This window comes from Streptomyces sp. NPDC111606 (assembly GCF_055656945.1).
This window is the reverse complement of record NZ_JBVKBY010000003.1, coordinates 1-56743: the sequence shown is the minus strand read 5'-3', so window position 1 is coordinate 56743 and position 56743 is coordinate 1. Positions and strand designations below refer to the sequence as shown.

The following is a 56743-nucleotide window of genomic DNA, read 5'->3' as shown; positions in this document are numbered from 1 at the left end:
GAAGTGACAAAGAGAACACGGATTTCTCTTACCGCACGGCCCGAACTACCGGTAAAGCTGGGTCGTTTGAGCAGGCTCGGTCTCAGGGCTCCTGCCGCAGCCGGCGCCACACCGCCTTGGCCGCGTTGTGCCCGGACATGCCGTGCACTCCGGGACCGGGCGGGGTCGCCGACGAGCAGATGAAGACCGCCGGGTGCGGGGTGCGGTAGGGGAAGAGCGACAGCTTGGGCCGGAGCAGGAGTTGGAGCCCGGAGGCCGCGCCGGAGCCGATGTCGCCGCCGATGTAGTTGGCGTTGCGGGCGACGAGTTCGGGCGGGCCGGCCGTCGCGCGGGCGAGGACGCGGTCGCGGAACCCCGGGGCGAAGCGCTCCAGTTGACGTTCGAGGGCGTCCGTGAGGTCTCCGGTCCAGCCGCTCGGCACGTGCCCGTACGCCCAGAAGACCTGCTTGCCCGCGGGGGCCCGGGTGGGGTCGACGACGCTGGGCTGCACCGTGATCATGAACGGCTTGCCGGGGGCCCGGCCCTCCCGGGACGCGGCGCGCAGCGCGGTGGCGATCTCCGCGCTGTTACCGCCGATCTGTACGGTGCCCGCGCGGCGGGCCTCCGGCGAGGTCCACGGCACCGGGCCGTCCAGCGCGTAGTCGATCTTGAAGACGCCGGGGCCGTAGCGAAAGCCCTCGTAGTAGCGGCCGAAGCCGGCGATACGCGCCAGGGCCGTGGGTGAGGTGTCGAAGACGTAGGCGCGCGCGGGCGGCAGATCGTCGAGCCGCTTGACCTCGTAGTCGGTGTGGACGGTGCCGCCGAGGTCCTTGAGATAGGCGGTGAGGGCGTCGGAGATGGACTGGGAGCCGCCGCGGGCGACGGGCCAGCCGCGGGCATGGGCGGCGAGGGCGAAGACCAGGCCGATGGCACCCGTGGCGAAGCCGCCCAGCGGCGCCATGACGTGCGCGACGAGGCTGGCGAACAGGGTCCTGGCCCGCTCGTCGCGGAAGCGCCGCATCAGCCACGTCGCCGGTGGCAGTCCGACCAGGCCGAACCGGGCGAGCGTGACCGGGTCCCTGGGGAGCGCGGTGAGGGGCAGGGACATGAAATCGCGGGCCAGGGTGTCCCACTTGCTCAGGAACGGATTCACCAGCCTGCGGTACGCACCCGCGTCGCGCGGCCCGAAGGAGGCGGCCGTCTCGGCGACCGACCGGGCCAGCACGGCCGCCGTGCCGTCGGCGAAGGGGTGGGCCATGGGCAGCTCGGCGTGCAGCCACTCCAGGCCGTAGCGGTCGAGCGGCATGGTCCGGAACACGGGCGAGTTGATACCGAGGGGGTGTGCGGCGGAGCACGGGTCGTGCCGGAAGCCGGGGAGGGTCAGCTCCTCGGTGCGGGCTCCTCCGCCGACCGTGTCACGTGCCTCGAACACGGCCACGGAGAAGCCGCGACGGGCCAGCTCCACGGCAGCGGTCAGTCCGTTCGGCCCCGCACCCACCACGACCGCATCGAGCATCGACGGCACCTTCGGACTCCTTCGTCAGCCGATGGCCATTGAGGGTCAGGATATGCCGGGCCACTGACAGCCTCGGGGCACGGGTAAAGTCCGCCGGGTGACGCGCCGCTTTCTCATCCACGTGCCCGAGGACGATGTCCGGCACTGGTTCGAGGTAGGGGCCACGGGCCGGGTGGTGCGGCAGATCTCGTTCCGGGGGCACGCCTCGCTGCCGGTGGTCGCCGTCGAGGCCGCCGAGCTCGCCATGGCCCGGCGGACGTGCGGGGACTGGGGCGTTCGGCTGTACGAGGTCGTGTACGGGGTGCCGGCGGCAGAACCGGTCGTGGAGCCGCCGGACGCACGGCCGGTGGACCGTCGGGAGTTCGACCTCGCGTGGGGCCGCGCCCGGTCCCACCGCCAGTGCGAGGTACGGCACGACAGCGGTCCCCTGCCCGTCGGCACGCGCCTGACCGGCACCTTCACCAGGTCACCCTGGGGGCCCGGGGTGACGGGTGTGTTCGTCGACGTGGGTCTGCCCGCCCTGGGCTTCGTGGACGCCGCGGTGCTCCTGAGAGCGCGGTGCCAGTGGCCCGAGGACGGCACACGTGCGGGGTTCGAGGTGGTCGACCTGCGTGTCGGCGGCCGCTCCCACCCGCAGATCAGGCTCCGCCCGACAGCAATTCCACCACCCGCCGAGCCGTGGCCGCGTCCCGGGCCGTCGTGAACGGCAGATCGTTGCCGCCCGTGATGCGGAACGGTTCGCCCGTGCGGGTCAGGTGGGCGCCGCCCGCCTCCTCGACCAGCAGGATGCCCGCCGCGTGGTCCCAGGCCGCCTCCCAGCTGAACGCGGTCGCGTCCAACTCGCCCCGGGCGACGGCGAGATACTCCAGCCCCGCCGAACCGCAGGCACGGGGCCGCACGCCCTCGGTCCACAGGCCCAGCAACGCCTGCTTCTGCTCGTCGGTCGTGTAGTCCGGGTGGGACGTGGCCACCCGCAGGTCGCGGCCGGGATCCGGCGTGCCGGCGTGCAGTCGCCCGCCGTCGAGGAAGGCGCCCTTGCCCCTGACCGCCGTGGCCAGTTGATCGCGGGCCGGGGCGTAGGTCCAGGAGGCGAGCAGGACTCCGTGCCGGGCGAGCGCGACCAGGGTGCAGAAGCCGTCGTCCCCGTGCACGAACTGGCGGGTGCCGTCGACGGGGTCGACGATCCAGACCGGGGCGTCGCCGCGTATCGCGTCGTACGACGCGGGGTTCGCGTGCACCGCCTCCTCGCCGACCACGACCGAGCCGGGCAGGAGCGCGCCGAGTGTCTCGGTGAGGTACTGCTCGGCGAGCCGGTCGGCGTCGGTCACCAGGTCGTGCGGTCCGTTCTTCTGGTCGACCTCGTGTGCGGCGAGCTGCCGGAAGCGGGGCATGATCTCGGTCGCGGCCGCCTTGCGGACCGCTTCTTCCACGTCTGCCGCGTGCTGTGCGAGAAACTCGTCGATGGTTTCGTTGTTTACGATCACCCCTCCATAAGAGCACGTCCCACTGACAACCCCCGCCCGCCGGATGGACACAGGATGGCATCGACGTGAACTCGTGGTGCCGGTATCGGCAGGTCAGAGGCCTGTTCTCGGCCGGTTCACCGGCGCGGGCACGTCCTCAGCGGCCGACCGCGTACCCCTGCATCCCCCGTGGATTCGCCGCCGCCGACAGGACGCCGGTCTCCGGGTCCCTCGCCACGGCGCACAGCCGGCCCTCCGACCAGTCCTCACCGACGGTCACCTCGTGACCACGCCGCCGTAGCTCCTCCACCACTTCGGCGTTCATCCGGGACTCGACCGTGACGCTCCCGGGGCGCATCCCGCGCGGATGGAAGGAGCCCGGGAAGCTGTCGTTGTGCCAGTTCGGGGCGTCGATCGCACCCTGGAGGTCGAGGCCGCCGCGGACCGGGGCGCGCAGGGCGACCGCGAGGAGGAAGTGCAGCTGCCACTGGTCCTGCTGGTCCCCACCGGGCGTGCCGTAGGCCATGACGGGCACGCCGTCGCGCAGGGCGATGGAGGGTGTGAGGGTGGTGCGGGGCCGACGGCCGGGGGCCAGCGAGTTCGGCAGTCCCTCCTCCAGCCAGGTCATCTGCAGCCGGGTGCCGAGCGGGAAGCCCAGTTCGGGCACGACGGGGTTGGACTGGAGCCAGCCGCCGCTGGGCGTGGCCGCGATCATGTTGCCCCAGCGGTCGACGACGTCGATGTGGCAGGTGTCGCCCCGGGTGCCGCCGTCGGCGGAGACCTCGGGCTCGCCCGGCACCGGGGAGGCCGGCCGCTTGGCGACGGTCGGTTCCCCGCCCCCCAGCGCGGCGAGGCCGGGCCCCACGGCGGCCGCCACGCGCGCATGCGCGCACAGTCGCGGGGCGAGGCCGCCCGGACTGCCGGGCCGCAGCTCGTGGGAGGCCTTCTCGCCGACCAGCTCCCGCCGGCCCGCGTTGTACCGGTCGGACAGCAGCTCGGCCAGCGGTACGTCGGCCGCGTCGCCGTACCAGGCCTCCCGGTCGGCCATGGCCAGCTTGCAGCCCTCGATCAGCAGATGGACGTAGTCGGCGGACCCGTACCGGGGCAGCTCGGGCGGGAGCAGCGCGAGTTGCTGGAGGAGGACCGGGCCCTGGCTCCAGGGGCCGGCCTTGCACACGGTCCAGCCGTTCCAGTCGTACGTCGCCGGCGCCTCGTAGGTCGCGGACCAGCCGGCGAGGTCGGCGGCCGTGAGCGTGCCGGAGTGCCGTTCGCCGCTGGTGTCCATCGTGGGGCGCCCGGCCTGCCGTACGAGGGCCTCGGCGATGAAGCCGCTCCGCCACACCTCCCGCGCCGCCTCGATCTGCGCGACCCGGTCCCCGGCGCCGGAGGCCTCGTCGAGCAGGCGCTTCCAGGTGGCGGCGAGGGCGGGATTACGGAACAGCTCCCCGGGCCGGGGCGCCTTCCCGTCCCGCAGGTACACCTCGGCCGACGACGTCCACTCCGCCTCGAACAGCTCGCGCACGGTCTCGACGGTCTCGCCGACCCGCTCCACGGGCGCGTGCCCGTGTTCGGCGTAGCCGATGGCGTACTTGAGCACGTCGGCGAGCGTCCTGGTGCCGTGGTCCCGCAGCAGAAGCATCCAGGCGTCGAACGCGCCGGGCACGGCGGCGGCGAGCGGTCCGGTCCCGGGTACGAGGTCCAGCCCGAGCCCCCGGTAGTGCGCGACGGTCGCACCGGCGGGCGCCACGCCCTGCCCGCAGACCACCCGTACCTCGCCGCCCGCGGGGGCGATCAGGATCGGCACCTCACCGGCCGGGCCGTTGAGATGCGGCTCGACGACATGCAGCACGAACGCGCCCGCCACGGCGGCGTCGTACGCGTTGCCCCCACCCTCCAGCACGGCCATCGCCGACTGCGAGGCGAGCCAGTGGGTGGAGGACGCCATGCCGAACGTGCCTTGGAGCGTGGGGCGGGTCGTGAACATCGGGTCTGACACCTCGCTGTCGCGCGGATCGGTCCATCCGATCTTCAGGGACTACCCGTTCAGGGTTCAACCTTGCGGCCGGGGCCGGTTCGGTGTGGGTGGTGAGGGGCCCGTGAGCGGTCCTCCGATTCATCGTGCGCGCCTCGGCGGAGTGAAGGTGTAGAGGTCGAGCACGTCGGGGCAGGGAGCGACGCCGGGGCCGCCGGCCCGGACCCAGGTGACGATGTCCTCGGTGGCTTCCGGGTCGTTGACGAGGCCGAGCCAGACGGGGCGGCCGCCCGCGGCGCGGCCCGCGGCGGAGGGCTGGACGACGATCACATTGGCGTGTTCGCACACGCCGAGGCACTCGGAGACGCGCACCGGGGCGTTCTCGGCGAGTCGCGCGGTCTGCCGCGCGTGATCGACGCCGGGCACCTTCGGGGTCCCGCAGCAGCAGTCCCTGCACACCACGATCCGGCTGGGCACCGGTTGTTCCGGGGGTGTCCGCATGTCAGCACCGCCCCACGGGGCCGGCCGGCCGCAGGAAGCGGATCACCGGGCGGCCTGGGTCGTCGGTGACCCCGGCGCGGCAGAGGGTGTGCCAGGACCGGGCGGCCCGGTCGGTGAGTCCGGTGCGGGTGAGGGCCGCGGTGACGGCCTCGTCGTCGGCCGCGGTGGGTGGCGTCCAGGCACGGCGGTGCAGGAGGCGGCCGAGGGCGACGGCGTCGCGGACGGTCAGTTCGGTCCGGGTGTGGGCGTGCTGCTCGACGGTGGCGACACGGCGAGCCGTGGCGCGGCGGCCGACCTCGGGCAGCGGGCGCCCGTCCAGGGTGACGACCCCGGCGGTGGGGGCGAGGACCCCGGCGAGGAGTCTCAACAGCGTCGACTTGCCGGAGCCGTTGGGGCCGAGCAGGCCGACGGTCTTGACGGGGTAGCCCGCGGCGGCGGACTTCCCGGAGTCCTCGGTACTGCCGCTTCCCGAGCCACCGCACGCGGTCGGCAGGAGGGCGGGCGCGAGCAGCAGGGCAGCGGGACGGAGGGCAGAACGGTACACAGGCGTGCCTCGGTTGTCGGGGCTCGTACGCGGAGCCTGGCCTACGGACGTCCTCCTCGCGCGGGCGGGGAGGTGCCAGCAGGTCTTCGGACTCGGGTTCGTCCCGACGGGGCGCCTTCCCGGTCTCCCAGTGGCGTGCGTCTGTGCCCCGCCGGTCCCCCTCACCGCTGCGCGTCAGCTCCGGATTCGCACCGGATTCCCTGGCCTCGGGTGTGGCTCGACTGGCCCTCGGAGGCTATCAAGCCCGGCTTGTGGCCGGGTCGTTCGAGCGGGCACCCGGAGGGCCCGACAGGGCGCGGAGACCCAGGTCACAATCTGGAAGAGGGCAAGGTCACAGCCGTGCCCTCTGCTGCTCCTTTGATGATCTGACCTAGCATCCGAGCATGACGGTCCTGCCTGACGACGGGCTCTCGCTGGCCGCCGAGTTCCCTGACGCAACCCATGAGCAATGGCAACGCCTGGTGGAAGGCGTGCTGCGCAAGTCGGGCAAGGACGTCTCGGGCCCGGCTGCGGAAGACGCCCTGTCCACTGCGCTGGAGGACGGGCTGCGCACCCGCCCCCTGTACACCTCGCGCGATGCCGCGTCCGACTCCGGTCTGCCCGGATTCGCCCCCTTCGTCCGCGGCGGTCGCGCCGAGGGCAACACGGTGGGCGGCTGGGATCTGCGGCAGCGGCACACGGCGCTGACGGACGGCCTGGTGCTCGCCGACCTGGAGAACGGCGTCACCTCGCTCTGGCTGGTCCTCGGCGAGGGCGGCATCCCGGTGTCGTCGCTCGGCCGCGCCCTGGAGGGCGTCTACCTCGACCTGGCCCCTGTCGTCCTCGACGCCGGCGCCGACGTGGAGCCCGCCGCGCGGGAGCTGCTGCGGCAGTACGAGGCGCGGGGCGTCGCCAAGGAGGCGGCGCGCGGCAACCTCGGCGCCGACCCGCTCGGCCACGAGGCCCGTACGGGCACGTCCTCGGAGTGCGCGCCGGTCGCCTCCCTGGCGCGGCTGTGCGCCGAGGAGTACCCGGGACTGCGGGCGCTGGCCGTGGACGCGCTGCCGTACCACGAGGCCGGCGGCTCGGCCGCCCAGGAGCTGGGCTCCTCGCTGGCGACCGGCGTCGCGTATCTGCGTGAGCTCACCGAGGCGGGGCTGACCGCCGAACAGGCGTGTGCGCAGCTGGAGTTCCGGTACGCGGCCACCGCCGACCAGTTCCTGACGATCGCCAAGCTGCGCGCCGCGCGCCGGCTGTGGGCACGGGTGACCGAGGTCTGCGGGGCGCCCAGCGCTCAGGTGCAGCATGCCGTCACCTCGCCGGTGATGATGACGCGCCGGGACCCCTGGGTGAACATGCTGCGCACGACGGTGGCCACGCTGGCCGCCGGGGTCGGCGGCGCCGACGCCGTGACCGTGCTGCCCTTCGATCACGCGCTCGGCCTGCCGGACGCCTTCGCCCGGCGCATCGCGCGCAACACCTCGACCATCCTCATCGAGGAGTCGCACCTCGCCCGGGTGATCGACCCGGCGGGCGGTTCCTGGTACGTGGAGGCCCTCACCGACGAACTGGCCCGGGCGGGCTGGGAGTTCTTCCAGCGGATCGAGCAGGCGGGCGGCCAGGCGGCCGCGTTGCGCTCCGGGCAGCTGGGCCAGGACCTGGCGCAGACGTGGGAGGCCCGCACGGGCAAACTCGCCAAGCGGCGCGAACCCATCACCGGCGTCAGCGAGTTCCCGAACCTGACCGAGCCGCCCGTGGAGCGTGCGCCCGCGCCCGCGCCCCGGTCCGGGGGCCTCCCCCGGGTCCGCCGCGACGAGGCCTACGAGGCCCTGCGCGCCCGCTCCGACGCCCACCTGGTCGCCACCGGCGCCCGGCCCCGGATCTTCCTGGCCGCGCTCGGCCCGGCCGCCGCCCACACGGCGCGCCTCACCTTCGCCTCGAACCTCTTCCAGGCGGGCGGCGTCGAGCCGGTCACCGAGGGCACCTTCGAGGAGAGCGGTGCCACGGAGGTGTGCCTGTGCTCCAGTGACGCCCTCTACGAGGAGCAGGCCGCGACCGTGGCCGCCGAGTTCAGGTCGGCGGGCGCCACGCACGTGTTCCTCGCGGGCCGCCCCGGGCAGTACACCGATGTCGACAGTTACGTCTTCGCGGGCTGTGACGCCGTCGCCGTGCTGTCCGCCACCCTCGACCGCATGGGAGTGTCCTGATGGGAATCCCCGACTTCTCCGGGATCGAGCTGGGCACCCCGGCCGCCGGCGGCGGCGCCGACGAGTGGCGCACGGCCGTCAAGCAGGCCACGGGCGGGGACGAGCCCCTGTGGGAGACCCCGGAAGGCATCGCGGTCAAGCCGCTCTACACCGGCCGTGACCTGGAGGGCCTGGACTTCCTGGGCACCTACCCGGGCATGGCGCCGTATCTGCGCGGCCCGTACCCGTCGATGTACGTCAACCAGCCCTGGACGATCCGCCAGTACGCGGGCTTCTCCACCGCCGAGGAGTCCAACGCGTTCTACCGCCGCAACCTGGCCGCCGGTCAGAAGGGCCTGTCGGTCGCCTTCGACCTGCCGACCCACCGCGGCTACGACAGCGACCACCCGCGCGTGACGGGTGACGTCGGCATGGCGGGCGTGGCGATCGACTCGATCTACGACATGCGGCAGCTGTTCGACGGGATCCCACTCGACAAGATGACCGTGTCGATGACGATGAACGGCGCCGTGCTGCCGGTGCTCGCGCTCTACATCGTCGCCGCGGAGGAACAGGGCGTAGCGCCCGAGAAGCTGGCCGGGACCATTCAGAACGACATTCTGAAGGAGTTCATGGTCCGCAACACCTACATCTATCCGCCGAAGCCGTCGATGCGGATCATCTCCGACATCTTCGCCTTCACCTCACAGCGGATGCCGCGCTACAACTCCATCTCCATCTCCGGCTACCACATCCAGGAAGCCGGTGCGACGGCCGACCTGGAGCTGGCGTACACGCTCGCGGACGGAGTGGAGTACATCCGCGCGGGCCGTGAGGCCGGCCTGGACGTGGACGCGTTCGCGCCCCGGCTGTCGTTCTTCTGGGCGATCGGCATGAACTTCTTCATGGAGGTCGCCAAGCTGCGGGCGGCGCGGCTGCTGTGGGCGAAGCTGGTGAAGCAGTTCGACCCGCAGAACTCCAAGTCGCTGTCGCTGCGCACCCATTCGCAGACCTCGGGCTGGTCGCTGACCGCCCAGGACGTGTTCAACAACGTCACACGTACGTGTGTCGAGGCGATGGCAGCGACGCAGGGCCACACCCAGTCGCTGCACACAAACGCCCTCGACGAGGCGCTCGCGCTGCCGACCGACTTCTCCGCACGCATCGCCCGCAACACGCAGCTGATGATCCAGCAGGAGTCGGGGACGACCCGGGTCATCGATCCGTGGGGCGGCAGCGCCTATGTGGAGAAGCTGACGTACGACCTCGCCCGCCGCGCCTGGCAGCACATCCAGGAGGTCGAGGCGGCGGGCGGCATGGCCAAGGCGATCGACGCCGGCATCCCCAAGCTGCGCATCGAGGAGGCCGCGGCCCGCACCCAGGCCCGGATCGACTCCGGACGCCAGCCCGTCATCGGCGTCAACAAGTACCGCGTCGACAGCGACGAGCAGATCGACGTGCTCAAGGTCGACAACTCCTCCGTGCGCGCCCAGCAGATCGAGAAGCTGCGGCGGCTGCGGGCGGAGCGCGACGAGCAGGTCTGCCAGGACGCGCTGGACGCGCTCACCCGGGCCGCGGGCGGCGAGGGCAACCTGCTGGAGCTGGCGGTGAACGCGGCCCGCGCGAAGGCCACCGTCGGGGAGATCTCGGACGCCCTGGAGAAGGTGTACGGCCGGCACGCGAGCCAGATCCGTACCATCACCGGCGTGTACCGCAACGAAGCCGGGGAGTCGCCGTCCGTGGACCGCACCCGCACCCTCGTGTCCGACTTCGAGGAGGCCGAGGGCCGCCGCCCGCGCATCCTGGTCGCCAAGATGGGCCAGGACGGCCACGACCGCGGCCAGAAAGTGATCGCCACCGCGTTCGCCGACCTCGGCTTCGACGTGGACGTCGGCCCGCTGTTCCAGACGCCGGCCGAGGTGGCCCGCCAGGCCGTCGAGGCGGACGTGCACATCGTCGGGGTGTCGTCCCTGGCCGCCGGTCACCTCACCCTCGTACCGGCGCTCAAGGAGGCGCTGGCCGAGGAGGGCCGCGAGGACATCATGATCGTGGTCGGCGGCGTGATCCCGCCGCAGGACGTGCCCACGCTCCTGGAGATGGGCGCGGCCGCCGTCTTCCCGCCCGGGACGGTGATCCCGGACGCCGCGTACGACCTCGTAAGGCGGCTGGGGGCCGACCTCGGGCACGAGCTGTGATCGATCTCGACACATATGTGAAGGGTGTCCTCGACGGGAAGCGGGCCATCGTCGCGCGCGCCATCACGCTCGTCGAGTCCACCCGGCCCGGGCACCGGGTGCTGGCCCAGCAGTTGCTGACCGAGCTGCTGCCGCACAGCGGGAAGGCCCGGCGGATCGGGGTCAGCGGGGTGCCGGGGGTCGGGAAGTCGACGTTCATCGACGCGTTCGGCACGATGCTCACCGCGCTCGGCCACCGGGTCGCGGTGCTGGCCGTCGACCCGTCGTCCAGTCGTACGGGCGGTTCGATCCTGGGCGACAAGACGCGGATGGAGCGTCTGTCGGTCGACCCGGCCGCCTTCATCCGCCCTTCCCCCACCGCGGGCACGCTCGGCGGGGTCGCCAAGGCCACCCGCGAGTCGATCGTGGTGATGGAGGCCGCGGGCTACGACGTGGTGCTGGTGGAGACGGTCGGTGTCGGCCAGTCCGAGACCGCGGTCGCGAACATGGTCGACTCCTTCCTGCTGCTCACGCTGGCCCGCACGGGCGACCAGTTGCAGGGCATCAAGAAGGGCGTCCTGGAACTGGCCGACGTGCTCGCCGTCAACAAGGCGGACGGCCCGCATGAGCGCGACGCCCGGGCCGCCGCGCGCGAACTGGCGGGCGCGCTCAGGCTGATGCACGGCAGGGACGCCGCCTGGACACCGCCCGTCCTGCATTGCAGCGGACGCGAGTCGATCGGCCTGGACGGCGTGTGGGACCGCCTCGAACAGCACCGGACCCTGCTCGACTCCACCGGCCGTCTCGCCGCCAAGCGCCGGGACCAGCAGGTCGACTGGACGTGGACCATGGTCCGCGACGAGCTCCTCGGCCGCCTGCACTCGGACCCGGCGGTACGGGCGCTCGCGCCGGCGCTGGAACAGCAGGTCAGGAACGGCGAGTTGACGGCGACGCTGGCCGCCGAGGGGATCCTCGCGGCATTCGAGGCCAAGTCCTCAAGTCGCCCGCCGAGCCCGGACGGTCAGCACGCCGACGCGTCGGAACCTCGCGGCGCCACCAGCCCCGACTCGTAGGCGAACACGACGAGTTGGGCGCGGTCCCGCGCCCCGAGCTTCGTCATCGCCCTGCTGATGTGGGTCTTCGCCGTGAACGGGCTGATCACCATGTGCGCGGCGATCTCCTCGTTGGTGAGCCCGCGTGCCGCCAGCGCCGTCACCTCACGCTCGCGCCGGGTCAGGCACTCCAGGCCGGGCGCTGTGGCCCGGTCGGGAGGACGCGAGACGAACTCACCGATCAGGGTGCGGGTCACCGACGGTGACAGCAGCGCCTCCCCTCCCGCCACCACCTCTATCGCCTGAAGCAGGTCGGCGGGTTCGGTGTCCTTCAGCAGGAACCCGCTCGCACCGGCCCGCAGCGCCTCGAAGACGTACTCGTCGTGGCCGTAGTTGGTGAGGATCACGACTCGGACCCCCGACAGGGCCGGGTCGGCGGCGATGTGGCGGGTCGCCTCGATGCCCGTCATCACCGGCATCTGTACGTCGATCAGCGCGATGTCGGGCACCTGCGCGCGGATCAGCGCCAGACCCTGCTCGCCGTCCGCCGCCTCGCCGACCACCTCGATGCCGTCCTCGGCGTCCAGCAGGGCCCGGAAACCGGCCCGCATCAGCGCCTGGTCGTCGACGAGCACGACCCTGATCACGCCGTCCGTCATGCCGCCTCCCCCACGGGCAGCCGTGCCCGCACCGCGAACCCGCCGCCCTCGCGCGGGGCGGCGTCCAGCGTGCCGCCCAGGGCCGTGACGCGTTCGCGCATGCCGGTCAGGCCGATGCCGGGGGTGGGCGGACGGGACGGGTCGGCGGCGCCGTCGTCCTCGACACTTATCGTCAAGTCACCCTTTTCATAAGCGAGTTGCACGCTCACCTTCGCGGGTCCCGCGTGCCGGGCGGCGTTCGTCAGTGCCTCCTGGACGATGCGGTACATGGCCCGGTCGACCGTCGCCGGCAGCGGGCGCTCCTCCCCCGTCACCCTCAGGTCGACCGCGAGCCCCGCCGCCCGCGCCCGCTCCACGAGCAGCGCCGGGGTGCCGGTCGACTCGTCGGTGCGCAGCACTTCCAGCGTGGCGCGCAGCTCGCGCATGGCCTCGCCGCTCGCCTCCTGGATGGCGAGCAGCGCGGGCGGCACCTCCTCGCGGCGCTTGCGGGCGAGGTGCACGGCGACGCCCGCCTGGAGCTTGACGATCGAGATGCTGTGCGTGAGGGAGTCGTGCAACTCCCTCGCGATCCGCAGGCGCTCCTCGCCCGCCCTGCGCAACGCCGCCTCTTCTCTGGTGCGTTCGGCCTCCAGGGCGCGCTGTTCCGTCTGGCGCAGATATGCCTGCCAGTTGCGGTCGGCGAGGCCCGTCACCACCGCGCACAGGAACCAGCCGGCCAGCAGCAGCGCTTCCTGAGCGATGTCCGAGCTCGCCGAACCTGCCGCCACATAGCCGCCGAGGAACAGCGCGGCGGTCGCCGCCGCCGTCCCCCGGTGTCCGGTCCGCGACGCCGTGTGCACCGCGCCCACGACGGGGATGGCCAGGGTGGCGGCGGGCCCGGCATGGAGCACTTCGGCGAGCAGAGCGGCGGTGGTGACGGCGAGGACCACGCGCGGGGCGACGCGGTGTGCGGCAATGGCCAGCGAACCGACCGCGATCAGCGCGCAGTCGAGGAGCCCGGCACGGTCGTCCGCCACGGCGGCGAGCAACACGATCACGCCGACCACGACCCCGACGGCCGCGTCGACGAACCGCTCGCGTGTGACCCTGTGCCCGCTCATGCCCGCACACTAGACGGCGCCACCGACAGCGACGTCACCCCTGTGGACGGCTCTGCGACTACTCCCCACGCAGTAGTGCCCGGCACCGGCCCGCCCCGCCGTCGCAGCGCCGACTGCCACCGCCGGTACGACGACCCGGCCGACCCCGGCGGCGCAGGCTACTGCCCATGCCCACACCCTTCCGTTACACCGAGCCCCTCCCGCCCAAGTCGGCCACCGGCACCGTCGCCGAGGTGTACGCGCAGATCGCCCTCGACTTCGGCATCGCCGAACCCGTCACCTTCGTGGTCCTGTCCTCCGCGCCCGAACTTCTCGCGCCCGCCTGGGCGTTGATGCGCGAGTCCCTGATCGCGGGGGCCGGCAGCCGCACCGGCAAGGAACTGGCGGCCCTCGGGGTGTCGCTCGCCAACAAGTGCCCGTTCTGCGTGGACGCGCACACCGTGCTCCTGCACGCCACCGGAGACCACGCGCTGGCCGAGCGGCTGGCCCGCGGGGAGCAACCGGAGAACGAGGAGCACGCACGCGTGCTGGCCTGGGGGCGGCACACGCGCGTGCCCGGCGCCGACCTCACGCCGTACCCCTTCCCCCGCGAGCACGCCCCGGCCTACCTCGGCACCGCGCTCACCTTCCACTTCATCAACCGCATCGCGTCGGCCCTGCTGACCGAGAACCTGCTCCCGGCCGGAGCCCAGCGGTTCCGGGCGGTACGCAGCCTCGCGGGCCGCACCCTCGCCCGGACCGTACGCCGCCCGGCCCGGCCCGGCGTGTCCCTGCCCCTGCTCGACCCGATCGACCCCGGCGAGGCCCCCGCGTGGGCGGCCGGTACGCCCGTCGGTCTCGCGTACGCGGCGCTGCTCAGGGCGGCCATGTCGGGCGCCGGCCTCCTCGACGCCGACGACCACGACCTCGTGGAGGCGACCCTGCAGGACTGGGACGGCTCCCATCCGCCGCTCACCCTGGACGGGTTCCCGGACCGCAGGGAGCGACCGGGGGCGCGGCTGGCGCTGCTTGCCGCTCTCGCGCCGTACCGCATCACGGAGGAGGACGTGCAGGCATGGCGCCGGCCGGAGCACACCGATCACTGCCTGGTGCACCTCGTCGCGTACGGCGCCTTCACGGCCGTGGACCGCATCGAAAGCTCACTTTCCACGCAAATCGGCCGGGAAGCCAAGCAAGTGGCCCAGGGCACCCCGTAATTGCGGCCGGCCGGCGACCCGGCGGTAACCACGTCAGCACGGAGCGAGTTGGGCCTTCCGCCTCACAGGGAGTCATGTGACACTGGCGTCCCGTCCGCAGTGCGGACTCCCTCCGCACCGTCCCCCACGAAATGTGCGCCGTGCGTTCTCTTCCCTTGCCGCTCGCCCTCACCGCGCGCCTGTCGCCCGTCGTCGTGCTCGCCGCGGCGGGCTGGGCGCTGTCGTCCGGACCCGCGACACCGGCCGCCGAAGACACAGCGACGCAGAAGAGCAGGGACGAGTCGCCCTCGGCCCCCGCGACGGCCGCCGTGCCGAAGACGTACGCCGCCGCGCCCGCACCCTGCGACAGTCTGGGCTCGAAGTCGGTCAAGGAGCTCGTCCCGGGCGCCAAGCCGGCCGGCAAGGAGATCCCCTCGACCGACGCGAAGGTGCGCCGCACCTGCTCGTGGAACGCGCTCCAGGGCTTCGATTACCGGTGGCTGGACGTGTCCTACGAGGTCACGGAGTCCGACGAGGCGGCGGAGAAGTCCTACAAGGAGCGCGTCGCGGACAAGAGCGGCGGCGGCGAGGTCCCCGGTGTGGGCGACGCGGGGTACTCCGTCGTGAACCTCACCACCGAGGACAAGCAGCAGACCCGCGAGGGTGTGGTGCTGGTCCGCGCGGCCAACGCGCTCGTCTCCATCACCTACAGCGGCAGCGACTTCGAGTCGAACGAGGCACCGGCCACGGCCGAGATCAACAAGGGCGCGATCAAGGCAGCCAAGGAGGCGGTGGCCGCCTTGGAGGACGGTCAGAAGGGCTGACCGTCCTCCTCGGATCAGGCCTCGACGCGTTCCTTGTGGCCGGCCATCAGCACCACGTACAGCACCAGCGAGGCGCCCAGGCCCACCGCCCAGCCGTAGTCGGCCAGCGGCTTGAGGAACGGGATCAGTCCGTCGGCCGGGAACGGTCCGGTCTTCGATCCGTCGGCGCCGACGCCCGAGTACGAGCCGCCGACCGCCAGGACACCACCCACCAGGAACGCCAGGATCGCGCGCCAGTTCCAGCCGGACGTGTACCAGTAGCGCCCGCCGGGCGTGTACAGGTCCGCGAGGTGCAGGACCGTACGGCGGACGATCCAGTAGTCGGCGATCAGGATGCCCGCGACCGTGCCCAGCAGGCCGCCGACCACGCCGAGCCAGGTGAAGATGTAGAACTCCGGCGTGGAGATCAGCTTCCACGGGAAGATCAGGATGCCGACGACACCGGTGATCAGCGCGCCGGTACGGAAGTTGATGAGCTTCGGCGCCAGGTTCGCCAGGTCGTACGCCGGGGAGACGACGTTCGCCGCGATGTTCACGGAGATGGTGGCGACGAGGACGACGATCAGCGCGAAGAGCAGGCCGAACGCGTTGTCGGCCTTGGCGGCGAGGGTGACCGGGTCCCAGATCGCCTCGCCGTAGACGACCTCGGAGCCGGAAGTGACGAGCACGGCGAGGATCGCGAACAGGGTCATGGTGGTGGGCAGGCCCAGCGACTGCCCCCAGGTCTGTGCCTTCTGGCTCGCGCCGAAGCGGGTGAAGTCAGGGATGTTGAGGGACAGGGTGGCCCAGAAACCGATCATCCCCATCAGGGACGGGAAGAAGACCGGCCAGAAGTCGGGGCCCCAGCCCAGCTTCGACGGCTGGTCGAGCAGCGCGCCGAACCCGTCCGCCTTGACCGCGATCCAGACCAGCAGCACGAGCGCGCCGACGATCACGAAGGGCGCGGCCCAGTTCTCGAAGTGCCGCAGGAAGTCCATGCCGCGGTAGATGATCGCGATCTGCAGCGCCCAGAAGAGGATGAAGCACAGCCACAGGGGCCATGGGTTGCCCGCGATCTTCCCGGCGTTCTCCCATCCGCCGCCGGTGAGCTTGGAGCCCAGCGCGAAGATGCCGCTGCCGCCGATCCAGGTCTGGATGCCGAACCAGCCGCAGGCCACGGCCGCCCGGATCAACGCCGGGATGTTGGCGCCCCGCAGCCCGAAGGAGGCCCGCGCCAGCACCGGGAAGGGTATGCCGTACTTGGGCCCGGCGTGCCCGGTGGCCAGCATCGGCAGCAGCACGATGACGTTGGCCAGGGCGATGGTGAAGACGGCCTGCTTCCAGTCCATGCCGAGGGCGACGAGGCCGGAGGCCAGCGTCCAGCTGGGGATGCAGTGGGCCATGGAGATCCACAGGGCCGCGAAGTTGTACGTCGTCCACTTGCGCTCGGCGACCGGGACGGGACGCAGGTCCTCGTTGGCGAAGGGGCTGTTGGCGGGGAATGCCTCGGGGGCGAGCTCGATCCGTCCGCCGGCGTCGGCGGACTGCGATATCGGGGACCCCGTGGGGACTGTTTCGGTCATGGGCAGGCCAATCGATCAGAACGGGAGGGGAAAGGCCGTGCGGGCGGGCCTTGGGCCCCTCCCCGGGGCGGCGGGGAGGCCTGGGCCGCGGGGAGGGTGACAAGGGTGGGGGGTGGGGTGGAGCGATGGTGCCGCGAACTCGCGGGCGCATAGCAGGAGTTGAGCACCGGGGTTGAGAACCAGGGGTTGGGAACTAGGGGTTGAGCGCGGGGATGACCGACGCACCGTACGCGTCGATCACGGCTTCCTGCGCGTCGTGCATGTCGTAGACGGCGAACTGGTCGACGCCCAGCTCACGCAGTGCGTTCAGCTTCTCGATGTGCTTCTCGACCGGGCCGATGACACAGAACCGGTCGACGATCTCGTCGGGCACGAACGCGGTGTCGGGGTTGTCGGCGCGTCCGTGGTGGGAGTAGTCGTACCCCTCCCGGGCCTTGATGTACTCGGTGAGTTCATCGGGCACGGCGGCGGAGTGCTCTCCGTACTTGGACACCAGGTCGGCCACGTGGTTGCCGACCATCCCGCCGAACCAGCGGCACTGCTCGCGGGCGTGGGCGAGCTTCTCGGGAGAGTCGTCCTCCGTGACGTACGCCGGGGCGGCCACGCAGATCTTCACCTCGGACGGGTCACGGCCGGCCTCGACCGCGGCCTGCTTCACCGCCTTGACCATGTACTCGGTCAGATAGAGGTCGGAGAGCTGCAGGATGAACCCGTCGGCCTCCTCGCCGGTCATCTTCAGGGCCTTCGGGCCGTACGCCGCCATCCAGACGGGCAGTCGGGCGCCGGGCTTGATCCACGGGAACCTGACGACCGTGCCGCCGCCGAGGTCGGCCTCCTGGCCGCTGCCGAGCGCGCGGATGACCTTCATGGCCTCGCTGATGCGGGCCAGGGTGTTCGGCTTGCGGCCGGCGACGCGCATGGCCGAGTCGCCGCGGCCGATGCCGCAGACCGTGCGGTTGCCGAACATGTCGTTGAGGGTGGCGAACGTGGAGGCGGTGACCTCCCAGGTGCGGGTGCCCGGGTTGGTCACCATCGGGCCGACCGTCAGCTTCTGGGTGTTCGCCAGGATCTGGCTGTAGATGACGAACGGCTCCTGCCACAGCACGGCCGAGTCGAAGGTCCAGCCGTAGCTGAAGCCGCTGCGCTCGGCGCGTTTCATCAGGCTGACGACCCGCGAGGCCGGCGGGTCGGTCTGCAGGACGAGTCCGAAGTCCATGTGCTCCGCTCCTAGTTGAGGTACTGACAGGTGGAGCGGGGGGTGTAGACGCCGTGCCCGGCGCGCCCGGTGTACTCCCGCTCGGTGATGACGAGTTCGCCGCGTGAGAGGACCGTCTCGACCCGGCCGACGGTCTGCTTGCCCTCGTACGCCGAGTAGTCGACGTTCATGTGGTGGGTGACGGCGGACATGACCTGCTCGGCCTGCGGGTCGTAGATCACGACGTCGGCGTCCGCACCCGGCGCGATGGTGCCCTTCTTCGGGTACATGCCGAACATCCGGGCCGGGGTCGCGCAGGCGATCTCGATCCAGCGGCGGCGCGAGATGTGACCGTCGACGACGGCCTGGTGGAGCAGGTCCATCCGGTTCTCGACGCCCGGCAGCCCGTTGGGGATCTTGGAGAAGTCGCCCCGGCCCAGCTCCTTCTGGCCGACGAAGCAGAAGGGGCAGTGGTCGGTGGAGACGACCTGGAGGTCGTTCGTCCGCAGCCCCTTCCACAGCTGGGCCTGGTGCTCCTTGGGCCGAAGCGGCGTCGAGCACACGTACTTCGAACCCTCGAAGTTGGGCTCGGCGAGGTTGTCGGTGGACAGGAACAGGTACTGCGGGCAGGTCTCCCCGAAGACGTTGAGCCCCTCGTCGCGCGCCCGTGTCAGCTCGGCCACCGCCTCCGTGGCCGAGACGTGCACGACGTACAGGGGAGCACCGGCGACCTGGGCGAGCCTGATGGCCCGGTGGGTCGCCTCGGCTTCGAGAAGCGCCTTGCGGACCTCGCCGTGATAGCGGGGATCGGTCTCGCCCCTGGCCAGCGCCTGCTCGACCAGCACGTCGATCGCGATGCCGTTCTCGGCGTGCATCATGATCAGCCCGCCGTTCTCGGCGGAGCGCTGCATGGCGCGCAGGATCTGGCCGTCGTCGGAGTAGAAGACACCCGGGTAGGCCATGAACTGCTTGAAGGAGGTCACCCCCTCCTCGACCAGCAGGTCCATCTCCTTCAGCGTCTCCTGGTTCACATCGGAGACGATCATGTGGAAGCCGTAGTCGATCGCGCAGTTGCCCTCCGCCTTGGCGTGCCAGGTGTCGAGGCCCTCGCGCAGCGAGTGACCCTGGCTCTGCACGGCGAAGTCGACGATGGTGGTGGTTCCGCCCCAGGCGGCGGCCCGGGTGCCGGTCTCGAAGGTGTCGGAGGCGAAGGTGCCGCCGAACGGCAGCTCCATATGGGTGTGGACGTCGACGCCGCCCGGGATGACGTACCTCCCGGTGGCGTCGATGGTCCGCTCGGCCGTCCAGGCCTCGGCGGCCGGGGTGCCGCTCGCGGCGAGGGCGGCGATACGGCCGTCCTCGATCAGGACGTCGGCGTGCATCTCGTCGGACGCGGTGATGACGAGACCGCCGCGGATGACGGTACGGCTGGTCATGGTCCCTCTCCTCGCAGGGTGGACGGTGCGGTCGGTGCGATCAGGGTGCTGTCAGCGGCGTGTAGGCGCCCGGGGCACGGTCGCGGTAGAACTGCCAGCGGTCGCGGACCTCGCGGAGCTTGGCCAGGTCCAGGTCGCGTACGACGAGCTCGGTCTCCTTGTCGCTCGCCACCTCCCCGACGAACTGGGCCTCCGGGTCCACGAAGTACGTGGTGCCGTAGAAGTCGTTGTCGCCGAGGTCCTCCACGCCGACCCGGTTGATCGCGCCCACGAAGTACTCGTTGGCGACGGCCGCCGCCGGCTGCTCCAGCTGCCACAGATAGCGGGAGAGCCCGCGGGAGGTGGCCGAGGGGTTGAACACGATCTCGGCACCGGCGAGGCCCAGCGCTCGCCAGCCCTCCGGGAAGTGACGGTCGTAGCAGATGTACACGCCGATCTTCCCGACGGCCGTCTCGAAGACCGGCCAGCCGCTGTTCCCCGGGCGGAAGTAGAACTTCTCCCAGAATCCCTGCACTTGGGGAATGTGGGTCTTGCGGTACTTGCCGAGGTAGGAGCCGTCCGCGTCGATCACGGCGGCGGTGTTGTAGAGGACCCCGGGCTGCTCCTCCTCGTACATCGGCAGCACGAGGACGATGCCGAGCTCCTTCGCCAGCGCCTGGAAGCGGCGGACGGTCGGGCCCTCGGGGATCTGCTCGGCGTACTCGTAGAACGCCTTGTCCTGCACCTGGCAGAAGTACGGTCCGTAGAACAACTCCTGGAAGCACAGCACTTGAGCGCCTTGCGCGGCCGCGTCCCGGGCCGCCTGCTCGTGTACCTGGATCATCGATTCCTTGTCGCCCGTCCACGCGGTCTGGAAGAGGGCGGCACGGATCACTCGGCTCATCGGGACCTCCGGTCGCTCGGTGTGCGAGAAGGCTAGGAAGTCCCCGGCGCCGGGTTGAGTTGCACGGTGTCACGTCTGGGGGCATGCGGCGTGCCACGGTGTCACCCTGTCGTGATCCCATGTTTCACCGCCGTTTTCCCAGTTCGTGGCAGGTTTCAGGCTTGTTGCGCGTCGTGCGCGAGGAGTGCGATGTGCACGGATGCGGCCTGCTCGAAGTCGTCGAGGTCGACGCCGAGCCGCGTCTGTATCGCCTCCAGGCGGCGATAGAGCGCGGGCCGCGAGACATGGTGGAGCTGGGCGGTGCGGGACTTGTTCCGGCCGGTCGCGAGATACGTCCGCAGCACGGCCAGCATGTCGTCGTCGGCCACGCACAGCAGCCCGTCCAACTCCCGCTCCGCGAACGACTGCACCTGCGGATCGTCCCGCAACAGCCGGATCAGGCCGCGCAGATGCACATCCTTGAGGCGTACGACGGCCGGGAGGTCGAGGGCGGCGGAGGAGTCGGCGACGGCATCGGCGACGTGCTGGGCCTCGCGCAGTCCGGCGGGCACGTCGTCCCAGGCGGTACGTGCGTCGGCGGCGGCCACGACGGTCTGTTCGGCCCCGGACTCGGAGCGCACCCGGGCGGCGAAGTTGCCGGCGAGTACAGCGGCGTCCTGATCCCGGGCGAGACTGAGCAGCACGGCGGTCGCGCCGTCGGTGAGTTCGGCGGCGATCCCGGACAGCCCCAGCATCCGCAGCACGCGCTCCAGTCGGTCCGCCTCACCGTCGCGCACGACCAGCGGCACGAAGGTGCGCCGGTTGACCGGCAGCCCGGCGGCACGCGCGCGTGGCAGCAGCTGCCGGGCCGGTACGACCCCGCTGACGAGGTCGGTGAGCAGGCTCTGCGCGGACTGCTCCTCCCAGCTGTGCGCGGAGTTGCCGCCGAGCATGCGATGCAGGACGAGGGCCTCGGCAGCGCGCTCGGCGAGCAGCCGCCCCGTGGCGGTGTCGCCGCGATGGCCGCACAGCATGATCTGGCCCCACCGCTCCCCGCGCCCGCCGAGCTCGGCGCGGATCCAGCCGTCGCCCTCGTTGCCGCCGGCCTGCCGGGCGATGCGCTCCCAGTCGCGCAGCACGTCGTCCACGGCCGACCGCTCCCCCGCCGTGGCGAGGACGCGGTGCGCGAGGTTGGTGACGACGACGGGGCAGGCGCTGTGCGAGGCGACCTCGTCCAGCAGCCGTTGCAGCGGGGCGCCCGCGGTGATGAGTCCGGTGAGCGCTGTCCGTACGGCCTCCGAGAGGCTGACCGCGGCGAACTTCCGCCGCACGAGCCGGGACTGGACCTCCTCGGTGAGCTCGGCGAAAGGGAACGGCCGGTGCAGGACCACCATGGGCAGCCCGCACCGCTCGGCGGCCCGGCGCATCACGTCCGGCGGTGCGGGGAACGCCCGGCCGAGGCCCAGCACGACGGCCGCCGCCTCGGCCCGGTGCAGGGAGCGGATGTACTCCGCCTGCTTGTCCTCGTCCCCGGCGAGCAGCACCCCGGTCGTGAGGACCATCTCGCCGCCGCTGAGCATCACCCCGACGTCCGGCGCCTCGGCGACATGCACCCAGCGCACCGGCCGGTCCAGCTGACCGGCGCCGGCCACCACCTCGGGCTCCCCGGCGAGGACCCGCTCCAGGGTGAGGACCTGCCGGACCGACAGGGCGGGTTCGAGGGGTTCCGAAGGTTCCAAGGGCTCCCAAAGCTCCGAGGTGATGGTCATGGCGGCGTTCCCTTGCTTCAGGTACTCACAGATGTTCAGCCGGTTCCTGCTAGATGCTCCTCAGCGCGTTCTCGAGGATCGCGGCGCCTTCCTCGGCCTCCGCGACGGTGAGGGACAGGGGCGGGGCGACGCGCAGGGACGTGGTGTTGTGGCCGCCGCCCTTGCCGATGAGGAGGCCGCCCTCACGGGCGGCTTCCAGCACCGCCGACGCGGCGACCGGGTCGGCCTCGTCGGTGCCGGGCCGGGTGAGTTCGATGCCCAGCATCAGGCCCCGGCCGCGCACCTCCCGGACGTGCGGCACGTGCGCCGCGACGGCCCGCAGCCGTTCGAGGAGCAGTCCGCCGACGCGCCGGGCGTTGCCCTGGAGGTCGTGTTCCAGCAGGTACGACAGGTTGGCGAGGCCGGCCGCCATGGTGATCTGGGTGCCGCCGAAGGTCGAGATGCTGTTGGAGTCCAGGCAGTTCATGATGTCGGCGCGGGCGACGACCCCGCCGATGGACATGCCGTTGCCGATGCCCTTGGCGAAGGTCAGCATGTCCGGCGGGCCGGACCGGCCGTGCGCCTGCCAGCCCCAGAAGTGGTCCCCGGTGCGGCCCCAGCCGGTCTGCACCTCGTCGGCGATCCACAGGATTCCGCGCTCGGCGAGCACCTCGCGGAAGGCGGCGTACAGCCCGTCGGGCCCGGATGTGAAACCGCCGACGCCCTGGACGGGCTCGGCGATCAGGGCCGCGGGCGGGCGGGTGTGGCCGAGGATGTCGTTCAGGTCGTCGACGCAGGCGGCGATGAAGTCCTCGTCGCCGAGTGAGGCGTACGGGCCACGCGTGCGCACCCCGCCGTGGACGTAGAGCGTCTGCAGCGGCGACAGCGAGGTCGGGGACCAGCCGCGGTTGCCGGTGATGCCGACGGCGCTGAAGGAGCGGCCGTGGTAGCTGTTGCGCATCGCGAGGATCGTGTTGCTGCGCCGGTAGGTCGTCGCGAGCAGCAGAGCGGTGTCGTTGGCCTCGGTGCCGGAGGTGGTGAAGAAGACACGGGCGTCCGGGATGCCGCTCAACCGGGCGATGCGCTCGGCGAGTTCGACCATCGGCCGGTTGAGGTACAGGGTCGAGGAGTGGATGATCCGCCCGGCCTGTTCGCTGACCGCCTTCGTCACCTCGGGCAGCGCGTGCGCGGTCATCGTCGTCAGGATGCCGCCGAAGAAGTCGAGGTACCGGTTGCCGGCCGCGTCCCACACGTGGCGGCCCTCGCCGTGGGTGATCTCCAGCGGCTCCTCGTAGTACAGGGCGAGCCAGTCCGGCATGACGGCGCGGTGGCGTCCCAGCAGGTCCCTGGTCACGGCTGCACCAGCCCTTCGTAGGCGTCGGGGCGGCGGTCACGGTAGAAGGCCCACTGCTGCCGCACCTCCTCGATGAGGTCGAAGTCGAGGTCGCGGACGATCAGTTCCTCCTCCTCGTCGCTCGCGGTCTCGCCGACGAACTGGCCGCGCGGGTCCACGAAGTACGACGTCCCGTAGAAGTCGTTGTCGCCGTACTCCTCGACACCGACCCGGTTGATCGCGGCGATGAAGTACTCGTTGGCGACGGCCGCGGCGGGCTGTTCGAGGCGCCAGAGGTAGGAGGAGAGACCGCGGTGGGTGGCCGACGGGTTGTAGACCAACTGAGCCCCGTTGAGCCCGAGTTGCCGCCAGCCCTCCGGGAAGTGGCGGTCGTAGCAGATGTAGACACCCACCTTGCCCACCGCCGTGTCGAAGACGGGCCAGCCGATGTTGCCGGGCTTGAAGTAGTACTTCTCCCAGAAGCCCTTGACCTGCGGGATGTGGTGCTTGCGGTACTTGCCGAGGAAGGTGCCGTCGGCGTCGATCACTGCGGCGGTGTTGTAGTAGAAGCCGGACTGCTCGACTTCGAAGACGGGGACGACGACCACCATGCCCGTCTCGCGGGCGAGCTCCTGCATACGCCGCACGGTCGGCCCGTCGGGGACCGGCTCGGCCCAGGAGTAGTGCTCCGGATCCTGGACCTGGCAGAAGTAGGGAGCGTTGAAGACTTCCTGGAAGCCGATGATCTTGGCGCCCTGCCGGGCCGCCTCGCGGGCGTGCGCCTCGTGTTTCGCCACCATGGACTCGGTGTCGCCGGTCCAGGTGGCCTGAACCAGAGCGGCGCGTACGACGTTGGCCATGAGCTGCTCCTTCGACGGGACGTCAGAGCCTCTACGCCCGTAGAGGGGGGCCGTAGAGGCTCGAAAGTAAGCCCCTGGAACAGCCTTGCCAAGACCATCGTCGTTAACCCGCTGAGTCGATCACGTTTCACACTCCTGTGGGTGATGGATGGGGCCGGTGGGGTGGGTGTGACGTGAGTGGCGCCATGTTCGGTGCCGGGGCGTCATGCCGTGAAGCCGGCCACCCGCAGGGCGTGGACGAGGTCCCACCGGCACTCGTCCGAGACGCCCTGGGCGGCTGCCAGCAGCAGCGGTACGAGCGTCTTCGGTTCGGGGGCGGCGCTGCGGGCGGCCTCCTCGGAGGTGCGGACGCGGACGTACGCGTCCAGCAGGGCACGGATCTCACGGTGCCGCCCCGCGCCGGCCAGCCCCACGACGGCCTGCCCGATCTCGTCCGCGGGCCGGCCCACGCCCTGGCGCAGGATCTGCTCCCCGTCGTCGGCACGGCCCGCCGCGGTCAGTGCGTCGGCGGCGGCCACGAGCCGCTCTGCGGGCAGCGAGGCGGCCTCCCACAGCAGGGTCGCCCAGTCGGCTCCGAGCCCGGCGCGCTGCATCTCGGCGGCCAGCAGCGGGATGCGGCGGGCGGGCCAGTACGCGGCCTCGACGAGCAGCGCATGCGCCTCACCACTACGCCCCCCGCCGCGCAGCCGCACCAGTGTCGCCACGACCCCGACGACCTCCCGCAGGTCATCGGTGTCGGTCGGCTCGGCCTGCGACTGCGGGTCCGAGGCCGCGGGCGCTTCGTCGCCGGCACCGGCGAATCGGGCTCCGCGCGGGGTGCGGCGGGTGCTGACGGGCTGCGCGGGAAGGCTGGGCAGGTCGGTCGGCGGTACGGCCACGGGGGCGGCCTCCTCCTCCACGATCCCGGCGAAGCGGGCGCTGCCGCGGCGGCGTTTGCGCGGCGCCGGTCGCTCGTCGGGCCGACCGGTTTCGCGGACGGGGGCGTTCCCCTGCCCCTCGACCGGGCGCGCCGCGTCGGCCACCGGCTCGGCCGCATAGGCCTCACTCGGCTGCGTACGCTCGACGGCAGCGGGCCCTTCGACGTCACCGAAGCCCTCGCTGCCGGTGCCGCCCCCCGCATGGAGGTCGCGTCCAGGCCCGCCTTCCCGGCGGTGGCCCCCGACGCCCTCGTGTCCGAACGGGCCGCTTCCGGGCCCACCCTCGCTGAACCCGCCGCCTCCGGACCGACCCCGCTCCCGGCCGTGGCCCTCGGGTCGGTCGCCTCCGGCCCCGGCGTCCCTGAACGCCTCGTCCCCGAACCGCGCGCGCCCGACGCGGGGGTCACCGAACCCGCCGCCCCTCTCGTCCTCGAACCCGCCGCCCGCGGGCTCCTCGTCCCCGAACCGGCCGCCCCCGGAGCTCTCACCCGCAAACCCGCCGGCCCGGAAGACGCCCTCCTCCCCGGCCCGCTCCCGCCGTATCGCCTGCCCCCGTGCGCCGGCCGCCCGATGATCCAAACCGGCCATCCGTGATCGGAGTTCGGCACATCGGGCGGTGGCACGTTCGTGGTCGTCGCGGGCCCAGGCGAGGTCGAGGCGGATGGTGGCGGCGTCCTGGCGGTCGGTGGCCGAGGCCAGCAACCGGCTCAGTTCCGCCTGCCGTTCGGCGGCGTAGCGCTGTTCGCGGAGCATGACGTCGAGACGGTCCCCGAGGGCGTCACGGCCGCCGGGCCAGGCGTCGTACGTGGCGAGGGCGCCGGCGTGCAGGGCGCGGGCGCGTTCCGTCTCGGGAACGGCGCCGCCGGGGCCGTACTGGCCGGCGAGGTCGTGCAGGAGCGACTCCACGACGTCCCAGGGCGGCACTTCGCGTCCGTCGAGGCAGGCATGCATGCCCTCCGGGTCGCGCTGCCAGAACACCCCGCACCAGCCGCCGCCCTGATCCAGGCGCGCCACAAGGCCGTCCAGGTAGTTCACGAACTCCCGCATCCGAGCCGGGAGTTGATCCACTGACATCGCCCAACTCCCGCCAGACCGGAGTACTCCGGTCCGTTAGGCAACACCAGTGATGTTACGGACGTGCTACGGGGAGTTTTCCGGCTGAACGCAGAGTACGCCGCGGCTGCCGGAGCGTGACGTGCGCACCCTCTCGGGGGCGAGGTCGGCAGCGAGCTCAGGCGGCCGCGTCGGTAACCGGCGCGCAGCGTCCGACCAGGTCGTCCATCGACAGGCCGAGGGCATCCGCCACCGCCGCCACCGTGAAGAAGGCCGGCGTGGGCGCCCGCCCGGTCTCGATCTTGCGGAGCGTCTCCGCGGAGATACCGGCGCTCGCCGCGACATCCGTCATGCTGCGGCCGCCGCGAGCCTCGCGCAGCAGCCGGCCGAGCCGCTCGCCGCGTTCACGCTCTTCGGGGGTGAGAGGGGTGCGCACCATGACACCATTCTAATACCGGTATAGTAATTGGCATGGTGGAGCTGAAGACGAACGAGTCGATCGATGCGATGTACGAGGCGGGGCAGGTCGTGGGCCAGGCCCTCACCGCCGTACGCAAGGCCGCCGACGTGGGGGTTTCCCTGCTGGAGCTGGACGAGGTGGCGCGGGAGGTGCTGCGCGACGCGGGGGCGACGTCACCCTTCCTCGGCTACCGCCCCTCCTTCGCCCCCGTCCCCTTCCCCGCGGTCATCTGCGCCTCGGTGAACGACGCGATCGTGCACGGCATCCCGACCGGCTACCGCCTGCGCGACGGCGACCTGGTCTCCATCGACTGCGGCGCCGAACTGGGCGGCTGGGCGGGCGACTCGGCGATCAGCTTCACGGTCGGCCGGGCGCGCCCGGCCGACGTACGCCTGATCGAGACCGCGGAACGGGCGTTGGCGGCGGGCATCGAAGCGGCCGTCGTCGGCAACCGCATCGGCGACATCGCCCACGCGATCGGCTCGGTGTGCCGGGCGGCCGGATACGGCATCCCGGACGGCTTCGGCGGGCACGGTATCGGCCGCAAGATGCACGAGGACCCTTCGGTACCGAACGAGGGCCGTCCCGGCCGTGGCATGCCGCTGCGGCACGGCCTGGTCCTCGCCATCGAGCCGATGGTCATCGCGGGCGGCACGGACGACTACCACGCGGCCCCGGACGGCTGGACCCTGTCCACGAACGACGGCTCCCGCGCGGCTCACGCGGAGCACACGGTGGCGATCACGGAGACGGGACCACGGATCCTGACGGCACGCTGAGGCGGCGCTCCCGGCGCCCTCGCCGCCGTTTCCCTGAAGGTGCCCGCGGCCACCGTTCGTGCGAAGGTGTTCTACGAACGCGGTCAGGTGTAACCGGCTTGCGCCCGGGTTACCCGACTCCGGCACGTCGATGAGCGAGGGCGACCCTGCCCGCGCAGGGACGCCGGATGGGAACGCCATGACCAGCGGTTTCAATGGTGGTCCGGAAGACTACGACCCCTTCGGCGAATTCCTCGCCCGCTTCTTCGGCGGCCCGCGCCCCGGCCCCCGGCAGATCGACATCGGCCGCCTGCTCAGTCAGCCGGCCCGGGAGCTGGTGCAGGGCGCCGCGCAGTACGCCGCCGAGCACGGCAGCCGCGACCTGGACACCCAGCACCTGCTGCGCGCCGCCCTGTCCGCCGAACCGACCCGGAGCCTGCTCACCCGGGCCGGCGCGGACCCCGACTCGCTGGCGACGGAGATCGACGAGCGGTCGGGACCGGTCCAGCACCCGCCGGGCGAGGTCCCGCCGCCGACGTCGCTGTCCCTCACCCCCGCCGCCAAGCGCGCCCTGCTCGACGCGCACGACCTGGCCCGGGCGCGGGGCACCGGCTACATCGGCCCGGAGCACGTGCTCAGCGCCCTCGCCGCGAACCCCGACTCCGCCGCCGGCCACATCCTGAATGCGGCCCGCTTCGCCCCTTCCGGCCCCGGCATGCCGCCCGAGGGCTCGGACACCTCCCAGTCCCGGCCCCGCGTCGACCACCGGCCGCGCGTCGACTCCGGTACGCCCACCCTCGACAAGTACGGCCGCGACCTCACCGACCTCGCCCGCCGGGGCCGTATCGACCCGGTGATCGGCCGGGACGAGGAGATCGAGCAGACCGTCGAGGTGCTCTCCCGGCGCGGCAAGAACAACCCGGTGCTGATCGGCGACGCGGGCGTCGGCAAGACCGCGATCGTGGAGGGCCTGGCCCAGCGGATCGCGGACGGCGACGTGCCCGACATCCTCGGCGGCCGCCGGGTGGTCGCGCTGGACCTGACGGGCGTGGTCGCCGGCACCCGCTACCGGGGCGACTTCGAGGAGCGGCTCAACAACATCGTGGGCGAGATCCGCTCGCACTCCGACCAACTGATCGTCTTCATCGACGAGTTGCACACCGTCGTGGGCGCCGGAGGCGGCGGCGAGGGCGGCTCCATGGACGCCGGGAACATCCTCAAGCCGGCGCTGGCCCGCGGTGAGTTGCACATCGTGGGCGCGACCACGCTGGAGGAGTACCGCAGGATCGAGAAGGACGCGGCCCTCTCCCGCCGCTTCCAGCCGATCCTCGTCCCCGAGCCGACCACGGCCGACGCTCTCGAGATCCTGCGCGGCCTGCGCGACCGCTACGAGGCCCACCACCAGGTCCGCTACAGCGACGAGGCGCTCGTCGCCGCCGTGGAACTGTCCGACCGCTATCTCACCGACCGCCGCCTGCCGGACAAGGCGATCGACCTGATCGACCAGGCGGGCGCCCGGGTCCGGCTGCGGGCGCGGACCAAGGGCACGGACGTACGGACCATGGAGCGCGAGGTCGAGCAGCTCTACCGGGACAAGGACCAGGCCGTCGCCGACGAACAGTACGAGCAGGCCACCCAACTGCGCGACCGCATCGTCGAGTTGAAGCAGCGCATCGCGGAGGCAGCCGACAACGAGGAGGTCGACGAGGGGCAGCACCTGGAGGTCACCGCCGAGGCCATCGCGGAGGTCGTGTCCCGGCAGACCGGCATCCCGGTGAGCAGCCTCACCGAGGAGGAGAAGGACCGGCTGCTCGGCCTGGAGGACCACCTGCACGAGCGGGTCGTCGGCCAGAACGACGCGGTGCGCGTGGTCTCCGACGCGGTGCTGCGCTCCCGGGCCGGACTCGCCAGCCCCGACCGGCCGATCGGCAGTTTCCTCTTCCTCGGCCCGACCGGCGTCGGCAAGACCGAACTGGCCCGCGCCCTCGCCGAGGCGCTGTTCGGCAGCGAGGAGCGGATGGTCCGCCTGGACATGAGCGAGTACCAGGAACGGCACACCGTCAGCCGTCTGGTCGGCGCCCCGCCCGGATACGTCGGCCACGAGGAGGCCGGCCAGCTCACCGAGGTGGTGCGCCGGCACCCGTACTCGCTGCTCCTGCTCGACGAGGTCGAGAAGGCCCACCCGGACGTCTTCAACATCCTGCTGCAGGTCCTGGACGACGGCCGGCTGACCGACTCCCAGGGCCGCACGGTCGACTTCACCAACACGGTCATCGTGATGACCAGCAACCTGGGTTCGGAGGCGATCGGCCGCGGCGGCACCGGGATCGGGTTCGGCGCGGGTGACGAGGAAGCGGACGAGGAGGCGCGCAGCGAGCGGGTCCTGCGGCCGCTGCGCGAGCATTTCCGGCCCGAGTTCCTCAACCGCATCGACGAGGTCGTCGTCTTCCGCCGTCTGACCCCGGAGCAGTTGGAGCGGATCACCAACCTGCTGCTGGACAAGACCCGTCGCCTGCTGCACGCCCAGGGCGTCTCGGTCGACTTCACCGGCGCGGCCGTCGACTGGCTCTCCGAGCGCGGCTACCAGCCCGAGTACGGCGCCCGCCCGCTGCGCCGCACGATCCAGCGGGAGGTCGACAACCAGCTCTCCCGGCTGCTGCTGGACGGCCGGATCGGCGAGGGCGGCCGGGTGACGGTGGACGTGGCGGACGGACAGCTCGCCTTCCGTGCGGAAGAGCTGCCGCCCGCCCCCGAGTTGTGACGCCCCCGGACGCTACGACGCCGGCCGCACGACCATCGCCGAGCCGCCGCCCCGCCGTACCGTCTCGGCGGCGGCCAGCCACTTCCCGTTCGGCAGCCGCTGCACACCGGTGGTGGCGCCGATCTCGGGGTTGGGCCTGAAGGAGTGCCCGATGGCCTCCAGCCGGGCCTTCGTCTCGCTGTCGAGCCCGGGTTCCAGCTCGGTCTGGGCCGCGTTGCGCTGGCTGGCGCGGGGTGCGGCGATCGCGTCGACCAGCGGCAGTCCGCGGTCGACGAAGCCGGTCAGGGTCTGCAGCACGGTCGTGATGATGGTCGCACCACCGGGCGAACCGAGCGCCACGACGGGCTTGTCGTGCCGGTCGAGGACGATGGTCGGGGACATCGAGGAGCGCGGACGCTTGCCCGGGCCCGGCAGGTTCGGGTCGTGCACGGCCGGGTTGGCGGGGGTGAAGGAGAAGTCCGTCAGCTCGTTGTTGAGGATGAAGCCACGGCCCGGGACCGTGATGCCGCTGCCGCCGGTCTGCTCGATGGTGAGCGTGTAGGAGACGACGTTGCCCCACTTGTCGGCCACCGTGAGGTGGGTGGTGCTGTCGCCCTCGTACGTGGTCGGGGCCGCCGTGCCACCGGCCTCGCAGGCCGCCGGGTTGCGCGGGTCGCCCGGCGCGACCGGGCTGGTCAGCACCGCGTCGTCCTTGATCAGGCACTCCCGCGAGTCGGCGTACCGCTGCGACAGCAGGTCCTTCGTCGGTACGTCCTCGAAGGCCGGGTCACCGACCCAGCGCCCGCGATCTGCGAAGGCGATCCGGCTGGCCTCGATGTAGCGGTGCAGGTACTGGACCTCGCTCGCCTTCGACAGGTCCGTGTTCTCCAGGATGTTCAGCGCCTCGCCGACCGTCGTGCCGCCGGAGGAGGAGGGCGCCATGGAGTAGACGCCGAGTCCGCGGTACGAGGTCCTGGTGGGCGCCTGCGACTTGGTGCGGTAGCCGGCCAGGTCCTTGGCGGTGAGGTCGCCGGGGCGGGCCCTCCAGCCGGAGCCCGGGTCCACGGGCGGGTGGTTGACCGTGTCGACGATGTCCTCGGCGATGCCGCCCCGGTAGAGCGCGCCGACGCCCTTCTTCGCCAACTCCGCGTAGGTACGCGCGAGATCGGGGTTCTTGAAGGTGGAGCCGACGACCGGGAGGGCGCCGTTCGGCAGGAACAGCTCGGCGGTGTCCGGGAAGTATCGGAACCGGGTCTCGTTCGCGGCGGTCTGCGAGCGGAAGGTGTCGTCGACGGTGAAGCCGTCCCGGGCCAGCCGCTCGGCGGGCTTCAGCACGGTGCCGAGCCGTTTGCTCCCCCACTTGTCGAGCGCCTGCTGCCAGGTGGCGGGCGTGCCCGGGGTGCCGACGCTCAAGCCGCTGCTGACGGCCTCGGCGAAGGGGACGGCCTTGCCGTTCTCCACGAACAGCTCGGAGTCCGCGCTCAGCGGCGCGGTCTCGCGGCCGTCGATGGTCCGCACCGTACGGGACTCGGCGTCGTAGTAGACGAAGTAGCCGCCCCCGCCGACGCCGGCGGAGTAGGGCTCGGTGACGCCGAGCGCGGCGGCCGTGGCCACGGCGGCGTCGACGGCGTTGCCGCCCTTGCGCAGGACCTCGATGCCGGCCGCGGAGGCGTCCGGGTCGACGCTCGACACGGCGCCGCCGTAGCCGACCGCCACGGGGACCTTCTCGGGGCTGCTCTGCGCGGCGGGGGGCGCCGCGGCTCCCACCGACACCATGGCGGCCGAGACCGCCAGGACCGACAGTTTCCGCGCGACAGGGCGACGCATCCGCACCTCCAGGCAGGGGCTGTTGGCGCAGCCTAATCGATCGCCATGCCCCCGTCAGGAGCGCGTGACCCCGTGTGTCGAACAACGGTTTGCGTTGGCCCGCTACCATGCGCGCCCATGAATGACGACGTGCGCAACATCGTTCTGGGCGTGGTCGCGGCGGCCATCAGTGCCGCCCTCGGCTGGCTTGCCCGTACGTACCTGTGGAAGCGGAAGCTGCGCCGCAAGCAGGCGTTTTTCGGGCTGCCCGACAATGCCGAGTCCCTGCTGGTGGTGAACCGCGGGGCCGGCGGACCCGAGCTCACGGTGATGCGTTACGACGTGTTCGCACTGCTCGAACTCGCGGCGCTGATCAAGGACTGCAGCGCCCACGCCCAGATCATCCCGCACGACGCGGCACGCCAGGGCTTCGGGGAGCGCACCGAGTTCTGCGTCGGCGGCCCGGCGTCGAACCGTCGCATGACGGCGCACCTGGCCTCCCTGCTGCCCGGGGTGCGGGTGAACGTCGACGCCGAGCCCGGCCCGGACCGGGGCGCCCTGCAGATCGGCTCCGAGCGCTACCGGGTGGAGGTCGGCAAGGAGGAGTACGCGCTCCTCGCCCGGCTGACCGTCGGCGAGAGCCAGGGCCCCCGTCCCGTGTTCCTCTTCTGCGGGCAGACCGCGATCACCAACCAGGCCGCCACCCGCTACCTCGCCCGCAACCATGAGCGGTTGACCCGCAAGCACGGCACCGGCTCCTTCGTGCTGCTGCTGAAGGTGGTCAACTCGCAGGCGTACGGCCCGGATGTCGTGGAGCTGGTCGCGGACGTCACACGGGCGGCGCAGGCGCCGTTGCCGACACCCGCGCCCGCGCGGAATACCCATCGGTCCTCCTGAGGTCCAACACATTCCGGTAATCGTTACTGGCACGTAACTTACCGACGGGTTACTTGCGGTAAGGAGCCACGGTTACCGTCGGGTCACTTTGCACTGACACGAGTGAGGAGTGACCCGTGGGACACCATCGCAAGGCCCTGCGCACGACCGCCGTGGGCGCCGTCTCCGCGACTCTGATCGCCGGTAGCGCCCTCGGGCTCGCCCCAGCCGCCCAAGCCGCCCCGAACAGCGTCCGCTTCGTCGACATCACCGGCGACGGCGGCACCACCCTCAAGGCGAACGTCGTCACGCCGGCCGGCGCCGACGGCACGCGCCGCTACCCGCTGCTCGTCATGCCCACGAGCTGGGGCCTGCCCCAGGTCGAGTACTTCGCACAGGCCCAGAAGCTCGCGAACTCGGGCTACATCGTGGTCAGTTACAACGTGCGCGGCTTCTGGCAGTCGGGCGGCGAGATAGAAGTGGCGGGCCCGCCCGACATAGCCGACGCGTCCAAGGTGATCGACTGGGCGCTCGCCAACACCCCGTCCGACGCACAGCACATCGGCATGGCGGGCGTCTCGTACGGCGCCGGCATCAGCCTCCTGGCCGCCGCGCACGACAAGCGGGTAAGGGCCGTCGCCGCCCTCAGCGGCTGGGCCGACCTCATCGGCTCGATCTACGGCGGCCGCACCCAGCACGTCCAGGCCGCCGCACTGCTGGACGGCGCGGGCCTGGTCACCGGCCGCCAGAGCGCCGAACTCCGCCAGATCTTCGACGACTTCTACGCCTCCGACCTGTCCAGGGAACAGGACATCATCAACTGGGGGAAGAAACGTTCGGCCGCAACATACGTGGATCAACTCAACAAGAGCGGCGCCGCGGTCATGATGGCCAACGCCTGGGGCGACACCATCTTCCCGCCCAACCAGTACGCGGACTTCTACGAGAAGCTGACCGGCCCCAAGCGCCTGGCGTTCCGTCCGGGCGACCACGCGACCGCGGAGCTGACGGGCCTGTTCGGCCTGCCCAACGACGTGTGGACGGACACCGAGCGCTGGTTCGACCACTACCTCAAGGGCGAGGACAACGGCATCAATCGCGAGCTGCCGGTCCAGCTCAAGTCCCGTTCCGCAGGGGGCTACGAGGGCTACCCGGACTGGAAGTCGGTCGGCGCGACGAACAAGAAGATCGCCCTCGGCGGCAGCACCACCATCCGCACGAACGTCAACTCGGGCGCGGACGGCGGAGTCGTCTTCCTGTCCAGCATCCTCGACCAGGTGGCCCAGCTGCCCCCGATGGCCTCGATCCCGCTGCTCCCCCGGCTCTGGGCGGGTGTGTGGCAGTCCGAGAAGTACGCCACGACCCAACGCGTGCGCGGCACGGCGAAGTTGCACACCACCGTCACACCGACCAAGGAGAGCGGCACCCTCGTCGCCTATCTGTACGACGTGGGCCCGCTCGGCCTCGGCAAGCTGGTCAGCAACGCGCCGTACACCTTCCACGGACGTACGCCCGGAAAGCCGTTCGGCGTGGACCTGGAGCTGTACTCCACGGCCTACGACGTCCCGGCAGGGCACCGGCTGGCCCTGGTCGTCGACACGGTCGACCCGCTCTACATCGAGCACAACCCGTCCGGCGCACGGCTGACCTTCTCCTCACCGGCGAACGACCCGTCGTACGTGTCGATTCCACTGCGCGAACAGTGATCTCCGGCCGGCGCCGGGCGGGTATGGCTCTGTAACTGCTGCCCCCTGCTGCCCCTGTTGCTAGGGGCCGTGGGGGGAACCCCACCCGGCAGCAGCGTCCCTGGTCGCGGCCGTGGTCACCACCACGACTTCGGGGACGGACGGAACATCGTAGTCGAGGTCGGACGCGGAGGGGATTGCGGTGTCCACAAACGCCGTTCGTCTCGGCATGGGTCGTACGTACTCCCCGCTCAGTGATGGAGGATCTTCGACAGGAAGTCCCGGGCGCGCTCGCTGCTGGGGTTGGTGAAGAACTCCTCGGGGCTGCGGTCCTCGACGATGCGCCCGTCGGCCATGAACACGACGCGGTTGGCGGCCGAGCGGGCGAAGCCCATCTCATGGGTGACGACGATCATCGTCATGCCGTCCTCGGCGAGTTGGCGCATGACCTCGAGGACCTCGTTGATCATCTCGGGGTCGAGCGCGGACGTCGGCTCGTCGAACAGCATCACCTTGGGCCCCATCGCGAGGGCCCGGGCGATGGCCACGCGCTGCTGCTGGCCGCCGGAGAGCTGCGCGGGGTACTTGTCCGCCTGGTCGGCCACGCCGACGCGCTCCAGGAGCTCACGGGAGCGTTTGTCGGCCTCGCCCTTCTTGCGCCCGCGGACCCTGACCTGGCCCAGCGAGACGTTCTGCAGGACCGTCTTGTGGGCGAAGAGGTTGAAGGACTGGAAGACCATGCCGACTTCGGCGCGCAGCCGGGCGAGCGCCTTTCCCTCGGCGGGCAGCGGCTGCCCGTCGAGCTTGATCGTGCCTGATTGAACGGTCTCCAGTCGGTTGATGGCCCGGCACAGCGTCGACTTCCCCGATCCCGAGGGGCCGATGACCACGACCACCTCCCCCTTGCCGACGGTGAGGCTGATGTCCTGCAGGACATGCAGGTCCCCGAAGTACTTGTTGACGTCACGCAGCTCGATCAGTGGATCGCCAGCCATGCCCAGCCCCAGTCACTCTCAGCTGTGTAGCGGTTTCCGCAAACTATCCGGGCAAGAGTGGACTTAATGCACGACACGCACTTTTCGGGCATAAGCCGTATTTACGTCGAATTTATGTCGAACTGCAGGCCAGAGCCTTACGCTTCCGCGACTTCCGCGTACAGCTGCGACAGCTCGGGCACACCGCTCGCGGCCCACTCCTGCCCCGAGGCTACGACATCGAACTCACGGCCGGACGCGAGTCTTACGACCGGCTGACCGTCCGGCCGGATCTTCCAGGCGGCTCCGGGCACGGTGCGCACGATGACGGTGCCGAGATACAGACCGGCGTCGTTGCCCAGCCAGGGCAGGATCTCCTCGTCCTCCCGCCAGCGTGGCACCAACTGGTCGACCGCCTCCAACGAGGCTGTGGTGTCGTCGAGTTCGACCCCGGCCCGGGACGCGTGGGAGCGCAGGAGTTCACATTCGGCAAGGAGTTCGGCGATGCCCTCGGGGTCGGGGGCGCCGCGCTTCTCGCGCCGGCTGCCCAGAAAAGGGATCTTCATACGCCCAGCGTGTCATTCGTCCTGCCGAACGCACCACAGGCGCGCTGGCCGCCGATTCCGGTCGAGTTCACGCCGAGTTCGGGCATGGCGCGTTGACGGGTCACGTGCGCCTCTCTAACTTCTCGGTGCGTCTTGCGTCTCGTCCGAACATCTCAACCGAGCCTGTCGTCCGAGTGTCGCGCCTGAACGTCTCGCTTGAACTTGTCATGCGCAGTCATACGCAGTCCTGAGCGGTCGTGAACGGGAGGAGTCGGAGTTGCGCCGACGTGTGTGGAGTTCCGCGGTCGTCCTCGCTGTCTTCGCGGTCCTGGTGCCGGGGGTCTCCGCACAGGCCGCCCCCGAGCGCAGAGCCGGGCCGCTCCCGCTGGAACGGCTCTTCGACAACACGGCCGTCAGCAACGACGCCCGGCCCGCGGAGGCGGACTTCGACGGGTGGGGCGGCTCGCTGTCCGCACAGGCCCTTGCAGCCGCCGGCTGGACACCCGGCCGGGCGCTGACCGTGCAGGGAGCCCGGCTGACCTGGCCGAAGCGGAAGCCGGGCGAGGCCGACAACGTCCTGGCGGCCGGCCAGGACGTGAAGGTGCAGGGGCGGGGCGACGCCCTCGCGTTCCTCGTGGCGGGCACGGACGGCTCTGCCGTCGGCGGCGCGGGGACGGTGTCGTACGCCGGCGGCGCCCGGTCGACCTACCACCTGACCGCCCCGGACTGGCGCACCGGCCCGCTCGCCACCAAGGCGGTGGCCCTGTCCCACATCAACACGCCGAACGGCCAACTCGCCGAGCGGGCGCGGCTGTACGTGATCACCGTGCCGATCCTCGCGGGGCGCGAGGTCGCGTCCGTACGGCTGCCTCGGGCGACCGGACTGCATGTGTTCGCGCTGGCGGTACGGGCCCCGGCCACCGGCTGGACGGGGAGTTGGGCGGCCGCGACGGGCGGCTATCCGACCGTGGGGCCGTGGACCGACCGGACGCTGCGCCTGGTGGTGCACACCTCGGCGGGCGGGCCGCGGGTGCGGCTGCGGTTCGACAACACCTTCGCGGCGGCGCCGGTGCGGATCGGCAGGGCCACGGTGGCGGTGCAGGCGTCCGGCGCGGCGGCGAAGGGCACACCTGTCCGGGTGCTCTTCCGGGGTGCGGCGGGCGTCGAGATCCCGGCCGGGGCCCAGGCGTACAGCGACCCGCTCGGGTTCCAGGTGCCCGCGGACAGCAATCTGCTGGTGAGCTTCCATCTGCCCGGGACCGTGCCCGCCGCACCGGTGCACCGGCTGGCGCAGCAGCGGTCGTACGTGAGCGCACCGGGCGACCACACGGCGGACGTCGCCGCATCGGCCTACCCCACCGTCCTGACCAGTTGGCCGCTGCTCACCGGTGTCGACGTGAGCGGCGGGCCGGGGTCCGTGGTGCTGCTCGGAGACTCGATCACCGACGGCGAGAAGTCCACGACGGACGCCAACCGGCGGTGGCCCAATGTGCTGGCCACACGGCTGCTGAACCAGAACGTGGTCCCGCGCTACGGGGTGCTCAACCAGGGAATCTCCGGCAACCGTGTGGTCTCCGACCGGTATCCCGGTGACGGGGTCTCCACGGACACCGCCGGAGTCAGCGCCTTGTACCGGTTCGACAGGGATGTCCTGGCCCAGACGTCGGCGCGTACGGCCGTGGTGTTCGAAGGCATCAACGACGTGCGCTGGGGCACGACCGCGGAGCAGGTCATCGCCGGGCTGCGCGCGATCGCGGACCGGGGGCATGCGCGCGGGCTGCGGATGCTGGCGGCGACGATCCTGCCGTGCGAGGGAGAGGTGCGGTGCACGGCCGCCGTCGACGCCGAACGGGTCGAGGTGAACCAGTGGATCCGCTCCGGCGCCGTGTTCGACGGTGTGCTCGACTTCGACGCGGTGGCACGGGACCCTGCGCGGCCGTCCCGGCTGCTGCCCGCGTACGACAGCGGGGACTATCTGCATCCCGGGGACGCGGGGCTCGCTGCGCTGGCCCGGTCGGTGGATCTGCGGGCGCTGGTGCGGTGAGGCGGTGCGGCGTCACGGTGGCCGTTCGGGGGCTCTGCCCCCGAACGGCCGTATCGGCCTGAACGGCTTCGTCCTCGCACGCCGGACCGGCTGAAGGGTGTCGCCCTACACGTCGAGATCCACCACAACCGGCGCGTGGTCCGAGGCGCCCTTGCCCTTGCGCTCCTCGCGGTCCACGTACGAGTCGGTGACCGCCTTGGCGAACGGCTCGTTGCCGTACACCAGGTCGATGCGCATGCCCCGGTTCTTGGGGAAGCAGAGCTGGCGGTAGTCCCAGTACGTGTACGGGTGGTCGTACTTGAGGGGGCGCGGGACCACGTCGGACAGGCCGGACTCGCGCAGGGAGGCGAGGGCCGCGCGCTCGGCGGGGGTGACGTGGGTGAGGCCCTCGAAGGCGGCCACGTCGTAGACGTCGTCGTCCGTCGGCGCCACGTTGTAGTCGCCCATCACCGCGAACGGGCGGCTGCCGCCCGCGTCGCCTGCGACGGCCGCCTTGAGGGCCTCGAACCACTGGAGCTTGTAGGCGTAGTGAGGGTGGTCCACCTCACGGCCGTTCGGCACGTACACCGACCAGACGCGGATCGGGCCGCAGGTCGCGGAGATGGCGCGGGGCTCGACGACGTCGTCGAAGCCGGGGTCGCCGGGAAGGCCCTTGACGACGTCCTTGAGGCCGACGCGGGAGAGCACCGCCACGCCGTTCCACCGGCCGGTCGCGTTGACCGCCGCCTCGTAGCCGAGGTCGCGCAGCGGGTCGAACGGGAACTGGTCCTCGGCGACCTTGGCCTCCTGGAGGCACAGCACATCGGTGCCGCTGCTCTCCAGCCAGGCCAGGAGCCTCGGCAGGCGGGCGGTGATCGAGTTCACGTTCCAGGTCGCGATGCGCATGCCTGACAACCTACCGGGCGGGACTGACAACCCGGTCCCGCCCGGGGTGGCCCCGCTCACACCTCCGCCGAGTCCCCCGGCGTCAGACGCAGGTGCTCCGCGCCGCCGAGGCCGCCGATCTGGCGGTCGTAGATCGGCCGGGCCAGGTCGGTGAGCAGGGCGTCGTGGATGTCGTAGGCGCGCTGCGGCTTGACCTCGCGGACGTAGTCGATGACCTCCGCGATCTTGTTCCAGGGGGCCATGACCGGCAGCATCAGCGTCTCCACCGGGCGGTCGGGAACGGTGAGGGCGTCGCCGGGGTGGAAGACCTTGCCGCCGTCGACGAGGTAGCCGACATTGGTGATGCGCGGGATGTCAGGGTGGATGACGGCGTGCAGTTCGCCGTGGACCTGGACGTCGAAGCCGGCGGCGGTGAAGGTGTCGCCGTGGCCGACGGTGTGCACACGGCCCGGGAACGCCGCCGCGATCTGCTCCGCGACGGAGCCGAGGGTCCAGATCCGGGCGGCCGGGTTGGCCTCCATGGCCGCCCGCAGCCGCCCCTCGTCGAAGTGATCGGGGTGCTCGTGCGTGACGAGGATCGCATCCGCGCCGAGCGCGGCGTCCTCCTCGCTGAATCCGCCGGGATCGAGAACCAGCGTCTGCCCGTTCTTCTCGAGCCGGACGCAGGCGTGCGACATCTTCGTGAGCTTCATGGCTCCATCCTGACGCGCGCCTGTTGCGGATGCCCGCACCTGCGAAGGCCGACCGCTGCGGGTTCTCACTCCTGCGGAGTGGTCTCTTCCCTTATGACCTGCTGGGCGACCTTGAAGGCGGTGTTCGCCGCCGGCACACCGCAGTAGACGGCCGCCTGCAGCAGCACTTCCTTGATCTCGTCCGGCGTGAGGCCGTTGCGCAGGGCGGCGCGGGTGTGGAAGGCGAGTTCGTCCATGTGACCGCCCGCGACCAGGGCGGTGAGGGTGACACAGCTGCGGGAGCGCCGGTCGAGCCCGGGTCTGTCCCAGATCTCACCCCAGGCGTACCGCGTGACGAACTCCTGGAAGTCCCCCGAGAACTCGTCCGCCTGCGCCAGCGCCCGGTCGACATGCGCGTCACCGAGCACCTCACGACGGACCTTGATCCCCGCGTCGTACGGGTCCGGCCGTCCCGTCGTCTGCGGTACCACGACGGCCGGGGCTATCTCGGCGACGGGCGCGGGCTGCGCGGGCGCGGCGGCCAGGACCGGCTTGACGGGGGCGGCGACGATGGCCATCTGGCCGGTCGTGGAGTCGTAGGCGGGCTGCCAGGCGGTGGAGAAGTGCCGGACCAGCAGGTCGGTCACGGCGGCGGGCTGCTCGACCGGCACGAGGTGGGAGGCGCCGGGCACGACGGCGAGGCGGGCGTCCGGTATGCCGGCGACCAGAGTGCGGGCTTCGGCAGGGCCGGTGACCTGGTCGTCCGAGCCGACGAGGACGAGCGTGGGCACCGCGACGCCGCCGAGCTGCGACCGTACGTCGAACGAGGCGAGCGCCTCGCAGGCGGCGATGTAGCAGCCGGGGTCGGTGGTGCGCACCATCTGCACGGCCCACTCGGTGATGGCGGGCTGCGCGGCGGCGAAACCGGAGGTGAACCAGCGGTCGGGCGAGGTGCGGGCGATGGGGTCGAGGCCGTTCGTGCGCACGATCACGCCCCGCTGGCGGAACTCGTCCGCCGTGCCGAACCGGGGAGAGGCGGCGATCAGCGCGAGCGAGGCGATGCGCTCCGGGTGGCGCAGGGCGAGTTCGATGCCGAGTGCGCCGCCGAGCGCACAGCCCGCGTAACCGAAACGCTGCACGCCGAGGCCGTCGAGGGTGGCGAGCAGCCGGTCGGCGAGCTCGGCCACGGAGCCCGCCGGGTACGCGGGCGCGCCACCGTGTCCCGGCAGGTCGAACCGGAACACCCGCCATTGCTGGGTCAGCTCGGGGACCTGCCGGTCCCACATGTGCCAGGTGGTGCCGAGCGAGGGGCCGAGGATGAGGACCGGGGCGTCTTCCGGGCCGTCGAAGCGGTACTGGAGGGCTGGGGTCTTCGTCTCACTCACTGCTCCACGCTAACCGCCCTTTCCGAGCGCCGGACCCCTGGGCCCCAGGTCCTCACACCTGGCTCCCTCACATCAGCGAAGAACTCTCACACGGCCTTCACGGGATGCCGGTCCAAAACGGGTCAGCCTTCCGCCGAGGCACCGAGACCCGTCAGGGCGCCGACCGGGTCGAGGTCGGGGGTGCCACGGGGCCACCAGTCGTCGTGTCCCGGCTCCGATTCGTACGGGTACCACAGGCCGTCCCGGCCGAGGCGGAGCTGGACATGGCCGCGGGGGTGGGTGAGGTGGTTGCGCCACGGGCGGAAGGCGGGGAGGTCGGCGGCGAGCAGGAGCGGGCGGGCGCGGTCGAAACGGCCGGCCGGCGGATCCCAGGGTTCCTCGAGCACGGAGAGCCCTTCGAGGCCGCCCTGACGCCAGGCGGCGACCGCGCGGGCCAGCTCGGCCGGGGTGCGGTCGGCGGCGGCGGACAGGGAGGAGTACAGGGCGCGGGTACCGGCGGTGAGGCCGGATCCGGGACGGGCGGCGGCGAGCCGGACCGCGTCCTGCCACAGCGTCAGTTCGGCCACCGGATCGCGGCCGGTGCTGAGGAGGGCGTGCGCCCGGGCGGCCGCGTCGGTCGCCAGCTGGTCCAGCGCGAACGGGTCCGGGCCGCCCGGGGCCGCCGGATAGACGGGCGGTTGCTCGGGGTGCGGGGGCACGGGCAACGGCGGGGGCAGCGGCGGGAGTTGACGGCTCGGAGCCAGGGCATCGGTGGCCCGTACGCCCGCCGGTGGGGCCGGTTCCTTCTCCTGTGCGGCGCGGGCCGCGCGGGCGGCGTTGCGGCGGGACAAGGCGTCGAGCAGGGCGCGTTCGCCCCGGCCGCGCAGCAGGAGCAGTACGAAGGGGTCGGCGTCCAGCAGGCGTGCGGTCTGGTAGCAGAGGGCGGCGGCGTGTTTGCAGGGGTGGCCGCTGTCGGGGCAACTGCAACGGGGGTCGAGGTCACCGGGCTCCGGCAACAGCGGCACCCCGCAGTCGGCTAGGGACTGGGGCATCTCCTTGTCCAGCAACGCCGCGATGTGCCCCGGCCGTTCGGCCACGGCGTCCAGGAACCGCGCCCAGTCGGCGTCCTCCAGCGTCCGCAGCCTCACCTGCACGCGGTACGGCCGCGGACGGCTGCCTCGCACATACGCCAGCACGAGCCCCGGCGTCACGGTGATGGCATCGACGTGGCCCTCCTGCGCGTAACCGCGCCCGCGGGCCAGCCGCTTGGTGTCGAGCGCGCCTTCCTCCAGGGCGGTCACCCAGGCGTTGCCCCACCAGGTCTCGGCAAAGCGGGCGTCGTCCGCCGGGCGGGGCGCGAAGGCGGGGAACGTGCGGCGGAGTTCACCGTCCCGGCCGGGGGCGGCCATGGAGCGGGGGACTTGAGGGGTGGCGGGGGCAACGGGGGTGGCGGCGGTGGCGCGTCCAGGCGCGGTGCCGGTGTCGGGGTCGGGGTCGAGGTCGGCGGGATCGGCCGGTGAGGGATCGCTGCTGGAGCGGGCCACGGGCGATTCGGGTGAGACCCCCTCCGGGTGAGCGGGGCCTGGCGGGGTCGAAGGGGAGGCCGAGATGGGGTTTGCGGGCATCTTCCGCCGCTGTGCGGTCGGATCCGCCATCGCACCGGCGCCCGAGTCGTCCTCGTCGGGCGAGTCCGAGGGCGGCATCTGGAAGGCTCCTGCGAGCCAGCGCCGTACCTCACGGGCACGCTGGTCCTCGGTCCCGCCGGCCGGGCTCCGTCGGCCCTCGGCGCCGGTGGGTGCGGTTCGTCGCGATCGACGCGTGTCCTGGGTTGCCCGGTCGGCTTCCTCCGACTGGGCCCGCCGCCTCTCCCCGAGTGCGGCGCGCAGCGCTTCCCGGGCGGCATCCGCGGGACGCGACCCTCGTGGCCCGGTCTCGATGCCGAGCACGCGCCGTGCGGACTCCGACTGAGTGCGGGAGCAGTCCCCGTCCTCATCGGAGGCGAGGGGTGCGGCAGGTCGCGCCTTGGGGCCGTCACCGTCCGACGCATAGGGAGCGTCCGCGTAGGCGTCCGAGACGTCCGACGCGTCCGGGCCGTCGGAAGAGGCCCCCACCTGGCTCGCGTTCCGCCCTGACGCCCCCTCCCGCCGTTCCCGCGCAGCCCGCAACGCCCGGCGCGCAAGGTCGGCCGGCCGGGGCGCGGCCTCCTCGTCGCGAGGCGACTCACCTGGTGGACTCGGTTTCGTCTGCCGGGTCAACTCGTCCTGGCGGCTCAACTCGCCCTGTCGGCCCGGCTCGTCGTGCTGGCGCGACTCGTCCCGCCGATCCAACCCGTCCTGGCGGCCCGGCTCGTCGCCCCCGCTCCCCACCCCCGTCATGACTCCCTCCGCAAGGACACGAGGTCGGACAGCTCGCGGGCCGTCAGTTCCGTGAGGGCCGATTCGCCGGTGCCGAGGATGGCGTCGGCCAGGGCGCGCTTGGATTCGAGCATCTCGGCGATGCGGTCCTCGACCGTGCCCTCGGTGATGAGGCGGTGGACCTGGACGGGCTGGGTCTGGCCGATGCGGTAGGCGCGGTCGGTGGCCTGTTCCTCGACGGCCGGGTTCCACCAGCGGTCGAAGTGGACGACGTGGCCCGCGCGGGTCAGGTTGAGGCCGGTGCCCGCCGCCTTCAGGGAGAGGACCAGGACCGGCGTCTCGCCGCTCTGGAAGCGGTCCACCATGCGTTCGCGGTCCGGGACCGGCGTGCCGCCATGGAGCAGGTCCACCGGGACGGCCCGGGCGGCGAGGTGGGAGGCGATCAGGCGGGCCATCCCGACGTACTGCGTGAACACCAACGCCGAGCCGTCCTCGGCCAGCAGGGTGTCGAGCAGTTCGTCCAGCAGCGTCAGCTTGCCGGAGCGGGCGGCCAGGCGGTCCCCCGTCGCCGCCTCGGCCTCCTTGAGGTACAGGGCCGGGTGGTCGCAGATCTGCTTCAGGGACGTCAGCAGCTTCAGGACCAGGCCCTTGCGCGCCATGCCCTCCGCCGTCTCGATGACGTACATCGACTCACGCACCACCGCCTCGTACAGCGCCGCCTGTTCACGGGTGAGCGGGACCGGGTGGTCCGTCTCGGTCTTGGGCGGCAGCTCCGGGACGATCCCGGGGTCGGACTTCTTGCGGCGCAGCAGGAAGGGCCGGACCAGGCGGGCCAGCCGGTCCACCGCCTCCTCGTCCTCGCCGTTCTCCACCGCGCGGGCGTGCCGGGCACGGAAGGATTTCAGGGGACCGAGCAGGCCGGGGGTCGTCCAGTCGAGCAGGGCCCAGAGCTCGGAGAGGTTGTTCTCGACCGGTGTGCCGGTCAACGCCACGCGCGCGGGTGTCGGGATGGTGCGCAGGGCCTTCGCCGTGGCCGAGTAGGGGTTCTTCACATGCTGCGCCTCGTCGGCGACGACCATGCCCCAGGTCTGCTGGGCCAGCGTCGGCGCCGCCGACCGCATCGTGCCGTACGTCGTGAGGACGAAGCCGCCGTCCATGTCCGCCAGGGTGCGCTCCGGGCCGTGGAAGCGGCGCACGGGGACGCCGGGCGCGAAACGGGTGATCTCCCGTTGCCAGTTGCCCAGCAGCGAGGCCGGGCAGACGACGAGGGTCGGGGCCGTCCGCGCGCGTTTCAGATGCAGGGCGATGACCGTGATCGTCTTGCCGAGTCCCATGTCGTCGGCCAGGCAGCCGCCGAGCCCGAGGGACGTCATGAGGTCCAGCCAGGCCAGGCCCCGGAGTTGGTAGTCCCGAAGCGTCGCCCGCAGTCCCGGCGGCGGTTCGGCCGGGCGGACCCCCGACGTCAGTCGGTCGCGCAGGGCGGCCAGGGCGCCGACCGGTACCGCCTCGACCGTCTCGCCGTCGACCTCCGCGCTGCCGGTGAGGGCGACGGACAGCGCGTCGACCGGGTCGAGCAGGCCCAGTTCGCGCTTGCGGGCCTTGCGGACGAGGGCCGGGTCCACCAGCACCCAGCTGTCCCGCAGCCGGACGACCGGGCGGTGCGCCTCGGCGAGCGCGTCCATCTCGGCCTCGCTGAGCGGGTCGCCGCCGATCGCCAACTGCCAGCGGAACTGGAGGAGCTCCTCGCTCTCGAAGAACCCGGTGCCGTCGGTCGCCGAGCCCGGCGCGGGCCGTACGACCGCGGCGGCGCTCAGGTCCTGGGCCAGGTCCCGGGGCCAGTGCACCGCCACTCCGGCCGCCGCCAGGCGGGTCGTCGCCACGCCGAGCAGGTCGCCCAACTCCTCGTCGGACAGGGCCAGCACGTCGGGCACGTCCTGCTCGGACAGCCGGTCGAGCGGGGCCCACACCCGGGCCGCCCGCCGCACCGCAAGCGCCGCGTCCACGCGCGCACGTGGCCCGAAGGCGGCGTCCGCCTCCCCCGACCACAGGGCGGCCGCGTCGGCCACCAGGGTGGGGTCGGCGAGGCTGTGCACCTGGACGATTGCCGCACCCGCGCTGCGTACGCCGTCGTCCCGGTCGTCGAAGAGGTCGTACGCCGAGAGGTCCAGCCGCAGCGAGACCCGCACGCCCGCGTCCATGCCGGCGGCGACCTCGGCCGCCCAGTCGTGGGCGGCGGGCAGACGCTGGGCCTCGCGCGCGGCGAAGGGCTTGCCCGAGGCGTGCGGTGCGGCGGGGGTGCGGGGCAGGGTGTCCGCGACGGCGTCCAGGAAGGAGCGCATCAGCGCCTCGGGCTCGGGCAGCCGCAGCGGCCCCGGGCCGGGCAGCGGGACCGCATGGCCTTCGGACGGCAGGGCGGCGGCGACCGCTCGCAGGTGCGCGATGTCGTCCGGGTCGAGAGGGCCGGCCCGCCAGGCGTCGTGGCCGGTGGGCGTCAGGCCCGGCAGCAGCCGGCCGCGCGCGGTGAGCCGCAGCGCGTGCAGCGCGGCCGCGCCCCAGCAGGCCGTGGCGGGGTGGGCGGCCGGGTCGCGCCGGGCCCGCACGAGCAGCGGCAGCGCCTCGCCGAGCGGCACGGACAGGGCGGGGGTGGTCCTGCGGCGGATTCCGGCGCCATGGAGTCGTACGACGGTGAGCTCGGTGTCCTCGGCGGGCAGCGGGCCGCCGTCCGGATCCCAGAAGGCGATCCGCCCCTCGCGCGGCAGGGAGGCGGGCAGGAAGACCGCCGCGAGGCGGACGGGGACGGCGCCGCCCGACCGCTCGGCCACCGCGATGTCGCCGCCGTGCGCAAGCCTGTCGCTCATACGTCCTGTCACCTCCCGCCCATGAGTCGGATCAACCGTCTCCGACTCTACGGGCGGGGTCTGACAATCGGCCCCGGCGATCGGTCAGGCCCATTGTTCCGGGCGACAGTTCCGGGCCGCGACTTCACGGAGTCGTCGACGGGATCATCAAGGGATGGTGCGCGACACGACGTACACGAACGGATTGTCCGGGTCGGACATGTTCACGACGACGTCCTGGGTCGGTGCCGGGTCCTTCTGCTTGTGGACGAGGCCGTACCACGGGCCGGGACGCTTGAAGTCCCAGCCGGTGACCTTCTGGTCGCGGGCACTGATGGTGATGGCGTCCGGCTTCAGTTCACCGGGGCTGACGCCCATTTTCTTCAGGAACCAGTCCAGGTTCCCCTTGGGCGTCTGGAACTGGACGTAGAGACGGCTGGTCCGCCAGTTGTTCGTCTCGTAGTAGGCGACCTTGCCCGACGGGTCCGGGACCGGGATCTGGTAGAGCCGGCGCTGGACCTTCGACGGCCAGCCCTCGGTGAGACCGGTCGCCGAGTACTTCTCCTCCTTGTCCTTGCCGCTGTCGCGGCTCTGGTTGGCGGAGATCATGAGGTAACCGGCCGGCACGCCGATGAGCAGCACGATGATGAGCAGGGTCAGTGCCCTGCGCCGGATCTTGTGGCGACGGTCCTCGGCCGGCTGCTGCTCGTCCGGGGAGTCGGCCTGGCGGGGTACGGACATGGTCACGCCGACCCCTGCGACGCTCGGCGTGCCTCGGCGAACCGCGCATAGCGCTCGTACCGTTCGACCCGGCGCCGGTTGGCGCGCCGGAAGCGGCGGGCGACCAGGCGGGCCAGGTCGGCCGCGCCGACCATGCCGGCCTCGGGGCCGAGCTGGGCGCGGGTGATCCGTGCCTCGGGGCGGTAGCCGCGGCCGGTGAGGTGGCGCTTGAAGGCGTCCCGCGCGGGGCCGATCAGCAGGTCGTCCGCGGCCGACACACCGCCGCCGATCACGAAGCAGGAGGGGTCCAGGGCGGCCGCGAGGTTGGCGATGCCGACGCCGAGCCACTGACCGATGTCCTGGAGCAGCTCGGTGCACATGGCGTCGCCCTCGCGGGCCAGCTCAGTGATCATCGGGCCGGTGATGTCGCCGATGTTGCCCTTGACGTGCTCGATGATCCCGTACGCCACCGGCGAGTCGGCGGCGGCCAGCTCCCGCGCCTCCCTGACCAGTGCGTTGCCGGAGCTGTACTGCTCCCAGCAGCCGCGGTTGCCGCACGGGCAGCGGTGGCCGCCGGGCACGACCTGCATATGGCCGAACTCGCCGGCGACACCGTACTTGCCGCGCTTGACCTGACCGTCCTCCAGGATCGCGCCGCCGATGCCGGTGCCCAGCGTGATCATGACGAGGTGGTCCTCGCCCCGGCCGGCGCCGAAGCGCCACTCGGCCCAGGCGGCGGCGTTGGCGTCGTTGTCGACCAGCACGGGCACGGCGAGCCGCCCGGCGAGGCGGTCCCTGAGGGGCTCGTTGCGCCAGGACAGGTGGGGTGCGAACAGGACGCGGTTGCGGTCGGCGTCGACCCAGCCAGCCGCGCCGATGCCGACGGCGTGCACGTCGTGCCGGTCGGACAGGTCCAGGACCAGTTCGACGATGGTGTCCTCGACCACCTTGGGGCTCTTGGACTTGTCCGGGGTCTCCGCGCGGAGCTTCTCCAGGATGTTCCCGTCGGCGTCCACGACGCCCGCCATCACCTTGGTGCCGCCGATGTCGATCCCGACAGTGGGCACGCGGGGTGCGGTCAGGTGCGAACGGCGCTCCCGCGAGCCGACCGTGCGGAGCACGGGGGCTCGCCGGGAGCCGATGGGGGCGGTGAAGTCGCGGTAGGTGCTCATCAGGCCCGATTCTGCCGCACGCTCACGCTGGGTGCCGAACGGGGCGACAAAGGGGGCACACGTCACAGTAAATTGTCCGGACATTGCGACCAGCCCAGCCTCGGCCAGCCCCGCTCAGGACCGTACGACTGCGGCACTCACGGCCGGACGAGCAACTGGAACTCGAAGGAGTACCGGCTCGGGCGGTAGGTGTGGGTGCCGTACTCGACCGCTCGGCCCGTGTCGTCGAAGGTCACGCGCTGCATGGTCAGCAGCGGGGCGCCCTCCTCCTCGGCGAGCCGTTCGGCTTCGGCACCGGTGGCGGCGCGCGCGCCGATGGTCTGGCGGGCGCTGTGCAGCGTGATGCCGGCGGCCCTCATCAGCCGGTACAGGCCGGTGGACTCCAGCTGTGCGGTGTCCAGGTCGATCAGGGCGGGCGGCAGGAAGTTGCACAGGTACGCCATCGGCTCGCCGTGCGCCAGCCGCAGCCGCTCGATCCGGTGCACGTCGCTGTCCTCGGCCACTCCGAGCGCCGCCGCGACCTCGGCGGACGCCGGGACGACGGTGTTGACGATCACCTTGGTCGCCGGGCGCTGGCCGGCCGACTCCAGGTCGTCATAGAGGCTGCTCAGCTCCAGCGGGCGCTTGACCTGGCTGTGCACGACCTGTGTGCCGACGCCCCGGCGGCGCACCAGCAGACCCTTGTCGACCAGCGACTGGATGGCCTGGCGGACGGTCGGCCGGGACAGGCCGAGGCGTGCGGCGAGTTCGATCTCGTTGCCCAGCAGGCTGCCGGGCGTGAGCGCTCCGTGCTCGATCGCGGCCTCGAGCTGCTGGGACAGCTGGAAGTACAAAGGCACCGGACTGCTCCGGTCCACACTGAGCTCGAGTTCCACGGTCGGGTCCACTTCTGGTTTCGGCACGGGCCGAGCGTAGCTCTACGCGTTGTTGACGGGAAGTCGTGTAGTTCGATTGTCCGGACATACGCATTGACAGCCTACGCACCGAACCCCCACTTTGTTTCCATGCGCATCGGGGTCATCGGTACGGGCCGCATCGGCACCATTCACGCCAACACACTCAGTCGTCACCGCGACGTCGGCTCCCTGATCCTCACGGACGCGGACGGCACGCGGGCCCAGGAGCTGGCGCGCCGGCTCGGCGAGACGGCGGCGCCGGGCGTGGACGAGATCTTCAGGTGGGGTGTGGACGCGGTGGTGATCACCACCGCGACCTCGGCCCACGCCGAACTGATCGGTCGGGCAGCACGGGCGGGCCTTCCGGTCTTCTGCGAGAAGCCCATCGCGCTCGATCTGCCGGGCACCCTGACCGCGATCGAGGAGGTGGAGACGGCCGGGACGGTTCTGCACATGGGCTTCCAGCGCCGCTTCGACGCCGGGTACGCGGGCGCACGCGAGGCGGTGCGGTCCGGGCGGCTCGGGCGCCTGCACACCGTACGGGCGCTGACCAGTGACCAGGCGCCGCCGCCGGTCGCGTGGCTGCCGCTGTCCGGGGGGCTGTACCGGGACACGCTGATCCACGACTTCGACGTACTGCGCTGGGTGACCGGGCGCGAGATCGCCGACGTGTACGCGGCCGGCTCGGACGCCGGGCCGGTGATGTTCCGTGAGGCCGGCGACGTCGACACGGCCGCGGTGGTGCTCACCCTCGACGACGGCACGCTCGCCACCGCGACGGCGACGCGGCTGAACGGCGCCGGGTACGACGTGCGCATGGAGCTGGCCGGGGAGCTGGACCAGATCGTGGTCGGGCTGGACGACCGGACGCCGATCGCGTCCACCGAGCCGACCGGGCCGCCCGCCGCGGACAAGCCGTGGTCGGGGTTCCTGGAGCGATTCGGACCCGCGTACGAGGCGGAGCTGAACGCGTTCGTGGACGTGGTGCGCGGGGAGCGGGCCAACCCCTGCGACGGGCGGGAGGCCCTGCAGGCGCTGCGGATCGCCGAGGCGTGCGAGCTGTCGAGACGCGAGCGAAGACCGGTCGCGCTCGGGGAGATTCCGGGCGGGACCCCGGCGACGGCCATGTGACGGGCCCGGGCTCGCACACCCTTCGCCGGCCCGCCCACTACCAGCGCACCGGCAGACTGCGCATCCCCCGCATCAGCATCCCCGGCAGCCACTCCCCGGGCGGGCCGTCGAGTGCCAGGCCGGGAGCGCGCTCCAGCAGCGACCGGATCGCCGTGCGGGCCTCCAGGCGGGCCAGGGGTGCGCCCAGGCAGTAGTGGATGCCGTGGCCGAAGGCGACGTGGGCGCGGGCGTCGCGGCGGATGTCGAAGGTGTCGGGAGTGGCATAGCGACCCGCGTCCCGGTTGGCCGCGGTCAGGCCGACCATCACCGGCTCGCCCTTCTCGATGTGGATGCCGGCGATCTCCAGCGGCTCGGTAGCATACCGGAACGTCGCCGTCTCCACCGGGCCCTCGTGGCGCAGCATCTCCTCGACCGCACCGTCGAGGAGGGTCATGTCGGCGCGCAGGGCGGCGAGTTGACCGGGGTGGGTGAGCAGCGCGTGCACGCCGCTGGTGATCAGGTTGACCGTCGTCTCGTGGCCGGCGATCAGCAGGATGAAGGCCATCCCCCGCAGTTCGTCCGGGGAGAGCCGGTCGCCGTCCTCGGCCGTGGTGCGGATCAGGTCGCTCAGCAGGTCACCGCTGTCTCCGGCGCACCTCTTGTCCTCGATCAGTTCGGTGAAGTACTCGCCGAGGCGGCCGAAGGCCTCCACCTCCTTGCCGGGGCTGGTGGGCGCGACCGACTCCGTCGACATCTCGCGGAACGCCACGCGGTCCATCTCGGGCACACCGAGCAGTTCGCAGATGACGGTGAGCGGCAGCGGGTAGGCGAGGGACTCCACGAGGTCGGCGCGGCCCCGGGGCAGCATGGCGTCGAGCAGGTCGTCGGTGATCTGCTGGACCCTCGGCCGCAGCTCCTCCACGCGGCGCATGGTGAACGCGCGCGAGATGAGGCTGCGCAGTCGGGTGTGCTGGGGCGGATCGGCGTCCAGCAGGTTCTTCCCGATCTTCTCCTCGTCGAGCGACTTCATGCCGATCTTGGCGCCGTCCTTGGACAGCCGCTCGTCGGCGAGCGCCGCGCGCGCCTCCCTGTGTCCGACGACGAGCCACACCTCTGACTGCCAGTCGGGCAGCCGGACCCGGTGGACCGGGCCCCGCTCACGCAGGCGGGCGTACACCGGATGCGGGTTCTCGCGAAACCCCGGTCCGAACTCCCCCAGATCGATCACTTCCGTCATGACACTCCCCCTCCCACACTTCGCCAACGCGTGGGAGCCCGCCCTAGTGCCCGTCGTCCTCCACTTCCTCCAGAAGTCCCGCGTCGTACGCCAACAGGGCGATCTGCACACGGTTGTTGAGGTCCAGTTTGGCCAGGACGCGGGAGACATGGGTCTTGACGGTGGCGAGGCTCATGAAGAGCTCCGCGGCGATGTCGGCGTTGGACAGCCCCCGGCCCACCGCGACGGCGACCTCGCGCTCGCGGTCGTTGAGGGCGGTGAGCCGCTCACGCGCGCGTGAGCGGCGGGTGTCGGCGGCGGTGCCGGCCGCGTGGGCCATCAACTGGCGTGTGACGGTGGGCGACAGGACCGGATCGCCGGCCGCGACCCGGCGCACCGCGTCGACGATCTCGGCGGGCGGCGTGTCCTTGAGCACGAAACCGGCGGCGCCCGCGCGCAGGGCGCGCAGCACCTGGTCGTCGGCGTGGAAGGTGGTCAGCAGCACCACCTGCGGCGCGTCCTTCCTGCCGCGCAGCCGCTCGGTGGCGGTGAGTCCGTCGACCGACGGCATCCGGATGTCCATCAGGACCACGTCCGGCCGGGAGCGGTCGACCAGTGCCTCGACCTCGGAGCCGTCGGCCGCCTCACCGACGATCTCGATGTCGTCGGCGCCGCCCAGCATGAAGGACAGCCCGGCCCTGACCAACGGGTCGTCGTCGACGAGGAGGAGTCTGATCGCAGTCATGTGCCTTACGTAATCACGGTTGTACGGCGTGGATGGGCCGGACGGCGTGCGGTTCCCGCCAGGAACACGGCACACGTGCGTGACACGCGGGGCACCTCACGCGCGCGTGCACCCCTGACTGCCCCGCTCACAACGGCGCGCACCGGGGCGGCCGTTGAGCACCCCGCCCGGATACCGACGGTCCTCACCCCCACGGCAGCCGGGCCCGCACCTCGAACCCGCCGTCCGCGGTGGGCCCGTGCTCCAGTCGGCCACCCGTCAGCGTGGCCCGTTCCGTCAGTCCGATCAGGCCCTGTCCGGAGCCGGGGACGTGCGGCACCTCACCTTCGGGCGCCGGGTTGCGCACCGATACGGAGAGGCCCTCGCCGGGTGCGCCGGTCACCGTCACCGTGACCTCCGTGCCGGGGGCGTGCTTGCGGGCGTTGGTCAGGCCCTCCTGGGCGATGCGGTAGGCGGTGCGGCCGACGGAGGAGGGGACGGCGGCGGGGTCGGTGACGCGCTGGTCGAGGGTGACCTTCATGCCTGCCTCGCGGGACTCGGTGGCCAGCGCCTCCAGCGCCGCGAGGGTCGGCTGCGGCCGGCCGGAGTCGTCGGGCTCGGCGGCCCGCAGCACGCCGATGATCTCCCGCAGGTCCTGGAGGGCCTCGTGGGCGCTCTCCCGGATGACGCCCGCCGCCCGTGCGATCTCCTCGCGGGGTGCGTCGGGCCGGAACTCAAGGGCGCCCGCGTGCACGCTGAGCAGCGTCAGCCGGTGCGCGAGGACGTCGTGCATCTCCCGGGCGATGGCCTCGCGGGCCAGCCGCTGCGCCTGCTCGGCCCGTAGCCGCGCCTCGTTCTCGGCGCGCCGGGCCCGGTCGCGCAGGCTCAGCAGGAGCTGGCGCTTGGACCGCGCGAGCATGCCCCAGCCGACCACCGCGCCGGTCAGCAACGACGCCAGAGCGACCGACCAGGGGTACGACAGGTCGGGCTCGGGGCGGAACAGGAAGTACACCGGGTTCAGCACCACGTAGGTCCCGGCCACCCAGGCCACATACCGGAAGGGCCGGTGCACGGCGAGGGTGAACAGGGCGACCAGGCTGGCGCCGCCCGCGGTGCTCGACAAGAGGGCGGCGGGGACCATCACGGCTGCGAACCCGACCGGCCAGCGGCGGCGCAGCCACACCGCGGCGCAGGAGAGCGCGCCGACCAGCTGGTCGAAGACGGCGTATCCGGCGGGCAGGTTCTCGTCCTTCATCGTGTCCGCGGCCACCAGACCGATGATCACGGCAAGCAGGAAGCAGGAGAAATCGACCAACCAGTCCCGCGCGGTGCGCCGGGGCCTCCCGGGACGCTCGGGGTCGGGGTCGAACTCCTTGATCAGGGCCGAGGGCAGCAGCCAGCGCCGCCCCGCGAATGCCTGGGGTGCGGGCACCTGCTTGTCACCACTCACGGTCGACAAATCTACGCAGTGCCGGGTCCCGGCGCGCCCCCGTGGGCGGGAGCGGCGACCAAAGTCGCGGCATCGACGACCTTGGTTGCGGCGGTCCGCCCGGAACGGGGACTTCCGTCGGCCATGGCTCGCCCCGCGGCCGATTGGCGTGGGGGGTCCGCGGGGCGAGAGTCATGGCATGAAGCAGTTGCTGGAGTTCCTGGGAGTCATCGCCCTGGCGCAGGGCGTCATGGGCCTGCTGAACGAGTTCACCGACTGGGACTGGGGTCTCGTACACGGGCTCGACTTCCTCGACGGCTTCGAGATCTACGCGAGCGTCGCCCTGCTCGTGCTGGCGGTCGCGCTGTTCGCGGCCGCCGAGAGCCGGAAGTCCGGATGAACGCGGACCGGACCTCCGGCCGATGGCACCGTTCCTCGGCGCCGACTGTGACCGTGGGGGGTCAGCAGCCGTAGTTGATCAGGGCGAACGACTCGTAGTGGTCGGCCGTGTAGTAGTCCTCCTGGTTCTCCTCACCGGTGACGATCCGGCGAGCTCCGCGGTTGGAGGACCCGGGCGTGATGACCGTGTACTCGTGGTAGTAGCCGGTCGACTGGCTCGGCAGGATGCCTTCCCGGTTCTGGAAGACGGTGCCGTCCTGGTCATACGGGAAGGGGCCACCCTGCTCGATCAGGTCGAGCGTGTCGTGCGCCTGCGACGGCAGGTTGTTGTAGCAGATGCTGCCGACCGCGGCGGCCGCCGGCGTGGCAGTGACGGTGCCGCCGACGAGAAGGGCGGACAGGACGGCGGCCGCGGCGCCGATGCGAGTGATTCGTGGGGGGAATCTCATGGCTTCATGATGACGCGCGTAGACAGTGGCATGTCAATGTCAAGGCGGAGATTTTCCCGGCAAGTCCGATGAGTTTTCGGGAAGTTAACGTGCGCCCCGGCGCCCTCACCCGATCTCCACGAGGAGGTCGGGTGAGGGCGCCGCCGGCGGCCGATCAGGCCTCCTCGGGGAGTCCGAACGTGCCGTACTCGGGACGACCGGCCAGGTCGTAGGAGTTGATGGTGACGCCGGTGCTCGTGACGCTGCCGCCGCTGTGCTTGAACGCGGTGGGCACGGCACCCTCCGTGAACAGGCGGTGGCCCGTGCCGAGCACGACCGGGAAGGTCAGCAGGTGGAGGGTGTCGACGAGGCCGAGGGCCAGCAGCGACCTGACGAGGGCGCCGCTGCCGTGGACCTGGACCTCGCCGTCGACGCGCTCCTTGACGGCGGTGACCTCCTTGGCGAGGTCACCGGTCAGCACGGTGGTGCCGGCCCACCCGGGGTCGGTCAGCGTGGCGGACGGGACGTATTTCGGCAGGGCGTTCAGCTTGGACGAGACCGGGTCGGCCGGGTCGGTCACCTTCGGCCAGAACGCGGCGAAGATGTCGTACGTACGGCGTCCGAGGAGGAAGGCGGCCGGGCGGGCGAAAACCCCGTTCATGAACTCGCCGAAGTCGTCGTCGGCGTACGGAAAGCTCCAGCCGCCGTGCTCGAAGCCGCCGCGGGTGTCCTCCTCCGGACCACCGGGCGCCTGGTAGACGCCGTCGAGCGTGACGAAGAGGGTGGAAACGAGCTTGCCCATGAGGAGTGCCTCTTTTCCGGTTTCCGGTTTTCCGGGGCGAGATCTGCTGTCATCACCTCAGACCCCGCCGACACCCGCAACTCATCGCCGGACCGTGTTCCGCCGAGCCCTGCCCCCCGGCACCTCGGTGTCCGTTCGCCGCCAGCACTTCGGCCCGTGCGGCGCTGGGATGGACTCATGACAACCACGCATGCACCCCTGACAACCACTTACGGAACCCTGCACGGCAAGGTCGCCCTGGTCACCGGCGCCGGCCGGGGCATCGGCGCCGCCACGGCGCTGCGGCTCGCCCGGGACGGCGCGGACGTCGCCGTGACCTACGTGAACGGCAAGGAGGCCGCCGAGGAGGTCGTACGGGCCGTCGAGGCGCTGGGACGGCGGGCCGTGGCCCTGCGGGCGGACTCCGCAGACGCGGCCGAGGCGGCGGGCGCCGTGGAGCGCACCGTGGAGGAGCTCGGCGGCCTGGACGTGCTGGTGAACAACGCCGGCGTCGGCGTCCTGGGTCCGCTGGAGGGCCTGTCGCTCGCGGACGTCGACCGGGTCCTCGCGGTGAACGTCCGGGGCGTCTTCCTGACCTCCCAGGCGGCGGCCGCCCGGATGAGTGCCGGGGGCCGGATCATCACGATCGGCTCCTGCATGGTCCAGCGGGTGCCGGGCCCCGGCGGCACGCTCTACGCGACCAGCAAGTCGGCCCTGATCGGCCTGACGAAGGCGCTGGCACGCGAGCTGGGCCCGCGCGGCATCACGGCGAACGTCATCCACCCGGGTCCCATCGACACCGACATGAACCCGGCCGACGGCCCCCACGCATCCGACCAGGCGGCGCTGACCGCCCTGGGCCGCTTCGGCACGGCCGACGAGGTGGCGTCGATGGTCGCGTACCTGGCGGGGGCGGACTACGTGACGGGTACGGAGTTCGCGGTGGACGGCGGCCACGCGGCCTAGTAGTGCTTCGTTAGGTTCTGCTTCTGGCGAGGGGGCGGCCGCAGGTGCTGCAGGTGCCGGTCCAGCACCTCAGCAAGTCTTGGAGTGCGTCGAGGGTCTGGTAGAAGCTCGGGCCGGTGTCTCGACTTTTGGGTCGAGCCTGCGGAGGGTGAGAAAGGCCTGCGCGGCGGTGACCAGGGTGACGTGGTGGTGCCAGCCGCGCCAGGTTCGGCCCTCGAAGTGGTCCAGTCCCAGGCCGTGTTTGAGCTCGCGGTAGTCATGTTCGATCCGCCAGCGCATCTTCGCCCACCGCACCAGGTCAGCGGCCGGTGTGGTGGGCGGCAGGTTCGATATCCAGTAGTCCGTCGGGGCGTCCTGGCCGTCCGGCCATTCGACCAGGAGGGTCTGGGTAGGCAGGACACCGTTCCACCGGCTGCGGCCCCCGCCCGTCTCCTGAGCGGCGGCCAGGGACTGTTTGCCCGCGGGCCTCACCGTCAGCACGGCGAACCGTGAGGTCATCACGCCCTTGCTGCCCTGCCGCCAGGTCACCTCGGTGAACCGCTCCGCACCAACCTCCGCCGCGAGGGTGGAGATGGCTCGCGGCGGGGTGCGGTAGCGGGGAAGAGTGGGCGGTCCGAGCCCGCCATAAGCAGGATGGTGCGGCTCGGCATCCTCCGGATGGGCGACTTCCTTCCCGTTCAGGGCCAGGACATAGGACAGCCCTCGCTCCTGGAGACCGCGCCGGAACGGGGTGCTGACGCCGTAGCCGGCGTCGGCGACCACGACCGGCGCCTTCAACTGCCACTCGGCGAGTGTGTCCAGCAGGCCGAGCGC

At 71.8% G+C, this 56743-nt stretch carries 46 protein-coding genes, 1 pseudogene and 1 riboswitch; of the genes and pseudogenes, 14 read left to right on the top strand and 33 right to left on the bottom strand.

Annotated features, from left to right (window positions below):
• Window positions 1-82 precede the first annotated feature (82 nt).
• Window positions 83-1495, bottom strand: coding sequence for a phytoene desaturase family protein (locus ACZ7M7_RS12020; RefSeq protein ID WP_472116625.1), 1413 nt, complete (start codon window positions 1493-1495; stop codon window positions 83-85).
• Between the two features lie 97 nt (window positions 1496-1592).
• On the opposite strand from ACZ7M7_RS12020, the gene ACZ7M7_RS12015 reads away from it, so the two are divergent.
• Window positions 1593-2198: a hypothetical protein gene (locus ACZ7M7_RS12015; RefSeq protein WP_472115316.1), complete on the top strand. Its 606-nt coding sequence runs from the start codon at window positions 1593-1595 to the stop codon at window positions 2196-2198.
• On the opposite strand, the gene ACZ7M7_RS12010 is transcribed toward ACZ7M7_RS12015, so the two are convergent.
• The 4 genes and pseudogenes from ACZ7M7_RS12010 to ACZ7M7_RS11995 form a co-directional block, all read right to left on the bottom strand.
• Window positions 2134-2979, bottom strand: a complete 846-nt coding sequence (locus ACZ7M7_RS12010) for an inositol monophosphatase family protein (protein WP_383622673.1) — start codon at window positions 2977-2979, stop codon at window positions 2134-2136. The genes ACZ7M7_RS12015 and ACZ7M7_RS12010 overlap by 65 nt on opposite strands.
• A 136-nt stretch (window positions 2980-3115) precedes the next feature.
• Window positions 3116-4942: a gamma-glutamyltransferase family protein gene (locus ACZ7M7_RS12005; protein WP_472115313.1), complete on the bottom strand. Its 1827-nt coding sequence runs from the start codon at window positions 4940-4942 to the stop codon at window positions 3116-3118.
• 129 nt (window positions 4943-5071) lie between these two features.
• Window positions 5072-5431, bottom strand: coding sequence for a (2Fe-2S) ferredoxin domain-containing protein (locus tag ACZ7M7_RS12000; RefSeq protein WP_383609700.1), 360 nt, complete (start codon window positions 5429-5431; stop codon window positions 5072-5074).
• 82 nt (window positions 5432-5513) lie between these two features.
• A pseudogene (locus ACZ7M7_RS11995) lies at window positions 5514-5852 on the bottom strand (ATP-binding cassette domain-containing protein); the annotation flags it as partial.
• Window positions 5853-6035: 183 nt separating this feature from the next.
• A riboswitch (cobalamin riboswitch) is annotated at window positions 6036-6216 on the bottom strand.
• 142 nt (window positions 6217-6358) lie between these two features.
• Between ACZ7M7_RS11995 and ACZ7M7_RS11990 the strand changes: the two are divergent.
• The 3 genes from ACZ7M7_RS11990 to meaB are packed head-to-tail and all read left to right on the top strand — an operon-like array spanning window position 6359 to window position 11387.
• Window positions 6359-8161 (top strand): methylmalonyl-CoA mutase family protein, encoded by a 1803-nt coding sequence (locus ACZ7M7_RS11990; RefSeq protein ID WP_472115310.1) that lies wholly within the window; start codon window positions 6359-6361, stop codon window positions 8159-8161.
• On the top strand, window positions 8161-10335 hold the full coding sequence (scpA, locus tag ACZ7M7_RS11985) for a methylmalonyl-CoA mutase (RefSeq protein WP_383609694.1): 2175 nt from the start codon (window positions 8161-8163) through the stop codon (window positions 10333-10335). The genes ACZ7M7_RS11990 and scpA overlap by 1 nt, the downstream gene beginning before the upstream one ends.
• Window positions 10332-11387: a methylmalonyl Co-A mutase-associated GTPase MeaB gene (meaB, locus tag ACZ7M7_RS11980; protein ID WP_383622681.1), complete on the top strand. Its 1056-nt coding sequence runs from the start codon at window positions 10332-10334 to the stop codon at window positions 11385-11387. The genes scpA and meaB overlap by 4 nt, the downstream gene beginning before the upstream one ends.
• Here meaB and ACZ7M7_RS11975 read toward each other — a convergent pair.
• Complete coding sequence (locus ACZ7M7_RS11975; RefSeq protein ID WP_383609688.1) at window positions 11336-12025, bottom strand: response regulator; 690 nt, start codon at window positions 12023-12025, stop codon at window positions 11336-11338. The two genes, meaB and ACZ7M7_RS11975, sit on opposite strands and share 52 nt — an antisense overlap.
• Complete coding sequence (locus ACZ7M7_RS11970; protein ID WP_472115306.1) at window positions 12022-13125, bottom strand: sensor histidine kinase; 1104 nt, start codon at window positions 13123-13125, stop codon at window positions 12022-12024. The genes ACZ7M7_RS11975 and ACZ7M7_RS11970 overlap by 4 nt, the downstream gene beginning before the upstream one ends.
• Before the next feature lie 167 nt (window positions 13126-13292).
• Between ACZ7M7_RS11970 and ACZ7M7_RS11965 the strand changes: the two genes are divergently transcribed.
• A complete protein-coding gene (locus tag ACZ7M7_RS11965; protein WP_472115303.1) occupies window positions 13293-14321 on the top strand; it encodes a carboxymuconolactone decarboxylase family protein in 1029 nt (342 codons plus the stop codon).
• A 140-nt stretch (window positions 14322-14461) separates the two neighbouring features.
• Window positions 14462-15124, top strand: a complete 663-nt coding sequence (locus tag ACZ7M7_RS11960; RefSeq protein ID WP_383609680.1) for a hypothetical protein — start codon at window positions 14462-14464, stop codon at window positions 15122-15124.
• Window positions 15125-15138: 14 nt separating this feature from the next.
• Here ACZ7M7_RS11960 and ACZ7M7_RS11955 read toward each other — a convergent pair whose 3' ends face one another.
• The 9 genes from ACZ7M7_RS11955 to ACZ7M7_RS11915 all read right to left on the bottom strand — a co-directional run bounded on the left by ACZ7M7_RS11955 (window position 15139) and on the right by ACZ7M7_RS11915 (window position 26529).
• Window positions 15139-16686, bottom strand: coding sequence for an NCS1 family nucleobase:cation symporter-1 (locus ACZ7M7_RS11955; RefSeq protein WP_383622690.1), 1548 nt, complete (start codon window positions 16684-16686; stop codon window positions 15139-15141).
• A gap of 193 nt (window positions 16687-16879) precedes the next feature.
• On the bottom strand, window positions 16880-17902 hold the full coding sequence (locus ACZ7M7_RS11950) for a TIGR03842 family LLM class F420-dependent oxidoreductase (RefSeq protein ID WP_472115300.1): 1023 nt from the start codon (window positions 17900-17902) through the stop codon (window positions 16880-16882).
• 11 nt (window positions 17903-17913) lie between these two features.
• Complete coding sequence (hydA, locus tag ACZ7M7_RS11945) at window positions 17914-19317, bottom strand: dihydropyrimidinase (RefSeq protein ID WP_383609670.1); 1404 nt, start codon at window positions 19315-19317, stop codon at window positions 17914-17916.
• A 40-nt stretch (window positions 19318-19357) separates the two neighbouring features.
• The gene (locus tag ACZ7M7_RS11940; protein WP_383609668.1) at window positions 19358-20200 is read right to left on the bottom strand and encodes a nitrilase-related carbon-nitrogen hydrolase; all 843 of its coding nucleotides are present in this window, start codon (window positions 20198-20200) and stop codon (window positions 19358-19360) included.
• 155 nt (window positions 20201-20355) lie between these two features.
• A complete protein-coding gene (locus ACZ7M7_RS11935; RefSeq protein WP_383609665.1) occupies window positions 20356-21948 on the bottom strand; it encodes a PucR family transcriptional regulator in 1593 nt (530 codons plus the stop codon).
• A gap of 49 nt (window positions 21949-21997) precedes the next feature.
• Window positions 21998-23281 carry an aspartate aminotransferase family protein gene (locus ACZ7M7_RS11930; protein WP_472115296.1) on the bottom strand — a complete coding sequence of 428 codons (1284 nt, stop codon included), beginning with the start codon at window positions 23279-23281 and terminating at the stop codon, window positions 21998-22000.
• Window positions 23278-24120: a nitrilase-related carbon-nitrogen hydrolase gene (locus ACZ7M7_RS11925; RefSeq protein ID WP_472115293.1), complete on the bottom strand. Its 843-nt coding sequence runs from the start codon at window positions 24118-24120 to the stop codon at window positions 23278-23280. Before ACZ7M7_RS11925 ends, ACZ7M7_RS11930 begins: the two co-directional genes overlap by 4 nt.
• 203 nt (window positions 24121-24323) lie before the next feature.
• Entirely contained in the window at window positions 24324-26111 is a 1788-nt protein-coding gene (locus ACZ7M7_RS11920) for a hypothetical protein (protein ID WP_472115290.1), read from the bottom strand.
• 157 nt (window positions 26112-26268) lie between these two features.
• On the bottom strand, window positions 26269-26529 hold the full coding sequence (locus tag ACZ7M7_RS11915) for a helix-turn-helix domain-containing protein (RefSeq protein ID WP_472115287.1): 261 nt from the start codon (window positions 26527-26529) through the stop codon (window positions 26269-26271).
• A gap of 32 nt (window positions 26530-26561) precedes the next feature.
• On the opposite strand from ACZ7M7_RS11915, the gene map reads away from it, so the two are divergent.
• Together map and ACZ7M7_RS11905 are read left to right on the top strand one after the other, a co-directional pair.
• Complete coding sequence (gene map / locus ACZ7M7_RS11910; protein ID WP_383609650.1) at window positions 26562-27329, top strand: type I methionyl aminopeptidase; 768 nt, start codon at window positions 26562-26564, stop codon at window positions 27327-27329.
• Between the two features lie 178 nt (window positions 27330-27507).
• Entirely contained in the window at window positions 27508-30069 is a 2562-nt protein-coding gene (locus ACZ7M7_RS11905) for an ATP-dependent Clp protease ATP-binding subunit (RefSeq protein WP_472115284.1), read from the top strand.
• A 12-nt stretch (window positions 30070-30081) separates the two neighbouring features.
• On the opposite strand, the gene ggt is transcribed toward ACZ7M7_RS11905, so the two are convergent.
• On the bottom strand, window positions 30082-31875 hold the full coding sequence (gene ggt, locus ACZ7M7_RS11900) for a gamma-glutamyltransferase (protein WP_472115280.1): 1794 nt from the start codon (window positions 31873-31875) through the stop codon (window positions 30082-30084).
• Between the two features lie 117 nt (window positions 31876-31992).
• On the opposite strand from ggt, the gene ACZ7M7_RS11895 reads away from it, so the two are divergent.
• The gene (locus ACZ7M7_RS11895) at window positions 31993-32751 is read left to right on the top strand and encodes a hypothetical protein (RefSeq protein WP_383609642.1); all 759 of its coding nucleotides are present in this window, start codon (window positions 31993-31995) and stop codon (window positions 32749-32751) included.
• 116 nt (window positions 32752-32867) lie between these two features.
• Window positions 32868-34436, top strand: coding sequence for a CocE/NonD family hydrolase (locus ACZ7M7_RS11890; RefSeq protein WP_383609639.1), 1569 nt, complete (start codon window positions 32868-32870; stop codon window positions 34434-34436).
• Between the two features lie 230 nt (window positions 34437-34666).
• Here ACZ7M7_RS11890 and ACZ7M7_RS11885 read toward each other — a convergent pair whose 3' ends face one another.
• Both ACZ7M7_RS11885 and ACZ7M7_RS11880 read right to left on the bottom strand, forming a co-directional pair.
• Window positions 34667-35410 carry an amino acid ABC transporter ATP-binding protein gene (locus ACZ7M7_RS11885; RefSeq protein WP_472115276.1) on the bottom strand — a complete coding sequence of 248 codons (744 nt, stop codon included), beginning with the start codon at window positions 35408-35410 and terminating at the stop codon, window positions 34667-34669.
• A 137-nt stretch (window positions 35411-35547) separates the two neighbouring features.
• Window positions 35548-35955 (bottom strand): DUF6278 family protein, encoded by a 408-nt coding sequence (locus ACZ7M7_RS11880; protein ID WP_383609633.1) that lies wholly within the window; start codon window positions 35953-35955, stop codon window positions 35548-35550.
• A gap of 256 nt (window positions 35956-36211) precedes the next feature.
• Here ACZ7M7_RS11880 and ACZ7M7_RS11875 point away from each other — a divergent pair, with 256 nt between their 5' ends.
• Complete coding sequence (locus ACZ7M7_RS11875) at window positions 36212-37978, top strand: SGNH/GDSL hydrolase family protein (RefSeq protein WP_472115273.1); 1767 nt, start codon at window positions 36212-36214, stop codon at window positions 37976-37978.
• A 105-nt stretch (window positions 37979-38083) separates the two neighbouring features.
• Here ACZ7M7_RS11875 and ACZ7M7_RS11870 read toward each other — a convergent pair whose 3' ends face one another.
• The 8 genes from ACZ7M7_RS11870 to ACZ7M7_RS11835 all read right to left on the bottom strand — a co-directional run bounded on the left by ACZ7M7_RS11870 (window position 38084) and on the right by ACZ7M7_RS11835 (window position 48856).
• Complete coding sequence (locus tag ACZ7M7_RS11870) at window positions 38084-38863, bottom strand: exodeoxyribonuclease III (protein ID WP_328421546.1); 780 nt, start codon at window positions 38861-38863, stop codon at window positions 38084-38086.
• 56 nt (window positions 38864-38919) lie between these two features.
• Window positions 38920-39555 (bottom strand): MBL fold metallo-hydrolase, encoded by a 636-nt coding sequence (locus ACZ7M7_RS11865; RefSeq protein ID WP_383609628.1) that lies wholly within the window; start codon window positions 39553-39555, stop codon window positions 38920-38922.
• Window positions 39556-39620: 65 nt separating this feature from the next.
• Entirely contained in the window at window positions 39621-40919 is a 1299-nt protein-coding gene (gene pcaDC / locus ACZ7M7_RS11860; RefSeq protein ID WP_472115270.1) for a bifunctional 3-oxoadipate enol-lactonase/4-carboxymuconolactone decarboxylase PcaDC, read from the bottom strand.
• 122 nt (window positions 40920-41041) lie between these two features.
• Window positions 41042-43273: an SWIM zinc finger family protein gene (locus ACZ7M7_RS11855; protein WP_472115267.1), complete on the bottom strand. Its 2232-nt coding sequence runs from the start codon at window positions 43271-43273 to the stop codon at window positions 41042-41044.
• Window positions 43270-46110: an SNF2-related protein gene (locus ACZ7M7_RS11850; protein ID WP_472115264.1), complete on the bottom strand. Its 2841-nt coding sequence runs from the start codon at window positions 46108-46110 to the stop codon at window positions 43270-43272. Before ACZ7M7_RS11850 ends, ACZ7M7_RS11855 begins: the two co-directional genes overlap by 4 nt.
• Before the next feature lie 147 nt (window positions 46111-46257).
• Complete coding sequence (locus ACZ7M7_RS11845; RefSeq protein WP_472115261.1) at window positions 46258-46836, bottom strand: sugar kinase; 579 nt, start codon at window positions 46834-46836, stop codon at window positions 46258-46260.
• Complete coding sequence (locus ACZ7M7_RS11840; protein WP_383609614.1) at window positions 46833-47981, bottom strand: ROK family glucokinase; 1149 nt, start codon at window positions 47979-47981, stop codon at window positions 46833-46835. The genes ACZ7M7_RS11845 and ACZ7M7_RS11840 overlap by 4 nt, the downstream gene beginning before the upstream one ends.
• 137 nt (window positions 47982-48118) lie before the next feature.
• Window positions 48119-48856 (bottom strand): GntR family transcriptional regulator, encoded by a 738-nt coding sequence (locus ACZ7M7_RS11835; RefSeq protein ID WP_362381993.1) that lies wholly within the window; start codon window positions 48854-48856, stop codon window positions 48119-48121.
• Between the two features lie 129 nt (window positions 48857-48985).
• On the opposite strand from ACZ7M7_RS11835, the gene ACZ7M7_RS11830 reads away from it, so the two are divergent.
• Complete coding sequence (locus ACZ7M7_RS11830) at window positions 48986-50008, top strand: Gfo/Idh/MocA family protein (protein WP_383609611.1); 1023 nt, start codon at window positions 48986-48988, stop codon at window positions 50006-50008.
• A 37-nt stretch (window positions 50009-50045) separates the two neighbouring features.
• Here ACZ7M7_RS11830 and ACZ7M7_RS11825 read toward each other — a convergent pair whose 3' ends face one another.
• The 3 genes from ACZ7M7_RS11825 to ACZ7M7_RS11815 form a co-directional block, all read right to left on the bottom strand.
• Window positions 50046-51224 (bottom strand): cytochrome P450 family protein, encoded by a 1179-nt coding sequence (locus ACZ7M7_RS11825; RefSeq protein WP_472115257.1) that lies wholly within the window; start codon window positions 51222-51224, stop codon window positions 50046-50048.
• Between the two features lie 43 nt (window positions 51225-51267).
• Window positions 51268-51948 (bottom strand): response regulator transcription factor, encoded by a 681-nt coding sequence (locus tag ACZ7M7_RS11820; protein WP_472115254.1) that lies wholly within the window; start codon window positions 51946-51948, stop codon window positions 51268-51270.
• Between the two features lie 184 nt (window positions 51949-52132).
• The gene (locus ACZ7M7_RS11815; protein WP_383609603.1) at window positions 52133-53386 is read right to left on the bottom strand and encodes a sensor histidine kinase; all 1254 of its coding nucleotides are present in this window, start codon (window positions 53384-53386) and stop codon (window positions 52133-52135) included.
• A 169-nt stretch (window positions 53387-53555) separates the two neighbouring features.
• Here ACZ7M7_RS11815 and ACZ7M7_RS11810 point away from each other — a divergent pair, with 169 nt between their 5' ends.
• On the top strand, window positions 53556-53756 hold the full coding sequence (locus ACZ7M7_RS11810) for a hypothetical protein (protein ID WP_383609600.1): 201 nt from the start codon (window positions 53556-53558) through the stop codon (window positions 53754-53756).
• Between the two features lie 61 nt (window positions 53757-53817).
• Here the strand turns inward: ACZ7M7_RS11810 and ACZ7M7_RS11805 are convergent, their stop codons facing one another.
• Window positions 53818-54204, bottom strand: coding sequence for a guanyl-specific ribonuclease (locus ACZ7M7_RS11805; protein WP_383609597.1), 387 nt, complete (start codon window positions 54202-54204; stop codon window positions 53818-53820).
• A gap of 154 nt (window positions 54205-54358) precedes the next feature.
• Window positions 54359-54985, bottom strand: coding sequence for a dihydrofolate reductase family protein (locus ACZ7M7_RS11800; RefSeq protein ID WP_383622733.1), 627 nt, complete (start codon window positions 54983-54985; stop codon window positions 54359-54361).
• A gap of 177 nt (window positions 54986-55162) precedes the next feature.
• On the opposite strand from ACZ7M7_RS11800, the gene ACZ7M7_RS11795 reads away from it, so the two are divergent.
• On the top strand, window positions 55163-55930 hold the full coding sequence (locus ACZ7M7_RS11795) for a 3-oxoacyl-ACP reductase family protein (protein ID WP_472115250.1): 768 nt from the start codon (window positions 55163-55165) through the stop codon (window positions 55928-55930).
• A 69-nt stretch (window positions 55931-55999) separates the two neighbouring features.
• On the opposite strand, the gene ACZ7M7_RS11790 is transcribed toward ACZ7M7_RS11795, so the two are convergent.
• Window positions 56000-56743 (bottom strand): IS701 family transposase (locus ACZ7M7_RS11790; protein ID WP_472115247.1); only part of this gene is annotated, 744 nt, incomplete at its 5' end.

What these genes read in the sequence shown, in the direction of transcription:
- ACZ7M7_RS12020 (WP_472116625.1), bottom strand. Translation starts at nt 1,495, where the DNA reads ATGCTCGATGCGGTCGTGGTGGGTGCGGGGCCGAACGGACTGACCGCT.
- ACZ7M7_RS12005 (WP_472115313.1), bottom strand. Translation starts at nt 4,942, where the DNA reads ATGTTCACGACCCGCCCCACGCTCCAAGGCACGTTCGGCATGGCGTCC.
- ACZ7M7_RS12000 (WP_383609700.1), bottom strand. Translation starts at nt 5,431, where the DNA reads ATGCGGACACCCCCGGAACAACCGGTGCCCAGCCGGATCGTGGTGTGC.
- ACZ7M7_RS11990 (WP_472115310.1), top strand. Translation starts at nt 6,359, where the DNA reads ATGACGGTCCTGCCTGACGACGGGCTCTCGCTGGCCGCCGAGTTCCCT.
- scpA (WP_383609694.1), top strand. Translation starts at nt 8,161, where the DNA reads ATGGGAATCCCCGACTTCTCCGGGATCGAGCTGGGCACCCCGGCCGCC.
- ACZ7M7_RS11975 (WP_383609688.1), bottom strand. Translation starts at nt 12,025, where the DNA reads ATGACGGACGGCGTGATCAGGGTCGTGCTCGTCGACGACCAGGCGCTG.
- ACZ7M7_RS11970 (WP_472115306.1), bottom strand. Translation starts at nt 13,125, where the DNA reads ATGAGCGGGCACAGGGTCACACGCGAGCGGTTCGTCGACGCGGCCGTC.
- ACZ7M7_RS11965 (WP_472115303.1), top strand. Translation starts at nt 13,293, where the DNA reads ATGCCCACACCCTTCCGTTACACCGAGCCCCTCCCGCCCAAGTCGGCC.
- ACZ7M7_RS11955 (WP_383622690.1), bottom strand. Translation starts at nt 16,686, where the DNA reads ATGACCGAAACAGTCCCCACGGGGTCCCCGATATCGCAGTCCGCCGAC.
- ACZ7M7_RS11950 (WP_472115300.1), bottom strand. Translation starts at nt 17,902, where the DNA reads ATGGACTTCGGACTCGTCCTGCAGACCGACCCGCCGGCCTCGCGGGTC.
- hydA (WP_383609670.1), bottom strand. Translation starts at nt 19,317, where the DNA reads ATGACCAGCCGTACCGTCATCCGCGGCGGTCTCGTCATCACCGCGTCC.
- ACZ7M7_RS11940 (WP_383609668.1), bottom strand. Translation starts at nt 20,200, where the DNA reads ATGAGCCGAGTGATCCGTGCCGCCCTCTTCCAGACCGCGTGGACGGGC.
- ACZ7M7_RS11935 (WP_383609665.1), bottom strand. Translation starts at nt 21,948, where the DNA reads ATGACCATCACCTCGGAGCTTTGGGAGCCCTTGGAACCTTCGGAACCC.
- ACZ7M7_RS11925 (WP_472115293.1), bottom strand. Translation starts at nt 24,120, where the DNA reads ATGGCCAACGTCGTACGCGCCGCTCTGGTTCAGGCCACCTGGACCGGC.
- ACZ7M7_RS11920 (WP_472115290.1), bottom strand. Translation starts at nt 26,111, where the DNA reads ATGTCAGTGGATCAACTCCCGGCTCGGATGCGGGAGTTCGTGAACTAC.
- ACZ7M7_RS11915 (WP_472115287.1), bottom strand. Translation starts at nt 26,529, where the DNA reads ATGGTGCGCACCCCTCTCACCCCCGAAGAGCGTGAACGCGGCGAGCGG.
- map (WP_383609650.1), top strand. Translation starts at nt 26,562, where the DNA reads ATGGTGGAGCTGAAGACGAACGAGTCGATCGATGCGATGTACGAGGCG.
- ACZ7M7_RS11905 (WP_472115284.1), top strand. Translation starts at nt 27,508, where the DNA reads ATGACCAGCGGTTTCAATGGTGGTCCGGAAGACTACGACCCCTTCGGC.
- ggt (WP_472115280.1), bottom strand. Translation starts at nt 31,875, where the DNA reads ATGCGTCGCCCTGTCGCGCGGAAACTGTCGGTCCTGGCGGTCTCGGCC.
- ACZ7M7_RS11895 (WP_383609642.1), top strand. Translation starts at nt 31,993, where the DNA reads ATGAATGACGACGTGCGCAACATCGTTCTGGGCGTGGTCGCGGCGGCC.
- ACZ7M7_RS11885 (WP_472115276.1), bottom strand. Translation starts at nt 35,410, where the DNA reads ATGGCTGGCGATCCACTGATCGAGCTGCGTGACGTCAACAAGTACTTC.
- ACZ7M7_RS11880 (WP_383609633.1), bottom strand. Translation starts at nt 35,955, where the DNA reads ATGAAGATCCCTTTTCTGGGCAGCCGGCGCGAGAAGCGCGGCGCCCCC.
- ACZ7M7_RS11870 (WP_328421546.1), bottom strand. Translation starts at nt 38,863, where the DNA reads ATGCGCATCGCGACCTGGAACGTGAACTCGATCACCGCCCGCCTGCCG.
- ACZ7M7_RS11865 (WP_383609628.1), bottom strand. Translation starts at nt 39,555, where the DNA reads ATGAAGCTCACGAAGATGTCGCACGCCTGCGTCCGGCTCGAGAAGAAC.
- ACZ7M7_RS11855 (WP_472115267.1), bottom strand. Translation starts at nt 43,273, where the DNA reads ATGACGGGGGTGGGGAGCGGGGGCGACGAGCCGGGCCGCCAGGACGGG.
- ACZ7M7_RS11850 (WP_472115264.1), bottom strand. Translation starts at nt 46,110, where the DNA reads ATGAGCGACAGGCTTGCGCACGGCGGCGACATCGCGGTGGCCGAGCGG.
- ACZ7M7_RS11840 (WP_383609614.1), bottom strand. Translation starts at nt 47,981, where the DNA reads ATGAGCACCTACCGCGACTTCACCGCCCCCATCGGCTCCCGGCGAGCC.
- ACZ7M7_RS11830 (WP_383609611.1), top strand. Translation starts at nt 48,986, where the DNA reads ATGCGCATCGGGGTCATCGGTACGGGCCGCATCGGCACCATTCACGCC.
- ACZ7M7_RS11825 (WP_472115257.1), bottom strand. Translation starts at nt 51,224, where the DNA reads ATGACGGAAGTGATCGATCTGGGGGAGTTCGGACCGGGGTTTCGCGAG.
- ACZ7M7_RS11820 (WP_472115254.1), bottom strand. Translation starts at nt 51,948, where the DNA reads ATGACTGCGATCAGACTCCTCCTCGTCGACGACGACCCGTTGGTCAGG.
- ACZ7M7_RS11810 (WP_383609600.1), top strand. Translation starts at nt 53,556, where the DNA reads ATGAAGCAGTTGCTGGAGTTCCTGGGAGTCATCGCCCTGGCGCAGGGC.
- ACZ7M7_RS11805 (WP_383609597.1), bottom strand. Translation starts at nt 54,204, where the DNA reads ATGAGATTCCCCCCACGAATCACTCGCATCGGCGCCGCGGCCGCCGTC.
- ACZ7M7_RS11800 (WP_383622733.1), bottom strand. Translation starts at nt 54,985, where the DNA reads ATGGGCAAGCTCGTTTCCACCCTCTTCGTCACGCTCGACGGCGTCTAC.
- ACZ7M7_RS11795 (WP_472115250.1), top strand. Translation starts at nt 55,163, where the DNA reads ATGACAACCACGCATGCACCCCTGACAACCACTTACGGAACCCTGCAC.